The sequence below is a fragment of the Paracoccus sulfuroxidans genome (assembly GCF_007830335.1).
Taxonomy (GTDB): domain Bacteria; phylum Pseudomonadota; class Alphaproteobacteria; order Rhodobacterales; family Rhodobacteraceae; genus Paracoccus; species Paracoccus sulfuroxidans.
This window is the reverse complement of the sequence record NZ_VLKU01000002.1, coordinates 334046-388752: the sequence shown is the minus strand read 5'-3', so window position 1 is coordinate 388752 and position 54707 is coordinate 334046. Positions and strand designations below refer to the sequence as shown.

The 54707-nt window shown below is 64.3% G+C and carries 63 protein-coding genes (2 of these 63 running past the window's edge); 44 read left to right on the top strand and 19 right to left on the bottom strand.

Annotated features, from left to right (window positions below):
- The 16 genes from IQ24_RS04450 to cysE form a co-directional block, all read left to right on the top strand.
- A protein-coding gene (locus IQ24_RS04450) for a GTA head formation protein, RCAP_rcc01685 family (protein WP_145396592.1) crosses the window boundary here: on the top strand, positions 1 to 4 show its end. Its footprint begins 230 nt before the window's first position; 4 of the gene's 234 nt are visible here — the last part of the coding sequence; its start codon lies off the left edge, out of view; its stop codon occupies positions 2 to 4.
- A gap of 28 nt (positions 5 to 32) precedes the next feature.
- Positions 33 to 542 (top strand): HK97 family phage prohead protease, encoded by a 510-nt coding sequence (locus IQ24_RS04445; protein ID WP_242007906.1) that lies wholly within the window; start codon positions 33 to 35, stop codon positions 540 to 542.
- Between the two features lie 24 nt (positions 543 to 566).
- Positions 567 to 1730, top strand: a complete 1164-nt coding sequence (locus IQ24_RS04440) for a phage major capsid protein (RefSeq protein WP_145396590.1) — start codon at positions 567 to 569, stop codon at positions 1728 to 1730.
- A 133-nt stretch (positions 1731 to 1863) separates the two neighbouring features.
- Positions 1864 to 2481, top strand: coding sequence for a head-tail connector protein (locus IQ24_RS04435; RefSeq protein ID WP_145396589.1), 618 nt, complete (start codon positions 1864 to 1866; stop codon positions 2479 to 2481).
- Positions 2478 to 2828: a head-tail adaptor protein gene (locus tag IQ24_RS04430; protein WP_145396588.1), complete on the top strand. Its 351-nt coding sequence runs from the start codon at positions 2478 to 2480 to the stop codon at positions 2826 to 2828. Before IQ24_RS04435 ends, IQ24_RS04430 begins: the two co-directional genes overlap by 4 nt.
- Positions 2825 to 3244, top strand: coding sequence for a DUF3168 domain-containing protein (locus IQ24_RS04425; protein ID WP_145396587.1), 420 nt, complete (start codon positions 2825 to 2827; stop codon positions 3242 to 3244). Before IQ24_RS04430 ends, IQ24_RS04425 begins: the two co-directional genes overlap by 4 nt.
- A gap of 10 nt (positions 3245 to 3254) precedes the next feature.
- Positions 3255 to 3668, top strand: coding sequence for a phage major tail protein, TP901-1 family (locus IQ24_RS04420; RefSeq protein WP_145396586.1), 414 nt, complete (start codon positions 3255 to 3257; stop codon positions 3666 to 3668).
- Positions 3669 to 3677: 9 nt separating this feature from the next.
- The gene (locus IQ24_RS04415) at positions 3678 to 3995 is read left to right on the top strand and encodes a gene transfer agent family protein (protein WP_145396585.1); all 318 of its coding nucleotides are present in this window, start codon (positions 3678 to 3680) and stop codon (positions 3993 to 3995) included.
- On the top strand, positions 3992 to 4330 hold the full coding sequence (locus tag IQ24_RS20575; protein WP_145396584.1) for a phage tail assembly chaperone: 339 nt from the start codon (positions 3992 to 3994) through the stop codon (positions 4328 to 4330). Before IQ24_RS04415 ends, IQ24_RS20575 begins: the two co-directional genes overlap by 4 nt.
- On the top strand, positions 4263 to 4931 hold the full coding sequence (locus tag IQ24_RS04405) for a phage tail tape measure protein (protein WP_145396583.1): 669 nt from the start codon (positions 4263 to 4265) through the stop codon (positions 4929 to 4931). The genes IQ24_RS20575 and IQ24_RS04405 overlap by 68 nt, the downstream gene beginning before the upstream one ends.
- A 2-nt stretch (positions 4932 to 4933) precedes the next feature.
- Entirely contained in the window at positions 4934 to 5566 is a 633-nt protein-coding gene (locus IQ24_RS04400; protein ID WP_145396582.1) for a DUF2460 domain-containing protein, read from the top strand.
- Positions 5563 to 6387, top strand: coding sequence for a DUF2163 domain-containing protein (locus IQ24_RS04395; protein ID WP_145396581.1), 825 nt, complete (start codon positions 5563 to 5565; stop codon positions 6385 to 6387). Before IQ24_RS04400 ends, IQ24_RS04395 begins: the two co-directional genes overlap by 4 nt.
- Entirely contained in the window at positions 6384 to 6809 is a 426-nt protein-coding gene (locus tag IQ24_RS04390; RefSeq protein WP_145396580.1) for a C40 family peptidase, read from the top strand. The genes IQ24_RS04395 and IQ24_RS04390 overlap by 4 nt, the downstream gene beginning before the upstream one ends.
- A gap of 19 nt (positions 6810 to 6828) precedes the next feature.
- Positions 6829 to 10719 carry a baseplate multidomain protein megatron gene (locus IQ24_RS04385; protein ID WP_145396579.1) on the top strand — a complete coding sequence of 1297 codons (3891 nt, stop codon included), beginning with the start codon at positions 6829 to 6831 and terminating at the stop codon, positions 10717 to 10719.
- The gene (locus IQ24_RS04380) at positions 10712 to 11425 is read left to right on the top strand and encodes a DUF2793 domain-containing protein (RefSeq protein WP_145396578.1); all 714 of its coding nucleotides are present in this window, start codon (positions 10712 to 10714) and stop codon (positions 11423 to 11425) included. Before IQ24_RS04385 ends, IQ24_RS04380 begins: the two co-directional genes overlap by 8 nt.
- Before the next feature lie 69 nt (positions 11426 to 11494).
- A complete protein-coding gene (gene cysE / locus IQ24_RS04375; RefSeq protein ID WP_145396577.1) occupies positions 11495 to 12334 on the top strand; it encodes a serine O-acetyltransferase in 840 nt (279 codons plus the stop codon).
- Positions 12335 to 12346: 12 nt separating this feature from the next.
- On the opposite strand, the gene IQ24_RS04370 is transcribed toward cysE, so the two are convergent.
- The gene (locus tag IQ24_RS04370) at positions 12347 to 13405 is read right to left on the bottom strand and encodes a quinone-dependent dihydroorotate dehydrogenase (RefSeq protein ID WP_145396576.1); all 1059 of its coding nucleotides are present in this window, start codon (positions 13403 to 13405) and stop codon (positions 12347 to 12349) included.
- Complete coding sequence (locus tag IQ24_RS04365; RefSeq protein ID WP_145396575.1) at positions 13402 to 13734, bottom strand: DUF952 domain-containing protein; 333 nt, start codon at positions 13732 to 13734, stop codon at positions 13402 to 13404. Before IQ24_RS04365 ends, IQ24_RS04370 begins: the two co-directional genes overlap by 4 nt.
- 129 nt (positions 13735 to 13863) lie before the next feature.
- On the opposite strand from IQ24_RS04365, the gene IQ24_RS04360 reads away from it, so the two are divergent.
- Positions 13864 to 15465 (top strand): bifunctional metallophosphatase/5'-nucleotidase, encoded by a 1602-nt coding sequence (locus tag IQ24_RS04360; protein WP_145396574.1) that lies wholly within the window; start codon positions 13864 to 13866, stop codon positions 15463 to 15465.
- 33 nt (positions 15466 to 15498) lie between these two features.
- Here IQ24_RS04360 and IQ24_RS04355 read toward each other — a convergent pair whose 3' ends face one another.
- Together IQ24_RS04355 and IQ24_RS04350 are read right to left on the bottom strand one after the other, a co-directional pair.
- Positions 15499 to 16656, bottom strand: coding sequence for a Hint domain-containing protein (locus tag IQ24_RS04355; protein ID WP_145396573.1), 1158 nt, complete (start codon positions 16654 to 16656; stop codon positions 15499 to 15501).
- Between the two features lie 156 nt (positions 16657 to 16812).
- Entirely contained in the window at positions 16813 to 17163 is a 351-nt protein-coding gene (locus IQ24_RS04350; RefSeq protein WP_199756477.1) for an ArsR/SmtB family transcription factor, read from the bottom strand.
- Between the two features lie 188 nt (positions 17164 to 17351).
- Here IQ24_RS04350 and IQ24_RS04345 point away from each other — a divergent pair, with 188 nt between their 5' ends.
- From IQ24_RS04345 to IQ24_RS04325, 5 genes are all read left to right on the top strand, one after another.
- A complete protein-coding gene (locus tag IQ24_RS04345; RefSeq protein ID WP_145396572.1) occupies positions 17352 to 17696 on the top strand; it encodes an AtpZ/AtpI family protein in 345 nt (114 codons plus the stop codon).
- 2 nt (positions 17697 to 17698) lie between these two features.
- Positions 17699 to 18451, top strand: coding sequence for a F0F1 ATP synthase subunit A (locus tag IQ24_RS04340; protein WP_145396571.1), 753 nt, complete (start codon positions 17699 to 17701; stop codon positions 18449 to 18451).
- Positions 18452 to 18509: 58 nt separating this feature from the next.
- Positions 18510 to 18743: a F0F1 ATP synthase subunit C gene (locus tag IQ24_RS04335; RefSeq protein ID WP_145396570.1), complete on the top strand. Its 234-nt coding sequence runs from the start codon at positions 18510 to 18512 to the stop codon at positions 18741 to 18743.
- Between the two features lie 76 nt (positions 18744 to 18819).
- Positions 18820 to 19458 (top strand): F0F1 ATP synthase subunit B', encoded by a 639-nt coding sequence (locus IQ24_RS04330; protein WP_145396569.1) that lies wholly within the window; start codon positions 18820 to 18822, stop codon positions 19456 to 19458.
- Positions 19455 to 20012, top strand: coding sequence for a F0F1 ATP synthase subunit B (locus IQ24_RS04325; RefSeq protein WP_145396568.1), 558 nt, complete (start codon positions 19455 to 19457; stop codon positions 20010 to 20012). The genes IQ24_RS04330 and IQ24_RS04325 overlap by 4 nt, the downstream gene beginning before the upstream one ends.
- Positions 20013 to 20178: 166 nt before the next feature.
- On the opposite strand, the gene IQ24_RS04320 is transcribed toward IQ24_RS04325, so the two are convergent.
- The gene (locus tag IQ24_RS04320) at positions 20179 to 20823 is read right to left on the bottom strand and encodes a YiaD family glycine zipper/OmpA-like lipoprotein (RefSeq protein ID WP_145396566.1); all 645 of its coding nucleotides are present in this window, start codon (positions 20821 to 20823) and stop codon (positions 20179 to 20181) included.
- A gap of 153 nt (positions 20824 to 20976) precedes the next feature.
- Positions 20977 to 21573 (bottom strand): methylated-DNA--[protein]-cysteine S-methyltransferase, encoded by a 597-nt coding sequence (locus tag IQ24_RS04315; RefSeq protein WP_145396564.1) that lies wholly within the window; start codon positions 21571 to 21573, stop codon positions 20977 to 20979.
- 96 nt (positions 21574 to 21669) lie between these two features.
- Here IQ24_RS04315 and nth point away from each other — a divergent pair, with 96 nt between their 5' ends.
- From nth to IQ24_RS04300, 3 genes are all read left to right on the top strand, one after another.
- A complete protein-coding gene (gene nth / locus IQ24_RS04310) occupies positions 21670 to 22338 on the top strand; it encodes an endonuclease III (RefSeq protein WP_145396562.1) in 669 nt (222 codons plus the stop codon).
- Positions 22335 to 23333 carry an adenosine kinase gene (locus IQ24_RS04305; protein ID WP_145396560.1) on the top strand — a complete coding sequence of 333 codons (999 nt, stop codon included), beginning with the start codon at positions 22335 to 22337 and terminating at the stop codon, positions 23331 to 23333. Before nth ends, IQ24_RS04305 begins: the two co-directional genes overlap by 4 nt.
- A 135-nt stretch (positions 23334 to 23468) precedes the next feature.
- Positions 23469 to 24077, top strand: a complete 609-nt coding sequence (locus IQ24_RS04300; protein WP_145396558.1) for a hypothetical protein — start codon at positions 23469 to 23471, stop codon at positions 24075 to 24077.
- 59 nt (positions 24078 to 24136) lie between these two features.
- On the opposite strand, the gene IQ24_RS04295 is transcribed toward IQ24_RS04300, so the two are convergent.
- The 6 genes from IQ24_RS04295 to IQ24_RS04270 form a co-directional block, all read right to left on the bottom strand.
- Entirely contained in the window at positions 24137 to 26320 is a 2184-nt protein-coding gene (locus tag IQ24_RS04295) for a 3-hydroxyacyl-CoA dehydrogenase NAD-binding domain-containing protein (RefSeq protein ID WP_145396556.1), read from the bottom strand.
- Positions 26321 to 26331: 11 nt separating this feature from the next.
- Positions 26332 to 27543 carry an acetyl-CoA C-acetyltransferase gene (locus tag IQ24_RS04290; RefSeq protein ID WP_145396555.1) on the bottom strand — a complete coding sequence of 404 codons (1212 nt, stop codon included), beginning with the start codon at positions 27541 to 27543 and terminating at the stop codon, positions 26332 to 26334.
- Entirely contained in the window at positions 27540 to 28181 is a 642-nt protein-coding gene (locus IQ24_RS04285; protein WP_145396553.1) for a glutathione S-transferase family protein, read from the bottom strand. The genes IQ24_RS04290 and IQ24_RS04285 overlap by 4 nt, the downstream gene beginning before the upstream one ends.
- Before the next feature lie 312 nt (positions 28182 to 28493).
- Positions 28494 to 30272 carry an acyl-CoA dehydrogenase C-terminal domain-containing protein gene (locus tag IQ24_RS04280; protein WP_145396551.1) on the bottom strand — a complete coding sequence of 593 codons (1779 nt, stop codon included), beginning with the start codon at positions 30270 to 30272 and terminating at the stop codon, positions 28494 to 28496.
- The gene (locus tag IQ24_RS04275; RefSeq protein WP_145396549.1) at positions 30269 to 30703 is read right to left on the bottom strand and encodes a MerR family transcriptional regulator; all 435 of its coding nucleotides are present in this window, start codon (positions 30701 to 30703) and stop codon (positions 30269 to 30271) included. The genes IQ24_RS04280 and IQ24_RS04275 overlap by 4 nt, the downstream gene beginning before the upstream one ends.
- A gap of 140 nt (positions 30704 to 30843) precedes the next feature.
- Positions 30844 to 31251: a MerR family transcriptional regulator gene (locus tag IQ24_RS04270; RefSeq protein ID WP_145396547.1), complete on the bottom strand. Its 408-nt coding sequence runs from the start codon at positions 31249 to 31251 to the stop codon at positions 30844 to 30846.
- Between the two features lie 117 nt (positions 31252 to 31368).
- Here IQ24_RS04270 and IQ24_RS04265 point away from each other — a divergent pair, with 117 nt between their 5' ends.
- The 3 genes from IQ24_RS04265 to IQ24_RS04255 are packed head-to-tail and all read left to right on the top strand — an operon-like array spanning position 31369 to position 33666.
- Positions 31369 to 31812 (top strand): PaaI family thioesterase, encoded by a 444-nt coding sequence (locus IQ24_RS04265; protein WP_145396545.1) that lies wholly within the window; start codon positions 31369 to 31371, stop codon positions 31810 to 31812.
- A 1-nt stretch (position 31813) separates the two neighbouring features.
- Complete coding sequence (locus IQ24_RS04260; RefSeq protein WP_145396544.1) at positions 31814 to 32317, top strand: PaaI family thioesterase; 504 nt, start codon at positions 31814 to 31816, stop codon at positions 32315 to 32317.
- A 5-nt stretch (positions 32318 to 32322) separates the two neighbouring features.
- A complete protein-coding gene (locus tag IQ24_RS04255; RefSeq protein WP_242007904.1) occupies positions 32323 to 33666 on the top strand; it encodes an MATE family efflux transporter in 1344 nt (447 codons plus the stop codon).
- Positions 33667 to 33750: 84 nt separating this feature from the next.
- Here the strand turns inward: IQ24_RS04255 and IQ24_RS04250 are convergent, their stop codons facing one another.
- Positions 33751 to 34065 (bottom strand): DUF1476 domain-containing protein, encoded by a 315-nt coding sequence (locus tag IQ24_RS04250; protein WP_145396540.1) that lies wholly within the window; start codon positions 34063 to 34065, stop codon positions 33751 to 33753.
- A 155-nt stretch (positions 34066 to 34220) separates the two neighbouring features.
- Between IQ24_RS04250 and purC the strand changes: the two genes are divergently transcribed.
- From purC to rnr, 9 genes are all read left to right on the top strand, one after another.
- Positions 34221 to 34985: a phosphoribosylaminoimidazolesuccinocarboxamide synthase gene (gene purC / locus IQ24_RS04245; RefSeq protein WP_145396538.1), complete on the top strand. Its 765-nt coding sequence runs from the start codon at positions 34221 to 34223 to the stop codon at positions 34983 to 34985.
- 11 nt (positions 34986 to 34996) lie between these two features.
- Entirely contained in the window at positions 34997 to 35236 is a 240-nt protein-coding gene (purS, locus tag IQ24_RS04240; RefSeq protein WP_145396536.1) for a phosphoribosylformylglycinamidine synthase subunit PurS, read from the top strand.
- Between the two features lie 124 nt (positions 35237 to 35360).
- Positions 35361 to 36233, top strand: coding sequence for a LysR family transcriptional regulator (locus IQ24_RS04235; protein ID WP_145396534.1), 873 nt, complete (start codon positions 35361 to 35363; stop codon positions 36231 to 36233).
- A gap of 85 nt (positions 36234 to 36318) precedes the next feature.
- Entirely contained in the window at positions 36319 to 36795 is a 477-nt protein-coding gene (locus IQ24_RS04230; RefSeq protein ID WP_145396682.1) for a formate dehydrogenase subunit gamma, read from the top strand.
- Positions 36792 to 38345 carry a formate dehydrogenase beta subunit gene (locus tag IQ24_RS04225; protein ID WP_145396532.1) on the top strand — a complete coding sequence of 518 codons (1554 nt, stop codon included), beginning with the start codon at positions 36792 to 36794 and terminating at the stop codon, positions 38343 to 38345. The genes IQ24_RS04230 and IQ24_RS04225 overlap by 4 nt, the downstream gene beginning before the upstream one ends.
- Positions 38342 to 41221, top strand: coding sequence for a formate dehydrogenase subunit alpha (gene fdhF, locus IQ24_RS04220; protein WP_145396530.1), 2880 nt, complete (start codon positions 38342 to 38344; stop codon positions 41219 to 41221). Before IQ24_RS04225 ends, fdhF begins: the two co-directional genes overlap by 4 nt.
- A 36-nt stretch (positions 41222 to 41257) precedes the next feature.
- Entirely contained in the window at positions 41258 to 42106 is an 849-nt protein-coding gene (fdhD, locus tag IQ24_RS04215) for a formate dehydrogenase accessory sulfurtransferase FdhD (RefSeq protein WP_145396528.1), read from the top strand.
- A gap of 9 nt (positions 42107 to 42115) precedes the next feature.
- The gene (locus IQ24_RS04210; protein WP_145396526.1) at positions 42116 to 42340 is read left to right on the top strand and encodes a formate dehydrogenase subunit delta; all 225 of its coding nucleotides are present in this window, start codon (positions 42116 to 42118) and stop codon (positions 42338 to 42340) included.
- A gap of 66 nt (positions 42341 to 42406) precedes the next feature.
- On the top strand, positions 42407 to 44665 hold the full coding sequence (rnr, locus tag IQ24_RS04205; RefSeq protein WP_145396525.1) for a ribonuclease R: 2259 nt from the start codon (positions 42407 to 42409) through the stop codon (positions 44663 to 44665).
- Here the strand turns inward: rnr and IQ24_RS04200 are convergent.
- Both IQ24_RS04200 and IQ24_RS04195 read right to left on the bottom strand, forming a co-directional pair.
- Positions 44662 to 45105, bottom strand: coding sequence for a hypothetical protein (locus IQ24_RS04200; protein WP_145396523.1), 444 nt, complete (start codon positions 45103 to 45105; stop codon positions 44662 to 44664). The genes rnr and IQ24_RS04200 overlap by 4 nt on opposite strands.
- Positions 45106 to 45282: 177 nt before the next feature.
- Positions 45283 to 46881, bottom strand: a complete 1599-nt coding sequence (locus IQ24_RS04195; RefSeq protein WP_145396521.1) for a phosphoenolpyruvate carboxykinase — start codon at positions 46879 to 46881, stop codon at positions 45283 to 45285.
- Positions 46882 to 47098: 217 nt separating this feature from the next.
- On the opposite strand from IQ24_RS04195, the gene IQ24_RS04190 reads away from it, so the two are divergent.
- The 6 genes from IQ24_RS04190 (at position 47099) to IQ24_RS04165 (ending at position 50332) form a co-directional block, all read left to right on the top strand.
- Complete coding sequence (locus tag IQ24_RS04190) at positions 47099 to 47524, top strand: HPr kinase/phosphorylase (protein WP_145396520.1); 426 nt, start codon at positions 47099 to 47101, stop codon at positions 47522 to 47524.
- Positions 47525 to 47538: 14 nt separating this feature from the next.
- A complete protein-coding gene (gene rapZ, locus IQ24_RS04185) occupies positions 47539 to 48471 on the top strand; it encodes an RNase adapter RapZ (RefSeq protein WP_145396518.1) in 933 nt (310 codons plus the stop codon).
- Positions 48472 to 48497: 26 nt separating this feature from the next.
- Positions 48498 to 48923 (top strand): PTS sugar transporter subunit IIA, encoded by a 426-nt coding sequence (locus IQ24_RS04180; protein ID WP_145396681.1) that lies wholly within the window; start codon positions 48498 to 48500, stop codon positions 48921 to 48923.
- The gene (locus tag IQ24_RS04175) at positions 48920 to 49213 is read left to right on the top strand and encodes an HPr family phosphocarrier protein (RefSeq protein WP_145396516.1); all 294 of its coding nucleotides are present in this window, start codon (positions 48920 to 48922) and stop codon (positions 49211 to 49213) included. The genes IQ24_RS04180 and IQ24_RS04175 overlap by 4 nt, the downstream gene beginning before the upstream one ends.
- 9 nt (positions 49214 to 49222) lie before the next feature.
- Positions 49223 to 49834 (top strand): TetR/AcrR family transcriptional regulator, encoded by a 612-nt coding sequence (locus IQ24_RS04170; protein ID WP_145396514.1) that lies wholly within the window; start codon positions 49223 to 49225, stop codon positions 49832 to 49834.
- 87 nt (positions 49835 to 49921) lie between these two features.
- Complete coding sequence (locus tag IQ24_RS04165; RefSeq protein ID WP_145396512.1) at positions 49922 to 50332, top strand: DUF2852 domain-containing protein; 411 nt, start codon at positions 49922 to 49924, stop codon at positions 50330 to 50332.
- A gap of 63 nt (positions 50333 to 50395) precedes the next feature.
- Here IQ24_RS04165 and IQ24_RS04160 read toward each other — a convergent pair whose 3' ends face one another.
- The 4 genes from IQ24_RS04160 to dapE are packed head-to-tail and all read right to left on the bottom strand — an operon-like array spanning position 50396 to position 53886.
- Complete coding sequence (locus IQ24_RS04160; RefSeq protein ID WP_145396510.1) at positions 50396 to 51766, bottom strand: glutamate--cysteine ligase; 1371 nt, start codon at positions 51764 to 51766, stop codon at positions 50396 to 50398.
- A gap of 49 nt (positions 51767 to 51815) precedes the next feature.
- The gene (locus tag IQ24_RS04155; protein WP_242007903.1) at positions 51816 to 52334 is read right to left on the bottom strand and encodes a hypothetical protein; all 519 of its coding nucleotides are present in this window, start codon (positions 52332 to 52334) and stop codon (positions 51816 to 51818) included.
- On the bottom strand, positions 52331 to 52747 hold the full coding sequence (locus IQ24_RS04150; RefSeq protein ID WP_145396508.1) for a GNAT family N-acetyltransferase: 417 nt from the start codon (positions 52745 to 52747) through the stop codon (positions 52331 to 52333). The genes IQ24_RS04155 and IQ24_RS04150 overlap by 4 nt, the downstream gene beginning before the upstream one ends.
- On the bottom strand, positions 52744 to 53886 hold the full coding sequence (gene dapE, locus IQ24_RS04145) for a succinyl-diaminopimelate desuccinylase (protein WP_145396679.1): 1143 nt from the start codon (positions 53884 to 53886) through the stop codon (positions 52744 to 52746). The genes IQ24_RS04150 and dapE overlap by 4 nt, the downstream gene beginning before the upstream one ends.
- A gap of 185 nt (positions 53887 to 54071) precedes the next feature.
- Between dapE and IQ24_RS04140 the strand changes: the two genes are divergently transcribed.
- Positions 54072 to 54707 carry the beginning of an acyl-CoA dehydrogenase family protein gene (locus IQ24_RS04140; protein ID WP_145396507.1) on the top strand. It continues 1020 nt past the right edge of the window, so 636 of the gene's 1656 nt are visible here — the first part of the coding sequence; its start codon is at positions 54072 to 54074; its stop codon lies beyond the right edge, outside the window.

The following is a 54707-nucleotide window of genomic DNA, read 5'->3' as shown; positions in this document are numbered from 1 at the left end:
ATGATGTGAGATCAAGAGATTACGGGTTAGAGTTGAAGTATTCTCGCGGTGAGGCGCTGGTCTCGGACGGGAGCTGCATCGAGGGCTATGCGAGCCTGTTCGGTGCCCGCGATCAGGGCGGCGATGTGGTGGCGCCGGGCGCCTATGCGGCGGGTTTGAAGCGGCTGGCGCAGCGGGGCGACAAGGTGCGCATGCTGTGGCAGCACGATCCGGCCCAGCCCATCGGCGTCTGGGACGAGATCCGCGAGGACGCGCACGGGCTGTGGGTCAAGGGCCGTTTGCTGCCCGAGGTGGCCCGCGCGCGTGAGGCGGCGGCGCTGATCGAGGCGGGGGCCATCGACGGCCTCTCGATCGGTTACCGCACGATTTCCGCAGAACGGGACGGCAAGGGCCAGCGGGTGCTGACCGAGGTCGAACTTTGGGAGGTGTCGCTGGTGACCTTCCCGATGCTGCGAGAGGCCAAGGTCGGGCGCAAGTCCGATGGCCTCAGCGAGATGGCGGCGGCCTTCCACGCCGCCAGAATGGCGCTGCGCGCCGATTGAGTTTCACTTGAGACGGAGAAATGCATGACCGAGGTGAAAGCCGCGGCCGGGGCGGACATGCCTGGCGAACTGATTGATGAAATCTCTGGGTTTGCAAGCGAACTCAAGAGCTTTCGCGATGATATTCAGAAACAACTCAAAGCACAGGACGAGCGCATGAACATGCTGGACCGCAAGACCATTCTTCGGGGCCGCGCGCCTCTTTCGACCGAGGCGGATGCGGCGGCGCCGCATCAGAAGGCGTTCGACGCCTATATCCGTCACGGCGATGATGATGGGCTGCGCGGTCTGGTGCTGGAAGGCAAGGGCATGACGGCCGCCAGCGACGGCGGCTTCCTGGCCGCGCCGCAGGTGGCGCTGCAGGTGCAGGAGGCGCTGAATGTCACAGCCTCGCTGCGCCGGGTGGCGAATGTGGTCGCAATCGAGGCCTCGAGCTATGAGGTGCTGGTCGATCATGGCGATATCGGTGCTGGCTGGGCCAGCGAGACCACGGTGGCCGAGACCTCGACCCCCACGGTCGACCGGATCGTCATTCCGGTGCATGAGCTTTCGGCCATGCCGAAGGCCAGCCAGCGCCTGCTGGATGACGCGGCCTTCGACATCGAAAGCTGGCTGTCGGGCCGCATCGCCGAGAAGTTCGCCCGCGCCGAGGCGGCGGCCTTCGTAAGCGGCGACGGGATCGAGAAGCCGAAGGGGCTGCTGCGTCATCCGATGGCGGCGAATGCGGTGGCGAGTGCTGCTCAGATCGGCCAGGTTCCGGCGGGCGGCGACGGCGATTTCGCGGAAGAGAACCCGGCTGATGCGCTGATCGATCTGGTCTATGCGCTGGGTGCTGAATACCGCAGCAACGCGACTTTCGTGATGAACTCGAAAACGGCGGCGGCGGTGCGCAAGATGCGCGACTCGGATGGGCGCTTCGTCTGGGCGGATTCGCTGGCGGCGGGTCAGCCCGCGCAGCTGCTGGGCTATCCGGTGCTGGTCTGCGAAGAGATGCCGGACATCGGTCGCAACGCCAATGCCATCGCCTTCGGCGACTTCCGTGCGGGCTATACCATCGCCGAGCGTCCGGACCTGCGCGTCCTGCGTGACCCCTTCTCGGCCAAGCCGCATGTCCTGTTCTATGCGACCAAGCGTGTCGGCGGCGGTGTGACCGATCCGCGCGCCATCAAGGTCCTGCACTTCGGCTGATAAAGGCCGAAGCGGGGCCGCGCGGACTTGTTCGCCACACCGGCACAGCTCTGTCCGCACGCGCGAGAGGGCGGACGCGCGCGGCCCCGATCATTCACGGATGGCACGAACCCAGGGCTGGGGAGATTCTGATATGATGCTGAACGAAGATGCGGCGCTCCCAAGCGGAGCGCTGCCCGTTGCCCTGTTGCGGGATCACCTGCGGCTGGGCTCGGGGTTTGATGTGGCACCGGATGCCGCCGAGGAGACCGCGCTTGCGGGCTATCTGCGCGCGGCCATTGCGACGATCGAGGCGCGGACGGGGAAGATCCTGCTGACCCGGCGGTTCAACCTGCGGCTTGAGGACTGGCTGGACCCTGAGGCGCAGCCTTTGCCGCTGGCGCCCATCGCGCGGGTAGAGGCGGTCGAGGTGGTGGATGCCGAGGGGCAGGTCCGCGTGGTCGAGGCAGGGCGCTACCGCCTGCTGCCGGACGCGCATCGTCCCTTGCTGGTGCCGCAGGGGGCGTTCCTGCCGAATGTGCCAGCGGGCGGGCATGTCACGATCCGGTTTCAGGCGGGTTTCGGCGAAAGCTGGGACAAGATCCCTGCCGATCTGGCGCAGGCGGTGCTGCTGCTGGCGGCGCGTTGCTATGAAGATCGCAGCTTCGAGGGCAGCGCGGGTGCCATGCCCTTCGGCGTGAGCGCGCTAATCGAGCGCTGGCGCTCGGTCCGGCTGCTGGGCGGGCGTCGCGCGCTGCGGAGGCGCGGATGAAGGTGCCAAGACTGACGATGACGCTGACCCTTGAGACGCAGTTGCGCGAGCCCGACCGGATGGGCGGCTATCGCATGGTCTGGCGCGACGAGGGGCGGCTTGGGGCCGAGATGCGGTCGGGCGCGGGTGGCGAGCGGTTCGCCGAAGTGGGCATGGAAAGTGTCGTGAGCTGGCGGATTTCTGTCAGATCCGCGCCCTCCGGTGATCCTCGCCGCCCGCGCCCCGGGCAAAGGTTTCGCATGGGCGAGGGCCGCCGGGCGCGCCGCTTTCGGATCGAGGCGGTCTCGGAAAGCGATCCGGCGGGGCGCTGGCTGATCTGTGTCGCAAAAGAGGAGATGCAGGCATGAGTTATGCGGCGGCAGTTGCTCTGCAAACGGCGGTTTACGAGACGCTGCGACAGGATGCGTCGCTGACCGATCTGGTGGGCGACGCGATCTATGACGCCATGCCGGTCAGCGCGCCGTCGGGCGCCTATGTGGCGCTGGGCACCGAAGAAACCCGCGATGCGGGCGATATGACCGGTGCGGGGGCAACGCATGATTTCGTCGTCTCGGTGCTGACCGGCACGGCGGATGCGGGTGGCTTCAGCGTGGTGAAGGCGGCGGCGGCGGCGATCTCGGACGCGCTGGAGCAGGCGCGCATCATGCTGGAGCGAGGGCATCTGGTCGGATTGTGGCTGCTGCGCGCCAAGGCGCGGCGCGTGGAAAACGGCGCGGGCCGAAGGGTCGACCTGATCTTTCGCGCGCGCATCGACCTGGGTTGAGGAGAGAGACATGGCAGTACAGAACGGGCGCGACCTTCTGGTCAAAATGGACATGAACGGCAATGGCCAGTTCGAGACGATTGCGGGCCTGCGGGCCTCGCGTCTGGGGTTCAACGCCGAGACGGTGGATGTCACCAGCCTGGAAAGTCAGGGCCGCTGGCGCGAATTGCTGGCGGGGGCGGGTGTACGCTCGGCCAGCATCTCGGGCTCGGGGGTGTTTCGCGACAGCACCACCGACGGGCGCGCGCGGCAGGTGTTCTTCGATGGTGAGGTGCCGCATTTCCAGGTGGTGATCCCCGATTTCGGCACCGTCGAGGGGCCGTTCCAGATCACCAGTCTGGAATATGCCGGAAGCTATAACGGCGAGGCGACCTACGAGATTTCCCTGGCGAGCGCCGGGGCGATCAGCTTCGTCGCGCTGTAAGGGGGCGGCATGTCCAATTCCATGCGAGGAGAGGTCGAGGTCGTCCTTGACGGTCAGCGACATGTCGCGCGCCTGACCCTGGGCGCGCTGGCCGAGTTGGAAGGCGCGCTGGGGGCGCAAAGCATGATCGCGGTGGTCGAGCGGTTCGAGGGCGGCAGCTTCTCGAGCCGCGACGTGCTGGCGGTTCTGGCAGCGGGCCTGCGGGGTGGTGGCTGGGCGGGCGAGGCCCGTGACCTGCTGGCCGTCGATATCGGCGGCGGGCCGGTCGGGGCCGCGAAAGCGGCGGCCGAATTGCTGGCGCGGGCCTTTCGCTTGGCTACGCCGTGACTGAGGCCACATCGCCTGTGCTGGACTGGCCGGGGCTGATGCGCGTGGGCATGGCACCTCAGCGCCTTGGGGGGCTGGGGCTGACGCCCGGTGATTTCTGGGCGCTGACACCGGCTGAGCTGGCGCTGATGCTGGGTGTCGATCTGGAGGGCCAGACGGGGATGACCCGCGCGCGCCTTCAGGCGCTGAGTGCGCGCTATCCCGATGTGCCTGCAGCCGCGAAGGATGCGGGTACGGAAAATATTCAGGACACAAAGGGGGACCGTCGTGGCGAACAAGGACGGATTCGATCGGCTGGAGGAGGCGGAAACCGCCGGTCTGGGCCGAAGCTTTGACGATGCAGGTCGCGTGGCGGCTGCCTTTGATGCCGAGCTGGCCCGGCTGCGCGAGTCGATGGTTTACACCGGGCGCGAGGTCGGGAACCTGACCAGCGGCATCAGCTCGGGCCTGCGCCGCGCTTTCGACGGGCTGGTGTTTGACGGGATAAAGCTGAGCGATGCGCTGAAGGGCGTGGCGCGCAGCATGGCCGACACGGCCTTTGCCATTGCCATGCGGCCCATCGAGCAAGCCTTGGCCGGGGCGGTGGCGCAGGGGGTCAGCGGCATGGTCTCGGGCGCGATGCCTTTTGCGATGGGCGGCGCGTTTTCACAGGGGCGGGTGATGCCCTTTGCCAAAGGTGGCGTCGTCAGCCAGCCCACCTATTTCCCGATGCGCGGGGCCACCGGCCTTATGGGTGAGGCGGGGCCCGAGGCCATCATGCCGCTGCGCCGAGGCGCGGACGGGCGGCTGGGGGTTGCAGGCGCAGGGGGCGGAGGCCGACCGGTCAATGTGACCTTCAATATCTCGACCCCGGATATCGGGGGCTTTCAACGCAGCCAAAGCCAGATTGCCGCCTCGCTTGGGCGGATGCTGGCGCGTGGCGAAAGGAACGGCTAGCGATGGCATTTCACGAGATCCGGTTTCCCGCAAACCTCTCTTTCGGTTCGGTCGGTGGCCCCGAGCGGCGCACCGAAATCGTCATGATGACGAATGGCCATGAAGAGCGCAGGACACCCTGGGCGCATTCCCGACGCCGCTATGATGCGGGGCTTGGGCTGCGCTCGCTGGACGATGTCGCGGGGCTGATCGCCTTTTTCGAGGCGCGGGCTGGGCAACTCCACGCCTTCCGCTGGAAAGATTGGGCGGATTACAAATCCTCGGCTCCGGCGGCGGCTCCGGGGTTTCTGGATCAGGAGATCGGGACCGGCGACGGGCAGCAGAAGGAGTTCCGGCTGCGCAAGGCCTATGCCTCGGGTCCGGCCCGCTATTGGCGCCCGATCCTGAAACCGGTCGAGGGCACGGTCCTAGCCGCGGTCGGCAGCGACCAGATGCGCGAAGGCGTCGATTTCGAGGTCGATCTGTCGACGGGCGTCTTGCGGTTCAACGCGCCGCCCGAACAGGGGGCGATGGTCTCGGCCGGGTTCGAGTTCGATGTGCCGGTGCGGTTCGATACCGACCGGATCGCGGTCTCGGTTGCGTCGTTTCAGGCGGGCGACCTGCCTCAGGTTCCGATCATCGAGGTGCGTCTATGAACACGGCAACGATTGCGCGCGCCTGGGCGGTGACGCGGAGCGATGGCGTCACGCTGGGCTTCACCGATCATGATGAGGCCATCGCCTTCGATGGTATCACATTTCGGCCCGATGCCGGTCTGACCGCGCGGGCCGTGGTGCAGGGGCTGGGGCTGTCGGTCGACAATACCGAAGCCGTTGGCCTTCTGTCCGACAGCGCCATTACCGAGATCGACCTGATGGCGGGGCGCTGGGACGCGGCGGATGTGCGGCTTTGGGACGTCGATTGGAGCGCGCCGCAAAACCGGCGTCTGGTTTTCCGCGGCCATCTGGGTGAGGTGACCCGCAACGGCGGTGCCTTCCGGGCCGAGCTGCGCGGCCTCTCGGAGCCTTTGAACCGTGCGCAGGGACGGGTTTACCACCCGCGTTGCGCGGCGGAACTGGGCGACAAGGCCTGCCGCTTTGACCTTGGTCGCGCGGGCTATTCGGTGGAAGGGACCGTGCTTGAGGTTCAGGAGGGCGCGAGGTTTCGGCTGAGCGGCATTGTCGGGCACGAAAGCCGCTGGTTCGAACGCGGCAGCCTTGTCGTGCTGTCCGGGGCAGCCGAGGGGCTGACCGCGCTGATCAAGAATGACACGGGCCTCAGCGGGGCCGGGCGAGAGGTCGAGCTATGGGCCGGGCTGGGCATCGCGCCGCAGCCGGGCGACCGGGTCAAGCTGATCGCCGGATGCGATAAGCGCGCCGAGACCTGCAGGCTGAAGTTTCTGAACTTCCCGAACTTTCGCGGCTTTCCTCACCTTCCGCCCGAGGACTGGCTGCTGGCCCCGCAGGTGGTCAAATGAGTGAACAGATTGTCAGGGCCGCGCGCGGCTGGATCGGCACGCCCTATATTCATCAGGCCTCGGTCAAGGGGGCCGGAACGGATTGCCTAGGGCTGATCCGGGGCATCTGGCGCGAGCTGATCGGACCAGAGCCTATGGCCTTGCCGGCCTATACGCCGGATTGGGGCGAGGTGGGCGGAAGCGAGCTTCTGCTTGATCGCGCAGGCCTGCTGCTGCGGGCGGCTGAGGATGAGCAGCCCGGCGACGTGCTGGTCTTCCGGATGCGCGGCGATGCGGTGGCCAAGCATATGGGCATTCTGGCCCAGACCGGCCCGGCTGCAAGTTTTGTCCATGCCTATGACCGGCATGGCGTTGTCGAGAGTCCGCTGGGCATGCCCTGGCGGACACGGATCGCGGGGAGATTCAGGTTCCCCACGCTTTAAGCGAAAAGGATAAGGCTGAATGGCGACGATACTTCTGTCGGCGGCAGGGGCTGCTCTGGGCTCGGGCTTTGGCGGCACGGTTCTGGGCTTGTCAGGGGCCGTGATCGGACGTGCGGTCGGTGCGACGCTGGGGCGCGTCATCGATCAGCGCCTGCTGGGCGGCGGATCGAAGGCGGTCGAGACGGGCCGGGTCGACCGCATGCGGATCCAGACGGCGGGTGAAGGCACAGCGATCCCGCGCATCTGGGGCCAGATGCGGGTTCCGGGGCATGTCATCTGGGCCTCGCCTCTGGTCGAGGTGAAGCGCGAGCAGGGCGGCGGCAAGGGCACCGGTCCGCGTGTCACCGAGATCGGCTATCGGCTGAGCTTTGCGTTGGCACTCTGCGAAGGGCCGATCCTTGGCGTCGGCCGGATCTGGGCCGATGGCGAAGAGGTCGCGCTCGAGGATCTGAACCTTCGCGTCTATACGGGTGGTGAAAATCAGCTGCCCGATCCCGCGATTGCCGCGCATGAGGGTGACAGCGCGCCCTCTTATCGCGGCATTGCCTATGTCGTGGCCGAGGATTTGTTGCTGGAGCGTTGGGGCAACCGCGTGCCGCAACTGTCCTTCGAGGTGACGCGCGCGGCCAAAGGGGGGCGTGGCCTCTCGCGGCAGGTCGAGGCCGTGGCGCTGATCCCCGGGACGGGCGAGTACTCGCTGGCGACGACGCCGGTCAGCTATGATCTGGGGCTGGGCGAGACGCAGGTGGTCAACCGCAATACGCCGCTGGCCGGGTCGGATTTCGCGGCCTCGATGCAGACCCTGCAGCGGGAACTGCCGCGTGTCGGCTCGGTGTCGCTCGTCGTGTCCTGGTTTGGTGACGACCTGCGCGTCGGCGAATGCACCGTGCGCCCCAAGGTCGAGGACAAGGCGCGCGACGGACGCGAGATGGCCTGGCGCTCGGGCGGGATCGGGCGCGAGGATGCCGATGAGGTCGCGCGGGTGAACGACCGCCCGATCTATGGCGGAACGCCCGCCGATGCCTCGGTGATCGAGGCGCTGCGGGCGATCTCGGCGCGCGGGCAGAAGGCGGTGTTCTATCCCTTCATCCTGATGGAGCAGCTTGCCGCGAACGGCCGTCCCGATCCCTGGAGCGATGCGCCGCATCAACCGGTCATGCCCTGGCGTGGACGGATCACCACGGCGATTGCTGCGGGCCGGACGGGCAGTTCGGCCGGGTCTGAGGCGGCAGTTCAGGAGGTTGCAAGGTTCTTCGGTACGGCCGAGGCGTCGGACTTCACGCATTCGGGCGAGACGATTACTTATGCAGGGCCGCAAGAGTGGTCCTATCGCCGTTTCATCCTGCACTATGCGCATCTGTGCAAGGCGGCGGGCGGGATTGACGCCTTCCTCATCGGATCAGAGATGGTGGGGCTGACGCAGATCCGTGGCCCGCAACACCGCTTCCCGGCGGTCGAGCAGCTGCGCAGATTGGCCGCAGATGTGCGGGCCATTCTGGGCGAGGGCGTCAAGATCGGCTACGCGTCGGACTGGTCGGAGTATTTCGGGTATCACCCGGGGAACGGAGATCTGTATTTCCATCTCGACCCGCTTTGGGCCGACGACAACATCGATTTCATCGGCATCGACAATTACATGCCGCTGTCCGATTGGCGCGATGGCGAGGATCATCTGGACGCGGCTTGGGGCCAGATCGAAAACCCGGCCTATCTGCAGGCCAATGTCGCCGGAGGCGAGGGGTATGACTGGTACTACGCCAGCGACCGTGATCGCGACGATCAGGTGCGGACCGAGATCACCGATGGCGCATATGATGAGCCCTGGGTCTGGCGCTACAAGGACATTCGCAACTGGTGGATGAACCCGCATCACAACCGGATCGACGGTGTCAGGCAGGCCAGTCCGACCGGATGGCAGCCTGCGTCCAAGCCGGTGTGGTTCACGGAAATGGGCTGCGCAGCGCTGGACCGCGCGACCAACCAGCCCAACAAGTTTCTGGATGCGATGAGTTCGGAATCGGTGCTGCCCTATTACTCGGACGGGCGCCGCGATGATGTTATTCAGGCCGCCTATGTGCGGGCGATGACCGAGTTCTGGACTGAGGCTGCGAACAACCCGGCACGTGCTGCCTTCGGGCGCATGGGGGCCGGACGGATGATCGACATGAGCAGGGCGCATGTCTGGTGCTGGGATGCGCGGCCATTCCCGATCTTTCCGGCGCGGACGGATCTGTGGTCCGACGGCCCGGCATGGGCGCGCGGGCACTGGCTGAATGGCCGCGCCGGAGCGGTGCCGCTGGCCGATCTTGTGGCCGAGGTCTGCAGGATTGCAGGTGTTCGCGCGTTCGACGTCGAGGATCTGACCGGGCTGGTGCGCGGCTTTGCCCTGAACGGGCACGAGACCGGGCGGGCGGCCTTGCAGCCTTTGATGCTGGCTTACGGTTTCGATGCCGTCGAGCGGGACGGGACGCTGCGTTTCGTCATGCGGGACGCCAGGGTCAAGGCCGAGATCACCACCGAGGATCTGGTGGCGACGGATGATCTTGATGGCGTTGAACTCGCGCGGGCGGCGGATGCGGAACTGACGGGGCGCGTGCGTTTGAGCCATGTCGAAACGGGTGGCGACTATGCCACGCGGACCGCCGAGAGCATGCTGCCGGGGACCGAGTTTCTGGCGGTCGCAGACACCGAGATGCCGCTGGCCCTGACCCGCGCCGAAGGGCAGTCGATGGCCGAGCGCTGGTTGGCCGAGGCGATTGTCGCACGCGATACAGCGCGTTTCGTCCTGCCGCCGTCGCTGAGCGATCTTGGTCCGGGCGATGTCGTTCGGTTGCAGGACGGGCAGGGGGCCGCGAAACGCTGGCGGATCGACCGGGTCGAGCATTCGGGTGCGATGCAGGTCGATGCCGTGCGGGTCGAGCCCGGCGTCTATCTGCCTGCGAAGGCCTTGGATGAACAGGTGCTGCTGCGACCGTTTTCGCCGCCCGTGCCACTGTGGTCGGTCTTTCTGGACCTGCCGCTGTTGCGAGGCGACGAGGTTCCGCATGCACCGCATCTGGCGGTCTCGGCGACTCCCTGGCCGGGCTCGGCTGCGGTCTGGGTCTCGACCGAGGCAGAGGGCGGGTATGAGCGCAATCGCATCGTGCCAGTGCCCTCTGTCATGGGGCGGACCGAGACGCCTTTGGGCGCTGCAAGGGCGGGTTGCTGGGATCGGGGACCGGCGCTGCGTGTCCGGATGAAGGGCGGTCAGCTTCGGGCGGCGAATGCGGCTGCCCTGCTGGCCGGTGCCAATCTGATGGCCATTGGCGACGGATCGGCCGAAGGGTGGGAGCTTTTTCAGTTCCAGCAGGCATCTTTGGTCGCACCGGGGGTCTGGGACATCTCGGTCCGTTTGCGGGGGCAGGCGGGAACCGACGCGCTGATGCCGCAGGTGTGGCCTGCGGGCAGCGTGGTTGTTCTGGTGGACCGGGCGGCAGTTCAGATGGATCTGCCGCCCTCGGCCCGGGGGCAGTTGCGGCATTGGCGGATCGGGCCAGGCACGCGCGGGCCAGATGACCCGAGCTATCGCCATATCGCTGCCGCGTTCAGAGGCGCAGGGCTGCGTCCGCTGTCGCCCTGCCATCTTGAGGTCGTCGAGCGCGATGTCTCGTGGGTGCGGCGTACCCGCATTCAGGGGGACGGTTGGGAGGGTCCGGACGTGCCGCTGGGCGAGGCGCAGGAGCGCTATAGCGTTCGGCTGACCCGCGCGGGCGCGATCCTGCATCAAGCCGTCGTCAACTCGCCCAACTGGACCGTGCCGGTCTCGGTCTGGAATGCCGCCGTTACCGGTGGAGATTTTGCAATCGAAGTTGCCCAACTGTCCGATGTCTACGGGGCGGGGCCATCTGTCAGGAGGACCATTCATGTCTGAGAACGCAACTGCCAACTGCGACCTGCCTTTGCTGATGCCAGCGCAGGCGCAAAAGCATGTGACGGTCAACGATGCGCTGCTGCGCGTGGATGGCCAGCTTGATCTTGTGTTGCAAAGCACGCGCCGGACGATCCCGCCGTCGGTGGTGATTGACGGGCATTGCTGGGCCGTGCCCGTCGGAGCCGTCAACGCTTGGGAGGGCCGCGATGGTCAGATCGCCATTGGCGCGAATGGAGGGTGGATCTTCGTCGCGCCTTCCTATGGACGTCGCGCCGTCATCGCCGATCAGGGCGTAACGGCGATCCATGACGGGCGCAGCTGGGTTCCTGGCGCGCTGAACATGGGCGCGCATGGCTCGGGCCTTGTTGCGATGCAGGCGTCCGAGGATCTGACGCTGGCCTCGGGCAGTTCCGTGGCATCGACGATGGTGCTGCCGACGGGGGCCATGGTGATCGGCGTGACTGCGCGCGTCCTTGAGCCGATCACGGGCGGGCTGACAAGCTGGTCCGCAGGCACGGCAGGCGCATTGAACCGCTTCGGGCAGGGGCTGGGAAAGCCGAAGGATACATGGTCACGCGGGATCCTGTCGCAGCCGATGACCTATTGGGAACCGGAGCCGATCCTGATTTCCGCCGTGGGCGGCAACTTCACGGGTGGGAAGATCAGGCTGGTCGCCCATTGGTTGGAACTGCGCATTCCGGTGTGAGTGGCCCTTTTCGCGCTGTCAGGTTTCTCCTACATAAGAGCAGGAGCAACCTGACGCGCGGGGATCATCATGAAGTTGAACGATGACATGGTCGAGGCACGCGGAGACGACCTGCCTGCGCCGCGCGAATCCATCTGGAGCCGCATTCAGCGTGAGGCGCGGGTCGCCGTCCGGAACGAGCCATTGCTGGGCGCGCTGATCCACGCGGGGCTGCTGCACCACGCGACTCTGGAAGCGGCGCTGGCCTATCGCTTTTCGCTGAAGCTGGCGTCGCGCGAAATGAGCGAGCAGATCCTGCGGGAAATCGCCGACGATGCCTTCGCGCGGGCTCCGGACCTTTCGGTGGCGGCGCGGGCCGATCTGATGGCCGTCTATGAACGCGATCCGGCGACCCATCGGCTGATGCAGCCTATCCTGTTCTTCAAGGGATTTCAGGCGCTTCAGGCCTATCGCATCGGGCATTGGCTGTGGAAAACCGGCCGGTTCGACATGGCCTATTTCGTGCAGATGCGCTGCTCGGAGGTTTTTGGCGTCGACATCCATCCGGGCGCCCGCATCGGAAACGGGATCATGATCGACCACGCGCATTCCATCGTGATCGGTGAGACCGCGGTGGTGGGCGATGACGTTTCAATGCTGCATTCGGTGACCCTGGGCGGGACCGGGAAAGAAGATGGCGACCGCCACCCCAAAATCGGCTCGGGTGTGTTGATCGGAGCCGGGGCCAAGGTTCTGGGCAATATCCGGGTCGGGAACAATTCGCGGATCGCGGCCGGATCTGTCGTGCTGAGCGACGTTCCGCCCTGCAAGACGGTTGCGGGCGTGCCTGCGCGGATCATCGGCGATGCCGGTTGCGCCGAGCCGTCGAACACGATGAACCAGCTTTTGGGGCATGAGGGCCTGTTCTGACCTCCGCTGCCCTTAAAGCCAGTCTTGCACTCCGCTGCCGGTCAGTTCGGTCAGGGTCAGGCTTTCGGCTTCAAGCCTGTGGTCGATAAAGTCCGCGATCTGGCCCGCCAGCGAAAATCCCTGATAGATCAGCGCCGAATAGATCTGGACGGCCGAGGCTCCGGCGCGGAGTTTCTGCCAAGCCTGTTCGGGTGAACTGATGCCACCGACTCCGATCAGGGGAATCGTTCCATTTGTCAGCGCGTAAAGGCGGGCCAGCATCCGGGTCGAGCGTTCAAACAGCGGTGCGCCTGAAAGTCCGCCTGCTTCGCCTGCATGGGGTGAGGCAAGGCCGTCGCGCGACAAGGTCGTGTTGGTCGCGATGACCCCGTCGATGCCAGCGGCTGAGACCACTGCGGCAAGATCCGCCAACCCCTGCTCATCAAGGTCAGGCGCGATCTTGATAAAGACGGGCGGGCGGTTGGGCAGGGCGTCGCGCGCCCGCAGAACGCCGTCCAGCAGAGCTGCCAGCGCATCCGCGCCCTGCAGATCCCGCAGCTTTTCGGTGTTGGGCGAGGATACGTTCACGGTCAGGAAGTCCGAAACGGTGCCCGCAACGGCGACAACCTTCGCGAAATCGGCGCTGCGATCACTGCTGTCCTTGTTGGCCCCAATGTTCAGGCCGACCGGAATGCCCTTGGGACGCAGCGCCATGCGCGCGGCAATTGCCTCGGCACCTTCGTTGTTGAAGCCGAAGCGATTGATGATCGCGCGGTCCTCGGACAAGCGAAACAGTCGCGGCTTGGGGTTTCCGGGCTGAGGGCGCGGAGTGGCCGCGCCGACCTCGACAAAGCCGAAGCCTGCGCGCATCAGGGCAGGCAGCGCCTTGGCGTTCTTGTCGTAGCCCGCCGCAAGACCCACCGGGTTCGGCAGGGCAAGACCGGCCAGAGTGGTTTGCAGCCGCTTCGAGGTTACTGGCGCGCCCGCCAGAGGAACGACACCGCTTTTCAGCGCCAGAAGTGACAGATCATGCGCCTTTTCCGGCGAGAAGCGATGGAGCGCCGCGACGCCCAGACGTTCGATCAGGGTCATTCCAACTCTCCGATCTCGTGTCCCTGTGGGCCAAGCGGGATCTCCCGCGACCAGAGGACATCGGCGGCCATCAGCTCCCGGTAGAGATGCGGGAAAAGGTCTCCGCCGCGCGATGGCTCCCACTTCAGGTCCGATAGCGTGTCGGTTTCAAGCGCCAGCAGCCAGAGGCCCGGCTCACCCACGAAATGGCGCGACAGCGTTTCAGCGACCTGCTTCGAGGTGGACAGATGGACATAGCCATCCGCCAGATCCACGGGCGCACCAGCGGTCCGGCCCACTTTCATGAAGGCCTCCATCTCGGGGGTGCGGAAGATTTTGTAAACCAGCATGAACGGTTCTTTGCGATGCGTCGGGGTTCCGGTCAAGCGGCTTTCATTCGGGCGAACTGCGATTGACCTCGCCAGACGCTTCGCCCAAGCTTTGCCCCGTCCGGATAACATTCTTGAATGGGGCAGAGAATGAAACGTTGGTTGCTGATTTCATCCGCTTGTGTCGCGATTTCTGCAGGTGCGGCGCAGGCCGATTACACGCTGCATGTCCTTCACATCAATGACTTTCACAGTCGAGTGGAGCCAATCAACAAGTCGGACAGCACATGTGATGCCGAGGCTGAGGCCAAGAACGAATGCTTTGGCGGCGTCGCACGTCTTGCGACCAAGATCCGTGAACTGCGTGACCAGCTGAAAGCCGATGGCCAGAATGTGATCGTGCTGGATGCGGGCGATCAGTATCAGGGTAGCCTGTTCTATACGACCTACAAGGGCAAGGACACGGTCGAGTTCATGAATGCCATCGGCTTCGATGCTATGGCGGTCGGCAATCATGAGTTCGACGACGGCCCCGAGGGGTTGGCGGTTCTGGCAAATGGGGTGAACTTCCCGGTCATCTCGGGCAACCTCGACCTGTCGCAGTCCGAGCCGCTGAAGGACAAGGTCGGCAAATCGCTGACCCTGGACGTGGGCGACCAGAAGGTCGGCATCGTTTCGGCGCTGGCGATGGACACGCCGGAGACCGCGTCTCCGGGCGACAAGGTCATCTTCATGGACGATATGGACAGCCTGAAAGCCCAGGTTCAGGAGTTGTCCGATGCCGGTGTCGACAAGATCATCGCGCTGACCCACACCGGCTATAAGCGCGATCAGGAATTCGCAGCCGAAGTCGCCGGGATCGACGCGATCATTGGCGGGCACAGCCATACGCTTCTGGGCGATATGGAGGGGGCCGAAGGGCCCTATCCGACGATGGTTGCGGCCTCGGATGGTGTCGAGGTGCCTGTGGCCACGGCCTATTCCTATGGCAAGTATCTGGGCCATCTCACGCTGACCTGGGATGACAAGGGCAAGCTGATCAAGGCGGAAGGCCAGCCGATCTTGCTGGATTCCTCGGTCGTGCCGGATGAAAAGCTGGCCGCTCGGGTCAAGGAGATGGGCGCGCCCATCGAAGAGCTGAAGCAGCGCAAGGTAGCAGAGATCAAGGCCCCGATCAGCGGAGACCGCACCGAATGCCGCGCCCGCGAATGCGAGATGGGCGTCGTCGTGACCGATGCCATGCTGGATCGGGTCAAGGATCAGGGCGTCACCATTGCCATCGAGAACGGGGGCGGGCTGCGGGCCTCGATCGACGCCGGTGAGGTGACGATGGGTGAGGTGATGACGGTTCTGCCCTTCCAGAACACCCTGTCGACCTTCCAGCTGAAAGGTGCGGATGTCGTGGCGGCGCTGGAGAACGGCGCCAGCCAATATGAGGAAGGCGCGGGACGTTTCGCGCAGGTCTCGGGGCTGAAATACACCGTCGATCCCGCCGCGCCTGCTGGCAGCCGCATCAGCGAGGTGCAGGTGCGCGAAGGTGGGAATTGGCAACCCATCGATCTGTCGAAGGTCTATGGCGTCGTCTCGAACAACTACATGCGTCTGGGTGGGGATGGTTACACCGTCTTCGAGACGAACGGCACCGACGCCTATGACTTCGGGCCGGATCTTGCGGATGTGCTGGCCGAATATCTGGCCAAGCAGGGGCCGGATTTTGCGCCCAAGCTGGATGGCCGTATCACGGTGAAGTAATTGAGGCCGGGCTATGCCCGGCCTTTTTTCATTTTAGCAGACCAGCGCCTTGCCGTTTTTTAGATGGCGCTCGGCCAGCTTGCGGCCTTCACGGCCTGCGATGAAGGGGCGTGCACCTGCAGCTTCGGCGCTGGTTGCAAGTTCAGGGAACAGGGCTGCGACCTCTTGCAGGGCGGACGCGTTGGCGCCGCCCATGACCTGCGGGCCCAGAAACAGCGTCTCTGACCAGGAGCCATTGGCCCGGATCAACTCATGCCGGTCCAGAAGGATGTGGAAATAGCTCACGCCTTCGGCTGGGCATACCGTCTCGATCCCGGGCACCCCGGTCAGGTGCTTCGCGGCGACCAGCACTTCCTCTGCCCCGAACATCCGACGCGCGATCACCGAACGGATCAGCACGCGATGCTGCGGCGAGACCAGCAGATCCTGTTGCGGCATGCAGCGACCAAGCGCGTCCTTTCGGATGCGGATCGGCTGCATCTTCGGCATCAGTTGAAGCCGGGCCTGCGACAGGCGCGCACCGCCGATCCAGCGGATCGGTTGCGGACCGTGATCGCGCGTGAGGACCAGATCTCCGACCGCCAGCCCCTCAATCGCACGCGGACCGGAGGCCGTCTCGATCAGCGTACCCTCGGCAAAGCAGTCGGGGGCTTGCATCGACAGATCATAACGTGTCGAGGTGTTGTTGATGCTGACCCCATGCGTGCCGCGCGCGCGATAAAGAACATCGGTGCGAAACTCAGGCCAGACGGTATTTCCAGTGCCATCCACGGTCGGTTGCGCGATGATCATGACGGTGTGCCGGTCACCAACCTCAATCGGATAGGGGTCCTTCGACAGATCCTGGATCGTCGGAAAGAAGACATGGAACCGGTTGCCGTTGGGATCTTCGAGAATGGTGGCCTGAAAATAGGACATCCGCGTCCCCGCAGGGACCACTGTGCCATTCGTGCCGAAGGTCGCGGCATTGACCAGAGACTGTCCCGTCGCAAGGCCGGGGTCATCGTAGAAGCTGGGCGTGAGGCTGCCGAAAGTGGCGTCGTCATCCTCGATCATGACGGTGCCCATTTGCGCGTTCTGGAAGCTGATGTTCGATTGGTTCAGGAATGGACGCCACTGGTTCGAACCTGTCGCAGAAGGGTTCGTATAGACCTTGGTGCTGAAGGTCGCCGTCAGGATCGTATATTGCATCCAAAGCCTCGATAAACCCTGAGTGGTATCGAATCCTATGTTGCAACTCTGATGTTATTAAAAATGCTTCGATCAGAGGATTCACAGATCATCTCGGCTTGTGATGAATTTAACACATGCCGTTAATATGAATTAATAAATTGTTAAAATCCGCGATCAGTCGTCGCCATTTACAAGCGGATTGAACTCCAGATCCAGGAAGCGCTCGAACGCATCCAGATCGACGGGCTCGAACTGACCGAAGCCCTGCATCCAGACCGAGGCCGAGCGCAGACCGTCGGGCATCAGCTTGCACCAGATGATGCGACCGCGCCGCTCTTGCTGGATCAGCCCGGCCGCCGCCAGCACGGCCAGATGCTTCGAGATAGCCGCCAGGCTGATCGGGAAGGGCGCCGCGACATCGGTGACGGCCATGTCGTCTTCCAGCAGCATGCCCAGAATGGCCCGCCGCGTCGGATCGGCCAGGGCGGAGAAAATCGCGTCGAGTTGCGGCATGTTCTGGGTCATCGATCCCTTCCTTAACTCGCGGGTTGAATATTCTCCACCACTATCTGTAGGCGTTTTCGGCCTACACCCAAGGTGCGACATTTTGTCAATGTCATTATAAATCAATGTCTTGATATGCAGTTCCGGTTGCTTGACTCAGGGCCGTCAAGTGCCTATCACCGCCGCAACAAATAACGGGAGTGTGAGCCTTGGCTGACGAGCCAGAGACAGAGGCCGCGCGGGTCCGGGATGCCGAGCGCCTGAAATCTCTGGAGCACAGGCTCGCGCAGAAGATCGATGACGGACCCAAAGAGGTCGTCATGGACAAATACCACCAGGCCAATATCGCCTGGCGCATGGTCACGGAGCTGGTGGCGGGATTGGCCATCGGGTTTGGAATAGGGTTCGGGCTGGACACATTGTTCAGCACCATGCCGCTCTTTCTTGTGATCTTCGTCCTCTTGGGCCTTGTGGCCGGGGTGAAGACCATGATGCGAACGGCGAATGAAATTGGCAAGACACCGGGGCGCCCCGGAGACGACAAGGGTGAATGACGATGGCAGCAGCAGAAGAAGAGGTCGGTGGTCTGGTTTTCCACCCGATGGACCAGTTCATCGTCAAGCCGCTTTTCGGGGATGGCCCGATCAGCTGGTACACCCCGACCAACGCGATGCTGTGGATGGCGCTGTCGGCGCTGGCCGTCATTGCTCTGCTGGTCTTCGGCACCCGTGGCCGCGCCATCGTTCCCAGCCGCAGCCAGTCCATCGCTGAACTGACCTATGGCATGGTTCGCAAGATGGTCGAGGACATCACCGGCAAAGAGGGGCTGAAATACTTCCCCTATGTGATGACGCTGTTCTGCTTCATCCTGTTCGCCAACGCCCTGGCGCTGCTGCCGATGTCCTTCTCGCCCACCTCGCAGATCGCGGTGACCGCGGTTCTGGCCTTCATGGTCTTCTTCTTCGTGACCATTCTGGGCTTCGTGAAAAACGGCAGCCACTTCCTGGGCCTCTTCTGGGTCAGCTCGGCTCCGGCAGCGATGCGCCCGGTTCTGGCGATCATCGAACTGATCTCGTACTTCGTGCGTCCGGTCAGCCACTCCATTCGTCTTGCCGGCAACATCATGGCAGGCCACGCGGTGATGAAGGTCTTCGCAGCCTTCGCCGCAGTCGTTGCTCTGGCCCCCGTCTCGATCCTGGCCATCGTCGGCGTCTATGCGCTGGAAGTGCTGGTCGTGACCATTCAGGCCTATGTCTTCACCATCCTGACCTGCGTCTATCTGAAGGATGCGCTGCACCCGGGCCACTGAGCCCCGCAGACGGTCGGAACAAATTCACAACCCTTTCCAAGCCTCAAGGAGCATGAATATGGAAAATCTGGGTCAACTCGGACAGTATCTCGGCGCAGGCCTGGCTTGCATCGGTATGGCTGGTGCAGCCGTCGGTGTGGGCAACGTTGCTGGCAACTACCTGGCGGGCGCTCTGCGCAACCCGTCGGCAGCCGCTTCGCAGACCGCGACGCTGTTCATCGGCATGGCCTTCGCCGAAGCTCTGGGGATCTTCTCGTTCCTCGTCGCTCTGCTGCTGCTGTTCGCAGTCTGATCCTTTGCCATCCTTGCGGTTGGGTGGGGGCGTGACGCGCCCACCCGATTGTGAAACGACCGGCATGGGGTAGGAAATGATCAGCCTGTTGCAACAGACCGCGCCCGTCGTGGTCGAACAAACCGAAACGGTGACCATCACCGAATCCGCCGATGCGGCTGGCCATGCGGCTGATGCAGCCCATGCGGCGGCTGCCGCGCACGGTGCTGAATCCGCAGCCGGCATGCCGCAGCTGGATATCAGCACCTTCGGCAACCAGATCTTCTGGCTTCTGGTCACGCTGGCGGTGCTTTATTGGGTGCTGTCGCGCATCGCGCTTCCGCGCATTGGCGGCGTGCTCTCCGATCGTCAGGGGGCCATCACCGGCGACCTGATGGCGGCCGAGGAATTCAAGCAGAAAGCCAAGGAAGCCGAAGCAGCCTATGACAAGGCGCTTGCGGATGCCCGGGCCGAAGCGAACAAGATCGTCGCGGCCAACAAGGCCGAGATCCAGAAGGAACTGGACAAGGCCATCGCCAAGGCCGACGCCGAGATTGCCGCGCGCACCGCAGAGTCGGAAAAGCGCATCGGCGAGATCCGCACTTCGGCCGTCGAGGATGCGCGCAGCGTTGCCCGCGACGTGACCGAGGAACTGGTCCGGACCTTCGGTGGTACCTCCGATCAGGCTCTGGTCAACGAGGCTGTCGATCAGCGACTGAAGGGAGCCCTGCAATGAAGCGTCTCAGCGTTCTTTTCGCGCTTCTTGGCGCGACTCCCGCTCTGGCAGCGTCCGGTCCGTTCTTCTCGTTCCGGAACACCGATTTCGTCGTTCTGCTGGCGTTCATCGCCTTTGTTCTGGTCCTGCTGTATTTCCGGGTTCCCGGGATCATCGGCGGACTTCTGGACAAGCGCGCGGAAGGCATTCGCAATGATCTGGCCGAGGCCCGTCGCCTGCGCGAGGAAGCGCAGGAGATCTATGCGAGCTATGAGCGTCGCCAGCGCGAAGTGAAGGGCCAGGCCGACGACATCGTCGCCAATGCCAAGCGCGAAGCTACGGCGGAAGCCGAAAAGGCCAAGCGCGCGCTGGACGAGTCGATCAAGCGCCGCCTGCAGGCTGCCGAGGAACAGATCGCCAGCGCCGAGACCGGAGCGATCCGCGCCGTCCGTGACCGCGCGATTCAGGTTGCCGTTTCGGCCGCGACCGAGATCCTGGGCAAGCAGGTGTCGGGCAACGACCGCAGCGCGACCATCGACAAGGCCATCGACGAAGTGGCCACGCGCCTCAACTGATTGCGGCAGCCGGGTCTACCGGCGCCAAGAGGGACAAAGATCGAAAGACCCCCGGCCATCTGGCTCGGGGGTCTTTTTCATTTGTGCCGCCCTGTGGCGCGTGCGGGCATGAAAAAGGCGGGCACGGATTGCCCGTGCCCGCCCGCATGTCTGCTGATGCTTGGGATCAGTTCGTCGGGATGACGATGATCTCGACCCGGCGGTTCTGCGCGCGGCCCGACACGGTGTCGTTCGAGGCGATGGGCTGGGCCTGACCACGGCCGACCGTCGAGATGCGGTTGGTCGCAACACCAGCGGCGCTGAGGATGCCGGCGACCGAACGGGCGCGACGCTCGGACAGGTCCTGGTTGTAGGCGGCCGAGCCGGTGCTGTCGGTGTGACCGATGACCTGAATGCGGCTGTTCGGATATTGGTTCAGGTTGCGACCGATCGTGTAGAGATCGTTCTGGCCCTGAGCCGAGACAGCAGCGGAATCAGTGGCGAACAGGATCGATTCCGGCAGGGTGACCGTCAGGTTCTGGCCGTTGTTGACGACGGTGACATTCGGGTTGTTGATCTGCTGGCGCAGCGTCTTTTCCTGCTGGTCCAGCATCGAGCCGCCAACGGCGCCGACCAGGCCGCCCACAACCGCGCCCTTCACGGCGTTCTGCTTGCTTTCGCCCGCGCCGATCAACCCGCCAAGGACCGCACCTGCGACGGCGCCTTGCTGCGTCTTGCTCATTTGCGAGGGCTGGCCATAGGGATCGGTGGTGCAGGCCCCAAGGGCGACGATGCCAACCGATGCGGCAAGCAGTGCGATGCGTGTCTTCATGATTTTACCTCTTGTCATGGGCGCGTTCTTTGCCCGTTCCTGATTGTGCCTTGGGCGAGCGGCCCTTGCGCGGACTGATGCCGAAACGCCCGGAAGATGCCACGGGTTCCAACTCAAGGCCACTGAAAGAAGGCACAATTCCGGTGCAATTTCTCACAATGACGGGATGGCCAGCGGAGCGATGCTGGCACCCTCGCGCGTCAGGATGGCGCGCTTGATCGCAGCGCCCCAGTGATAGCCGCCCAGCGTGCCGCCCTTGCGCGTCACCCGGTGGCAGGGCACCGCCCATGAGACCGGGTTCTGCCCGACCGCCGTGCCGACGGCGCGGATGGCGTTGGGCTGGCCGATCATATGCGCGATGTCGCCATAGCTTGCGAGTTCGCCGAAGGGGATGTCCAGCAGCGCCCGCCAGACCTTCACCTGAAAGGCCGAGCCGACCAGCCGGACCCGCATCTCGCCCTGGTTCTTCAGCAAAACGCTGATGGCGGGGGCCAGTGCCTCGGGCGCCTCGACATAGCGGGCGCGGGGCCAGCGTCGGGTCAGGTCGTGGCGCACGGCCTCTTCGGACATCTCGCCCGCGAAGCCCAAGCCCCAGATCGTGCCCTCGGCACCGATGGCGATGATCGCGCCCACAGGGGTCGTGAAGCGCCCGATGCACAGCACCACATCCTCATCATCCGGCGGTGTCGAGACCACGACGACCTGCAATTCGCTTTCCGGCTGGGACGGAGAGAAGAGCGTTCGAACCATGTCACACCTCGTTTCATCGGCAAAATGCGTGGTATCGCGGCATGGTTCCCTGCCGCAGCGCTTGCGTCAACCAGTGATGCAGGGCATCAAACTGCCATGACCAAGACCCGCTCAGCCCGTTTGCCCCAGCCCTTGCCCTATGCCACGCAAATCGCGTTCTTTTCGCGCCTGCGGGAAGGGAACCCGCATCCGGTGACGGAACTCAGCTACACCAATGCCTTCACCCTGCTGGTCGCGGTGGCGCTGTCGGCGCAGGCGACGGATGTGGGGGTGAATAAGGCCACCAAGGCGCTGTTCGCCAGCGTCTCGACCCCGCAGCAGATGCTGGATCTGGGGCTTGATGGGCTGACCGAGCATATCAAGACCATTGGCCTCTTCCGACAGAAGGCCAAGAACGTCATGGCGCTGTCGCAGATTCTGGTCGACGGTTATGGCGGCGAGGTGCCGACCTCTCGCGCCGCGCTGATGACGCTGCCCGGCGTCGGGCGCAAGACCGCGAATGTGGTGCTGAATTCGCTGTTCGGCATTCCGGCGCAGGCGGTCGACACGCACATCTTCCGCTTAGGCAACCGCACCCATATCGCGCCCGGGCGTGACGTTGATCAGGTCGAGCGTGCGATCGAGGACAACGTCCCCGCCGAATTCCAGCAAAACGCCCATCACTGGCTGATCCTGCACGGACGCTATATCTGTCAGGCCAAACGCCCGCGCTGCGCCGTCTGCATCGTGGCTGACCTGTGCCCCTATGAGGAGAAGACCACATGACCACCCCCTATGTCATCGGCATTGGCAATGCGATCATGGACGTGCTGGCCCAGACCGATGACGCGGCTTTGAACCGGCTGGAGGTCCAGAAGGGCATCATGCAACTGATCGACCGCGACCGGGCCGAGTTCCTGACAGCCGCGCAATCGGCCGAGCGAAAGCCGATGCTGCTGCCGGGCGGGTCTGTCGCGAACACGCTGGCGGGCATCGGCATGCTGGGTCTCAAGACTGCCTTCATCGGCCGCGTGGCGGCCGATCCGCTGGGCCTGTCTTACGCCGAACAGACCGAAGCCGCAGGCACCGTCTTCGTGAACCCGCCCGTCGCGGGCGAGGTCGACCCGACCTCGCGCTCGATCATCTTCATCACGCCCGATGGCGAGCGGTCGATGAACACCTATCTGGGCATCTCGGCCGAACTTGGCGAGGAGGACGTGAACCCCGCCGTCTTCAGCGGTGCGGACTGGCTGTTCCTTGAGGGCTATCTGTTCGACAAGCCGAAGGGCAAGGCCGCCTTCCTGAAGGCCGCGAAAGCCTGTCACGACGCGGGCGGGCAGGCGGGCATTGCGCTCTCCGACCCCTTCTGTGTCGACCGCCACCGCGAGGATTTCCGCCGTCTGGTCGCGGGTCCGATGGATTACGTGATCGGCAACGTCCATGAGTGGACCTCGCTTTACCAGACCGAGGATCTGGAGGCCGCGCTGGCGCAGGCTCAGGCTGATTGCGGCACTGTCATCTGCACCCGCTCGGGCGAGGATGCGATCCTGATCCGCAACGGAGAGCGCGTGCTGGCCCCGGTCCACAAGATCGTGCCGGTCGATGCCACCGGCGCGGGCGATCAATTCGCGGCGGGGCTGATCTATGGGCTGGCCATCGGCGCGCCTTTGGCCGCTGCCGGTCGCATGGCCTGCATCGCGGCGGCCGAGGTGATCTCGCATGTGGGCCCGCGCCCCGAGCGCGATCTGCGCGCCGATTTCCGCGCCGAGGCGCTGGTCTGAGCGCATCTTTTCTGGGGGCTGGCTGAGTTCTGGCCCCTTTTTCGTTGGAACGATTGTGCCCTGCCACGGTTGATGCCCGACCCCAAAGGGACGGGACAGACCGGACTCGGAGGGGCAAAGGTAAAAGGTAGAATGATGAAAACAGCATTTGCAGCGATCTGCGCCATGTCTCTGGTGACCGCAGCGGCCCATGCCGCGCCCGCCGATTTCAAGGACCGCATCCCCAGCGATGTGACCGATATGAAGACGCTGGATGTCAAGGAGGACGGCGATGCGGTGCTGGCCCGCTTTGAGGGCAAGGCCGGCCGCGCCATGCTGAGCATCCTGCCCGCGCCCGGGCAGGCGAAGGGCGAAACCGGCTATGACCCGCAGGTTCCCAGCGGGCATACGGTGCCCGCGCAGCGCGTGCTGCTGACCGCCCTGCAAGAGAACCTCGAGAAGGGGACCTCGGCACTGGGCGAAAGCTATAACACTTCGACGCCGAAATTCGAGCCGGTCGAGATCAAGGACGAAAGTGGGACCAAATTCATGGACCTCAGCTGCGCCTCGGTCCTGCGTCAGCAGAGCGAGGGCGGCGAGGGGGCACTGATGCTGCTGGACCGGATCTGCGCGGCGACGAAGGCCGAGGACGCGGTTCTTCTGCGCATGACCGCCCCGGTCGAGCGTGAATATCTTGACCCGCAGAACAATGCGCAGCTGGTCTTTGCGGGTGAAGTCTATCAGCGGCTGCTGGACGAAGACTGACTGTACGCCACGCGTGAATGAAGAAAGCGGGGCAAAATGCCCCGCTTTCTTTTGTCGTGTCAGGCGGCCTTCTGGCCCTTGCCATAGCGGCCATAGAAGCTTTCGCCCTTGGCGGCCATGTCCCGCAGCAAGGCGGGCGCGGCAAAGCGGGGCCCGAATTTCTTCGCCAGCGCATCGGCAATCTCGACCGCGCGGGGCGCGCCCAGCATGTCGAGCCAGCTGAACGGTCCCCCGGTCCAGGGCGCAAAGCCCCAGCCCAGAATCGCGCCGACATCGCCTTCGCGGATGTCTTCCAGCACGCCATCCTCGAAAGCCCGCACGGCCTCCAGCGCCTGCACGAACATCAGCCGGTTCTGGATCTCGGTGAACTCGGGCTGCTCGGCGGCTTCGGGCCATTCGGTCGCCAGCCCCTCCCAGAAGCCCTGCCGCTTGCCCGAGGCGTCATAGTCATAGAACCCGGCATTGGCCTTGCGTCCCAGTCGACCCTGATCGGCCATGCGGAAGATCACCTCATCGACCGCCCCGTCGGGATAGGCATCGCCCATCGCGGCGCGGGTGGCCTTGGCGATCTTGACGCCCAGATCGATCGAGGTTTCGTCGACCAGCTGCAGCGGCCCCAGAGGCATGCCCATCTGTTTGGCGGCATTCTCGATCAGCGTCGGGCTAGTGCCCTCGGCCAGCAGACGCAGCCCCTCGTTGATATAGGGGATGATGCAGCGGTTGGCATAGAAGAAGCGCGCGTCATGGACGACGATGGGCGTCTTGCGGATCTGGCGGACGAAGTCCAGCGCCTTGGCCACGGCACGCGGGCCGGTCTGCTTGCCCTTGATGATCTCGACCAGCGCCATCTTGTCGACGGGGCTGAAGAAATGGATGCCGATGAACTCGTCCGGGCGGCTGCTCGCGTGCGCCAGATCGCTGATCGGCAGGGTCGAGGTGTTGGTGGCGAAGATCGCGTCCGGGCCGATCACGGCCTCGGCCTTCTTCGTCACCTCGGCCTTGACGCCTGGGTCTTCGAACACGGCTTCAACCACCAGATCGCAGCCTGCCAAAGCGGCGTAATCGGTCGTCGCGGTGATGCGCCCCAGAACCTCGGCCTTTTTGGCTTCGGTCGATTTCTTGCGGCTGATCGCCTTGTCCAGCAGGTCGGCGGAATGGGCCTTGCCCTTCTCGGCGGCCTCTTGCTTTGCGTCGATCAGCACGACCTCGATGCCCGCCATGGCGCTGACATAGGCGATGCCCGCGCCCATCATGCCCGCACCCAGAATGCCGACCTTCTTCACCGTCTGGTCAGGCGCTTCGGGGCGGTTCGCGCCTTTCTCCAGCGCTTCCTTGTTGATGAAAAGGCTGCGGATCATGGCCGAGGACGAGGGGTTCATCAGCACATTGGTGAACCAGCGTGCCTCGATCTTCAGCGCGGTGTCGAAGGGCACCATCGCGCCTTCATAGACCGCCGAGAGCAACGCCTTCGCCGCCGGATAGACGCCCATCGTCTTGCCATGCACCATCGCGCTGGCACCAACGAAGGTCATGAAGCCTGCCGGGTTATAGGGCTCGCCACCCGGCATCTTGTAGCCCTTGGCATCCCAGGGCTTCACCAGATCGGCGTCGGTCGCGTTTAGCACCCATTCGCGGGCCGAGGCGACGGGATCCGCGACAACCTCATCGATCAACCCGGCGGATTTCGCCTTCGCAGGCTCGTTGAGCTTGCCCTCCAGCAGGAAGCTCGAGGCCCCCAGCACGCCCAGCTTGCGCACCAGACGGGTCGTGCCGCCACCGCCGGGGAAGATGCCGACCATGATCTCGGGCAGGCCGATGCGGGCCTTGGGATTGTCAGCCGCAAAGATCCGATGCGTGGCCAGAGGCAGTTCCAGCCCGATGCCAAGCGCCGTGCCGGGCAGGGCGGCGGCAATCGGCTTGCCGCCCTTTTTCGTCTTGGGGTCCATGCCCGCAAGCTCGATCTTCCGCAGGGCGCGGTGCAGCGTCATGATGCCGTCAAAGACCGCCTGCGCGCCGCCGGTCTTCATCCCGGCGATGACATTCAGGTCCATCCCCGCGGCAAAATCCTTCTTGCCCGAGGTGATGACGACGCCCTTCACTGCCTCATCAGCCAGCGCATCGTCGATCAGCGCGTCGAGTTGGGCCGCACCGTCCAGCGACAGCACGTTCATCGATTTTCCGGGCACGTCCCAAGTGATGATGGCGACGCCGTCGGCGTCCTTCTTCATGGTGAAATCGGTCATGATCCCCTCCCTCAGACACGTTCGATGATGGTGGCCGCGCCCATGCCTGACGCGATGCACAGCGTCGCAAGGCCGACGTTCTTGTCCTGCCGCTCCAACTCATCCAGCAGGGTGCCGATGATGATGGCGCCGGTCGCGCCCAGAGGGTGGCCCATGGCGATCGAGCCGCCATTCACGTTGACCAGTCCCGGGTCGACCTGGAAGGCCTGCATGAAACGCAGGACGACCGAGGCGAAGGCCTCGTTGACCTCGAACAGGTCGATGTCGCTGATCGACATGCCGCTGTCCTTCAGGATCTTCTCGGTCACCGGCACGGGGCCGGTCAGCATGATGGTCGGATCGGTGCCGATCTTGGCGGTGGCGCGGATGCGGGCGCGGGGCTTCAGCCCATGCGCCTTGCCGAATTCGGCATTGCCGATCAGCACCGCCGCCGCCCCGTCGACGATCCCCGAGGAGTTCCCGGCGTGGTGGATGTGGTTGATCCGCTCCAGATGCGGGTATTTCAGCATCGCGACCTTGTCGAAGCCGGGCATGATCTCGCCCATCTCCTGAAAGCTGGCCTTGAGGCGGCCCAGATCCTCAAGCGAGGTGCCGGGACGCATGTATTCGTCGCGGTCAAGGATGGTCAGACCGTTCTGGTCCAGCACCGGGACGATGGATTTCGCAAAGCGGTTCTCGCTCCAGGCCAAGGCGGCGCGGTTCTGGCTTTCGACGGCAAGGGCGTCGGCCTCTTCACGCGAGAACCCGTATTCGGTCGCGATGATGTCGGCGCTGATGCCCTGCGGGACGAAATAGGTCTTGAAGGTCAGGCTGGGGTCCACGGCAATCGCCGCACCGTCGCTGCCCATGGCCACACGGCCCATCATCTCGACCCCGCCAGCGATATATGCGTTCCCCGCGCCGCCCTTGACCTGGTTGGCTGCGAGGTTCACCGCTTCCATCCCGCTGGCGCAGAAGCGGTTGATCGCGAGGCCCGGGATCGACTGGTCCAGATCGGATTCCAGCACGGCCGAGCGTGCAAGGCAGCCGCCCTGTTCCTTGACCTGGGTGACATTGCCCCAGATCACATCCTCGACGGCATGGCCCTCAAGGCCCGAGCGTTCCTTGACCGCGTTGAGAAGCCGCGCCGACAGCGCGACCGAGGTGACCTCATGCAGGCTTCCGTCAGGGCGACCCTTGCCGCGCGGCGTTCGGACGGCGTCATAGATATAGGCTTCGGTCATTTGTCCTCCTTCGGCGCCCGGTCCGAGGGATGGCCGGGCATCAGATCATAGGGGTGTTTCCAGCCGGGCAGCCCGGCGATCCGGTCAAGCCAGGCATCGATATGCGGCCAGTCGGCGCGCGCGAAGCCAAATGGCTCGGGGTAATAGAGATATCCGCAACAGGCGAAGTCGGCGATGGTCGGCACATCATCGGCCAGCCATTTGCGCCCGCTGAGCCGCGCGTCCAGCACCTTATAGGCCGCCTTCATGCGCCCCTGCAGAAAGCCAATCACCTGCTCGGGGCGTTTTTCAGGCGGGATGAAGTTCATCAGGAAGCGGGTCGTGCCAGCCTGCCCGGACATCTTGTGATTGTCCCAAAGCAGCCAGCGCATCACCTCATCCCGGTCACGCCCAAGAAACTTGCCGGTCTTCTTGGCCACATGAAGCTGGATGATCGCCGACTGGCTCAAAGTCAGCCCATCTTCACGGAACACCGGGACCTCACCCATCTCGTTGATCTCGCGAAACGCGGGAGAGCGCGCCTCTCCATTGAAGAAATCAACAAAGACGGGCGACCAGTCATAGCCTGAAAGCTCCAGCGTCAGGGCGGCCTTGTAGGCGTTGCCGCTTTCGCCAAAGCAGAAAAGTTCAGCGGTCATGCATATACTCCACGGCAAAGATCCGGGACGCCGGAGCGATGCAAGGAACCATGTGCTTCATATCGCTCGTGGCCCGGTTGGCATTTGGGTATTTGGACAACAGAGAAGCGGCTAAGAGGTTCTTAACTTCTGCCATATATCGAGACAGGGCGGTACAGGCTGGGGAGCCGATGACCGCCAGCGGAGAAGTCGCCCCGGTCGTTAGGCAAAAACCTGTCCTGCTTTCATGGCGGGGGCGGCCGGGGCGCATTCTGGCAATTTCTCCGTTGTGACAAATACCCATGTCGCGACAGTGCTGCCGCGAGCGACGGTTCAGAACTGGGCCTCGGGAAGCACCATCACCGGTTCAGCCCCGGTGCGGATCCGGGCCAGATGCGCGACCGTCATCGGAAGCTGGCGCGCCATGTAGTAGCGGCCAGTGGTCAACTTCGTCTGGTAGAATTCGGCGTCACCCGTGCCCTCGGACAAGGCCTTGCGCGCGGCCACGGCCATGCGGGTCCACATCAGGCCCAAGGCAACATGGCCGAAGAGGTGCATGAAATCGTAGGAGCCCGCGAGGGCCGCATTAGGATCCTTCATGCCCCGTTCGGCGAAGAACATCGCGGCCGCCTGCAGGTCCTTGGAGGCCGCTTTCAGCGGCTCGAGGAACTGTTCCTTGAGTTCGGCGTCACCTTCATTGGCCTTGATGCTGCTGCGGATTTCCTCGAAGAAGGCCATCATCGGTTTGCCACCTTCGGCCGCCAGTTTCCGGCCCACCAGGTCCAGAGCCTGCACGCCGTTCGCGCCTTCATAGATCATCGTGATCCGGGCATCGCGGACGAACTGGGACATGCCCTGTTCCTCGATATAGCCGTGGCCACCGAAGATCTGCTGGGCCTGAACGGTCGCCTGAAAGCCTCCGTCCGTCAGGAAGCCCTTGATGACCGGGGTCAGCAGCGAAACCATGTCATGCGCGGCCTTGTCATCGGCGCGGGTGCTGCGGTCGATCAGATGCGCGCCCCAGAAGGCCAGCGCGCGCGCGCCCTCGAGGAAGCTTTTCTGGTCCATCAGGCTGCGGCGGATGTCGGGATGGACGATCAGCGGGTCGGCCGGGGCGTCGGGCTGGGCCTCGGTCGGAACGGCGCGGCCCTGCAGGCGGTCGCGGGCATAGGCCACGGCGTTCTGATAGGCGGCCTCCGCGATGGCATAGCCCTGCAGGCCAACGCCGATGCGGGCCTCGTTCATCATGGTGAACATGGCGCGCATGCCTTTGTGCAGGTCGCCCAGCAGCCAGCCCTTCGCGCCGTCATAGTTCATGACGCAGGTGGCATTGCCGTGAATGCCCATCTTTTCTTCCAGATTGCCGACCGAGACGGCGTTGCGCTCACCCGGGGTGCCGTCTGCCTTCAGCAGGAATTTCGGCACGATGAAAAGCGAGATGCCCTTGGTCCCCTCACCGCCGCCCGGGGCTTTCGCCAAGACGAGGTGGATGACGTTTTCGGACATGTCGTGATCGCCCGCCGAGATGAAGATCTTCTGCCCGGTGATCAGATAGCTGCCATCTTCCTGCGGCACGGCCTTGGTGCGCAGCAGGCCCAGATCGGTCCCGGCATGGGGCTCGGTCAGGTTCATGGTGCCGGTCCATTCGCAGCTGACGAGCTTCGGCAGATAGGCCGCCTTCTGCTCCTCGGTTCCATGCGTGTGGATTGCCGAATAGGCGCCATGCGTCAGGCCAGGGTACATCGCAAAGGCCATATTGGCCGAGGACAGCGTTTCACCCACAGCGAGGCCCATCAGATAGGGCATGCCCTGACCGCCATATTCGGGGTCGCAGTCGAGCGCCGGCCAGCCGCCTTCGCGCATCTGGTCCATCGCTGCGCCGAAGCCCTCGGGCGTCCGGACGGTGCCGTTTTCCAGATGGCAGCCCTGCTTGTCGCCCACGGCGTTCAGCGGGGCCAGCACTTCCGAGGCCAGTTTGCCTGCCGCTTCTAGCACGGCTTCGGTGAATTCGGGCTCCAGCTCGGAATAGCCCGGAACATCGAGTTTCGAGATTCCGAGAAGGTCGTGCAGGACGAACTGCATGTCGCGGATGGGGGCGGTATAGGTGGTCATCTGCTGTCTCCGGTCATTCCTGACGCCTGTGCAGGGCTGGCGGGCGGCACGGCCTCCTCGGCGTCGATTTCGGCTTCGGCACCGAGGATCTGGGCGCGCAATTCGATGATCGCGGCACCCAGCTCGGTGTACTGGCGTTCCATATCGGACAGGCGCTCTCGTGCGGTGGCCAGCGCCTGCTGGGTCTGTCGATAATTACGTTCGGAGGGGTCGTAGAGTTCCAGGATCTGGCGGATCTGCTCAAGCGAAAATCCGAAGCGCTTGCCGCGCAGGATCAGCGTCAGGCGGGCCCGGTCCGAGCGGTTGTAAAGCCGATGCTGGCCGCGCCGCTCGGGGCTGATCAATTCCCGGTCTTCGTAAAACCGCAGGGTGCGCGGTGTCACGTTGAAGCTGTCACACATCTCACGGATCGTCATGAGACCGTCGGTCACCGGTATCCCCTCCTCAAAGGTCCAAGCCCTGAGAAAGATATAGGGGAAGTTTACGTCAACGTAAGATACGACGTGGCGTCATGCAAAAGGGCAGCCGAAGCTGCCCTTCATTCCGCTAAGTCACGGCCCTGATATCGTTTTCAGGATCGCGCCAGACGTGCAGGGCTGTCATCCATTCGCCCCAGAAGCACCTCGGTTTCGTCCCGAAGGGCGCGCAGATCGGTGATCGAGGTCTCAAGCTCGGCCTGCTGCTGGCGCAGGACATCCAGCTGGCGGTCGGCCAGTTCGATCCAGATGCGATACTGTTCGCGCGTGCCTTTTTCGCCATAGATGGTGAGCCATTGGCGGATGTCTTCCAGCGAAAAGCCGAAGCGGCGGCCGCGCAGGATCAGCTTCATCCGGGCGATTTCACGCGGGCCGTAATAGCGCGCACGCCCTTCCTTTCGGGGACTAAGAAGTTCGATATATTCGTAGTAGCGCAAAGTACGTGGCGTTACGTCGAATTTCGCACACATGTCCTTGAAACTAATAAATTCGCCATCACCCATGGTACAAGCTCTTTTCCTTGGCAGGATAAAACGTAGCGTAACATCACGCCCAACTCAACGCATTCGGCGCGCAACGGTTCATCGATACCGTAACGAACAGGCAAAAGGACAGGAATCATGTCGGAAAAAGGCGAGGAGATGCAGGAAGAACAACGCGCCCGCATCGCGCGGCAGTTCATCGAGGCGATCCCACATGCCCGCGCGCTTGGCATGAAACTGGTCGAGCTAGGCCCCGAGGGCGCGACGATCACGCTGGACTGGCGGCCCGATCTGGTAGGCGATCCCAGCAGCGGGGTGATCCATGGGGGCGTGATCTCGGCGCTGATGGACACCTGTTGCGGGGCGGCGGTAATGGCCCATCCCAGCGGGCCGCGTGCGACGGCGACGATTGATCTGCGCATCGACTATATGCGCCCCGCCGTCTCGGGTCAGGCGATCAAGGCGCGGGCCACCTGCTATCACGCGACGCGCAGCGTGGCATTCGTCCGGGCCTGGGCCATGGATGAGGATGAAACCCGCCCCGTGGCCACGGCCACCGGCGCATTCACCACGGGGCGTTGAGATGACCGATTCCGAACTGAAGCTGGCCGAGATCAAGCGCCGCCGCTCGGCCGCGCTGCATTCGCTGGTGGCGGGCGTGCCCTATGTGAAATGGCTGGGGATCACCTTCGACCGGCGCGGAGATGAGCTGACGGCGATTCTGCCATTCGATGAAAAGCTGATCGGGAACCCGATGCTGCCCGCGCTGCATGGCGGCGTGACGGCGGCCTTCCTTGAGGTGGCGGCCATTGTCGAGCTGACCTGGACCGCCATCTGGGAGGACATGGAAAGCGGCCGCATCGCGCCGGACGCGGCGGTGCCCGACAGCCTGCCGATCCTGCCGAAGACCATAGATTTCACCGTCGATTACCTGCGCTCGGGCCTGCCGCGTGACGCCTATGCGCGGGCGCGGGTCGTGCGCTCGGGGCGGCGCTATGCCAGCGTTCATGTCGAGGCATGGCAGGACCAGCGCTCGCGCCTATTCGCGCAGGCGACGGGGCATTTCCTGATGCCGCAGGGCGGTTGATCGACGTGGCTACCAAGGACGTGGCTGCTAAGGATGAGTTGAACACGCGCCGCGTCCTGCGGATCGCGCTGCCCATCGTGCTGTCGAATGCCACGATCCCGATTCTGGGGGCGGTCGACACCGGCGTCGTCGGCCAGCTTGGCCTGCCCGAACCCATCGGCGCGGTGGGTCTGGGGGCGGTGATCCTGACCTCGGTCTATTGGATCTTCGGCTTTCTGCGCATGGGCACCTCGGGGCTGGTGGCGCAGGCGCATGGCGCGGGCGATGCGCCCGAGGCGGGCGCGCATCTGACCCGCGCGCTGGCCATCGGGCTGGCGGCGGGGCTGATGTTCATCCTGCTGCAAAAGCCGATCATGGAGGCCGCCTTCAGCCTTGCCCCCGCCTCGGCCGAGGTCGAGCGGCTGGCCGGGCAGTATCTGTCGATCCGCCTTTGGGGGGCGCCCGCGACCATCGCGCTTTACGCGCTGACCGGCTGGCTGATCGCGGTCGAGCGGACACGCGCGGTGCTGATCATGCAGCTGGTGATGAACCTCGTCAACATCGGGCTGGATCTGTGGTTCGTGCTGGGCCTTGGCTGGGGCGTGCGCGGGGTGGCGGCGGCCACGCTGATCGCCGAATGGAGCGGGCTGGCCATTGGCCTGTGGTTCGCGCGCCATGCGCTTCGACTGGCGCTGCGGCAGGTGGGGCTGTTTGCCCGCGACCGCATGGTGCAGATGATGCGGATGAACGGCGACATCCTGATCCGTTCAGTCCTGCTGCAGGGCAGCATCGCGACCTTCATGTTCATGGCGGCGGGGCAGGGCGATGTGCCGCTGGCGGCCAATCAGGTGCTGCTGCAATTCGTCTCGATCGTGGCCTATGCGCTGGACGGTTTCGCCTTCGCGGCCGAGGCGCTTGTGGGGCAGGCCGTGGGCGCGCGCCGTCCGGACCTTGTGCGGCAGGCATCACGGCTGACGGGTCGGCTGGGGGCCTTGGGCGCGTTTCTACTGGCGCTGGTCTTCTGGGCGATTGGCCCGATGGTCATTGATCTGCTGACCACCTCGGAAGAGGTGCGGGCCGAGGCGCGGACCTATCTGCCCTGGCTGATCGCCGCGCCGCTGGTGGGCGTCGGCAGCTGGATGCTGGACGGGATCTTCATCGGCGCCACCCGTACGCGCGAGATGCGCAATGCGATGCTGCTGAGCGTGGCGCTTTACGCGGTGATGGTGATGGTCCTGCCGCAGCTCTGGGGCAATCACGGGCTTTGGGCCTCGCTTCTGATCCTTTACGCGGCGCGCGGGATCAGCATGGCGCTGCTGTATCCCAGCGTCGAGGCGGCGGCGCGCCGCGCCTCGGCCCCGATTGGCTGAAACGCGATTGGCTGAGCCTTCAAATGCGAAACGCCCCGGGCCTGCGGCTTCGGGGCGTTTCTGAATGGGTCCGAGTCGGGCCGATCAGGTCTCGTTCAGGATCTGGCCGCGGGCGGTCACGCGCAGCTCGGCCATCTTGGTGCGAATGGTCGTTTCATCGGCGATGCCCGACAGATCGGCTGCCAGCTTGCGATAGACGTCCTCGTCACCCGGTTCGTTGAAATCGGAGGTCACGATGGTCAGCGCATAGGTCTTGGCCTCATCGCCGGATTTTCCCAGCAATCCGGCCGCCCATTCGCCGATCAGGCGGTTGCGGCGGGCTTCGGCCTTGAAGTTCATTTCGGCATCATGCGCGAACTTGGCTTCGTAAGAGCGCTCTCGGTCGTCAAATGTGGTCATGCGGCCTCCGTTTGGCGGGTGATCCGGTCTGATTGAAGGATATGCGTCCGATCTGTGGCATCGCAAGCCCGTATTGCGCGGCCCATATTGCCCCTGCCCATGTTTCTGGCCTATAGGCGCAGGAAATGCATGCTTGCCGATGGGAGACGCATATCATGGCACCAAGGCGCAAGAAGATCTACGAAGGCAAGGCCAAGATCCTGTATGAAGGCACCGAGCCCGGGACGCTGATCCAGTATTTCAAGGATGACGCGACCGCGTTCAACGCCCAGAAGAAAGCCACGATCGAGGGCAAGGGCGTGCTGAACAACCGCCTGTCCGAGTATTTCATGCAGGGCCTGACCAATATCGGCGTGCCCAATCACTTCATCCGTCGCATCAATATGCGCGAGCAGCTGGTCCGCCAGGTCGAGATCATTCCGCTGGAAGTGATCGTGCGCAACTTCGCCGCCGGTTCGATCGCCAAGCGTCTGGGCATGGAAGAGGGCACGCCCCTGCCGCGCCCGATCGTCGAATACAGCTTCAAGAACGACGAGCTGGGCGACCCCTTCGTCTCCGAGGAATATATCATCGCCTTCGGCTGGGCCTCGCAGCAGGACCTGGACGATATCGTCAGCCTCGCGCTGCGGGTGAACGACTTCCTGTCGGGCGTGTTCTTCGGCGTCGGCATCAAGCTGATCGACTTCAAGATCGAGATCGGCCGCATCTGGGACGGCGATTTCATGCGGCTGATCGTCGCCGATGAGATCAGCCCCGACAGCTGCCGCCTGTGGGACGTCAAGACCGGCCAGAAGCTGGACAAGGACGTGTTCCGCCGCGATCTGGGCAGCCTGACCGACGCCTATACGGAAGTCGCGCGCCGGCTGGGCCTGATGCCGGCCAATACGACCAGCCTGACCAAACCTACCCTGATCAACTGAAAGGTTCGCCGATGAAAGCCCGCGTCACCATCATGCTCAAAGACGGAGTTCTGGACCCGCAGGGCGAGGCCATCCGTCACGCCCTTGGGGGCCTGGGTTTTCAGGGCGTCGACGCCGTGCGTCAGGGGAAGGTGATCGAGCTGGACCTGGCTTCGAGCGATGCCGCCTCGGCCCGCGACGAGGTCGCCCGCATGTGCGAGGGCCTGCTGGCGAATACGGTGATCGAGAAATACTCGGTCGAGATCCTGTGATGTTTAGGCCGCGGCGCCTGATTTGGGTGCCGCGCCTTCGGGACTGCCGACCGGGGCTCTGCCCCGGACCCCGGGATATTTCGGCATGAAAGAAGCATTCCCTGCGACTGATGGTGGTTGATGCGTGATTGATCGGCTGAACATGTTTCTGGTTCTGGCGCGCGAGCAGCATTTTGGGCGCGCGGCCGCCAGTCTGGGGATCACGCAGCCGACCCTGTCCTCGGCCGTGAAGGCGCTGGAGGAGCAGCTGGGGGTTCAGCTGGTTCGCCGGGGGTCGCGTTTTCAGGGGCTGACGCCCGAGGGTGAGCGGGTTCTGGACTGGGCGCGGCGGATTGTGGCCGATGCCCGTACCATGCAAGCGGAAATGGAAGCGAGCCGTCGCGGGGTTTCGGGGCGGTTGCGGATCGGGGTGATTCCCACCGCCATGCCACGCATTGCCGAGCTGACCGGGCCGTTTCTGCGACGGCATGAGAATGCCGGGGTGTCGATCCTGTCGCGCTCATCGGACGAGATCCGCGAGCAGATCGAGGCGTTGGAGCTGGATGCGGGCGTGACCTATCTGGACAGCGAGCCCATCGGTCGTGTTCACGCTGTGCCCTTCTATCGCGAGACCTATTGTCTGGTGGATCGCAGCGAGGACACCGCCCCTGCGGAATGGTCCGAGGCGGCGCTCCGTCCTCTGTGCCTGCTGACGCCTGACATGCAGAACCGCCGCATTGTCACGCGCCATCTGCTGGCGGCGGGGGCGGAGGCGATGCCGCGAGTCGAATCGACCTCGATGCTGGCGATTCTGGCGCATGTGGCCAGTGGAGAGTGGGCCGCGATCCTGCCACGCTCTCTGGCGCTTGGGTTGCCTTTGCCCGAGGGCGTCAAGGCGCGCGATCTGAAGGGCGAGGGGCATATGGTCGGCCTGGTCACCGCCGCCCGCGAGCCGCATCCGCCGCTGGTCGAGGCGCTTTTGCGGGTCGCGCGTTCGATAGAAGGCGTCTATCAATAAACGATATGTTGCGATTGCTTTGGCTATCACGCGGCGGTAACTTCACTGTAGAGAAAGTTTAATAGCCCGGACAGTTCCAGCCATGATGTCAGCCGTGAACGACGCTGAGTTTAACGAAAGATTACAGGCGATCATCGCCTCGCATGCCGATCAGGAAGGGCCATTGCTTCCGATTCTGCATTCGGTTCAAGCGGAATGGGGCTATGTGCCCGAAGAAGCGCAGCCGATTCTGGCCTCTGCCCTGGGTATGACCCGGGCGGAAGTTTACGGAGTTGTGAGCTTCTATCACGATTTTCGTGATCACCCCGCAGCCCCCCATGTCCTGCGTCTGTGCCGGGCCGAGGCCTGTCAGTCGATGGGCGCGGATGAGCTGGCCGATCAGGTGCGCGAGGCCTTGGGCATCGACTGGCACGAGACCACCGCAGACGGAAAGATCACGCTGGAGCCGGTGTTCTGTCTGGGCCTTTGCGCCAGCTGCCCGTCGGCGCAGCTGGATCAGCGCCTTGTGGGGCGGGCGAGCCTTGAGAAGGTCCGCCGCTGGGCCGAGGGAGTGCGCGCATGAAGATTTTCGTACCCATTGATGCGGCCGCACGCGCGGTCGGCTCGGACGAGGTTGCGGTGGAGCTGGGCGCCGCGCTGAAGCGCCGGGGCGTTGACGCGACCATCGTGCGCAACGGCACGCGCGGGATGATCTGGCTGGAGCCTCTGGTGGAGGTCGAGAAGGACGGCGTCCGTTACGGCTTCGGGCCGGTTGACGAGGCTGACGTTGATGCGCTGGCCGGGTTGATCGCCGAGGGCAAGGTCGACGGCCATGCGCTGTCGCTGGGCCCGGTCGAGGAACTGCCCTGGATGAAGGGCCAGCAACGCCTGACCTTCGCCCGCGTGGGCGTGATCGACCCGGTCTCGGTCGCGGATTACGAGGCGCATGGCGGGCTTGCGGGCCTGCGTCGCGCCATCGAGATCGGTCCCGAGGCCATCGTGAACGAGGTGATGGAATCGGGTCTGCGCGGACGTGGCGGCGCCGGCTTCCCGACCGCGATCAAGTGGAAGACCGTCGCGGGCGCCCCCGGACCGCAGAAATACATCGTCTGCAACGCGGATGAGGGCGACAGTGGCAGCTTTGCCGACCGCATGCTGATGGAGGGCGACCCGCTTTGCCTGATCGAGGGCATGGCGATTGCCGGTGTCGCGACCGGTGCGACGCAGGGCTATTGCTATATCCGCAGCGAATATCCCGACGCCATCCGCGCGATGAATGACGCGATTGCCGATGCGCGCCGCTATGGCATGCTGGGGCAGTCGGTGCTGGGCTCGGATTACGCCTATGACATGGAGGTTCGCGTCGGCGCGGGTGCCTATGTCTGCGGCGAGGAAACGAGCCTTTTGAACAGCCTGGAAGGCAAGCGCGGCATCGTGCGCGCCAAACCCCCGATCCCGGCGCTGGAAGGCTTCATGGGCCGTCCGACGGTGGTCAACAACGTGCTGTCGCTGGGCGCCGTTCCGTGGATCATCGAGAATGGCGGCGCGGCCTATGGCGCGCTTGGCATCGGACGCTCGAAAGGGACGATCCCGATCCAGATCGCGGGCAACGTCAAATATGGCGGGCTTTTCGAGGCGGCCTTCGGCATGTCGCTGGGCCATATCGTCAATGAGATCGGTGGCGGCACGGCCACGGGCCGCCCGGTCAAGGCGGTGCAGGTCGGCGGCCCGCTGGGCGCCTACATCCCGGTCGAGAATTTCGACGTGGCCTTCGGCTATGAGGAACTGGCGACGAAAGAGGGCCTGCTGGGCCATGCCGGCATCAGCGTCTTCGACGACACCGCCGACATGCTGAAACTGTCGCGCTTCGCGATGGAATTCTGCGCCGTCGAATCCTGCGGGAAATGCACGCCTTGCCGCATCGGCTCGATCCGGGGCGTCGAGACCATAGACCGCATCGCCCAGGGCGAGGAAGAGATGATCCCGGTCCTGACCGATCTTTGCAACACGATGAAATGGGGCTCGCTTTGCGCGCTTGGAGGGTTCGCACCCTTCCCGGTGATGTCCGCGCTGACCCATTTTCCTGATGATTTCCGCGGGCGCTCGGCGCCGCGCAAGGAGGCCGCAGAATGAAAGATTTCATCATTCCCGACCGCGACCTGGGTACCCCGGCGGTCAAATCCGACGTCATCGTCAACCTGACCATCGACGGCATTCCCGTCAGCGTGCCCGGCGGCACCTCGGTCATGCGGGCGGCCGCGATTGCGGGCGTCACCGTGCCGAAACTGTGTGCGACCGACAGCCTGAACGCTTTCGGCTCGTGCCGGATCTGCGTCGTGCAGATCGACGGCATGCGCGGCACGCCCGCCAGCTGCACCACCCCGGTCTTCGAGGGCATGAATGTCCACACCCAGACCGACGAGGTCGCCCAGATCCGTCGCGGCGTGATGGAGCTTTACATCTCGGACCACCCGCTGGACTGCCTGACCTGCGCGGCCAACGGCGATTGCGAATTGCAGGACATGGCCGGTGCCGTGGGTCTGCGCGAGGTTCGCTATGAGCCCGGCACCAACCACTTCCAGCGCCGGACCGCCGAAGGCCCGAACCCGGAATATCGTCCCAAGGACCAGTCGAACCCCTATTTCAGCTTCGACCCGGCGAAATGCATCGTCTGCAACCGCTGCGTCCGCGCCTGCGAGGAAATTCAGGGCACTTTCGCGCTGACCATCGAAGGCCGTGGCTTTGACAGCCGCGTCAGCGCGGGCATGTCGGGCGACAACTTCCTCAGCTCGGATTGCGTCAGCTGCGGCGCCTGCGTGCAGGCCTGCCCGACCGCGACCCTGATCGAGAACAAGGTGTTCGAGATCGGCACGCCCGAGCGCATCGTCAAGACGACCTGCGCCTATTGCGGCGTCGGCTGCTCGTTTGACGCGCATATGCGCGGCGAGGAAGTCGTGAAGATGGTGCCCTCGAAGGACGGCAAGGCCAACCACGGCCATAGCTGCGTCAAGGGACGCTTCGCCTGGGGCTATGCGACGCACCAGGACCGCAAGCTGGAGCCGATGGTCCGTGAAAAGATCACCGATCCCTGGCGCATCGTCAGCTGGGACGAGGCGCTGAATTTCGCCGCTGACCGTCTGAAGAAGGCGCAGGCCGATTTTGGCCGTGACTCGATCGGCGTCATCACCTCGTCGCGCTGCACCAACGAAGAAACCTATCTGGTGCAGAAGCTGACCCGTGCGGTTTTCGGAAACAACAATACCGATACCTGCGCCCGCGTCTGCCACTCGCCCACGGGCTATGGTCTGAAGACCGCCTTCGGCACCTCGGCCGGGACGCATGACTTCGACTCGATCGATGAAACCGATCTGATGCTGATCATCGGCTGTAACCCGACCGACGGTCACCCCGTCGTCGGCAGCCGGATGCGCGCCCGTCTGCGCGAAGGGGCAGGGCTGATCGTCCTTGACCCGCGCCGCACCGACATCCTTGAGACGCCGCATCTGGGTGACAGCTGGCATCTGCCGCTGCGTCCGGGCACCAACGTCGCGGTCGTCACCTCGCTGGCGCATGTGATCGTCTCTGAAAAGCTCTACGACGAGGAATACATCCGCACCCGCTGCGACTGGGATGAGTTCCTGGCCTATAGCGAGTTCCTGCTGGATCCGCGTCACAGCCCCGAGGAAGTCGAAAAGCTGAGCCAAGTTCCGGCGGATCTGATCCGTCAGGCGGCACGGGCCTATGCGGCCGCACCGCGCGCCTCGATCTTCTATGGTCTGGGCGTCACCGAGCATTCGCAGGGGTCGACCACCGTCATGGCGATCGCCAACCTTGCCATGATGACCGGCAACATCGGTCGTCCGGGCACCGGCGTGAACCCGCTGCGTGGTCAGAACAACGTGCAGGGTTCCTGTGACATGGGCTCGTTCCCGCATGAATACCCGGGCTACCGCCATGTGTCGGACCCGGAAACGCGGGCGCTTTACGAACGCGTCTGGGGCGTGCCGCTGTCGGATGAACCCGGTCTGCGCATCCCCAACATGTTCGACGAGGCGCTGAACGGTCGCTTCAAGGGCCTTTACTGCCAGGGTGAGGACATCGTTCAGTCCGACCCCGACACCAAGCATGTCACCGGGGCGCTCTCGTCCATGGACATCGTCATCGTGCATGACCTGTTCCTGAACGAGACCGCGAACTATGCGCATGTGTTCCTGCCCGGCTCGTCCTTCCTGGAAAAGAACGGCACCTTCACCAATGCCGAGCGGCGCATCAACATGGTCCGCAAGGCCATGTCGCCGAAGAACGGCTATGAAGACTGGGAAATCACCCAGATGCTGGCCAACACCCTGGGCGCCAACTGGACCTATACCCACCCGTCCGAAATCATGGACGAAATCGCGATGACCACGCCCAGCTTCTCGGGGGTCAGCTTCGATCTGCTCGATCGCGAAGGTTCGGTGCAATGGCCGTGTAACGAGGCCGCGCCGCTGGGCACGCCCTTGATGCACATCGACGGTTTCGTGCGCGGCAAGGGCAAGTTCATCCACACCGAATATGTGGCGACGGATGAGCGCACCGGCTCTCGCTTCCCGCTCTTGCTGACGACGGGCCGGATCTTGTCGCAGTATAACGTGGGCGCGCAGACGCGGCGGACCGACAACCAGGTCTGGCACTCCGAGGATGTTCTGGAGATCCACCCCTCAGACGCCGAAAACCGGGGCATCCGCTCGGGTGACTGGGTGCGCGTGGCCTCTCGTTCCGGCGATACCAGCCTGCGGGCCGAGATCACCGAGCGTGTGGCACCGGGCGTGGTCTACACGACCTTCCACCACCCGACGACGCAGGCCAACGTGGTCACCACCGACAATTCGGACTGGGCAACCAACTGCCCCGAATTCAAGGTGACGGCCGTGCAGGTCAGCCCCTCGAACGGGCCGTCGGATTGGCAGGAAGAGTACCAGACCCATTCCGATCTTTCGCGCCGGATCCTGCCCACCGCTGCCGAGTGACCCGAAAGGGCTGCTTTGGAACAGGACCGGGTCAGAATGACGGCCATATCGGACAGGACAGCCGCAGGTGATGCGGCTGTCGCCCCGACCGGGCCACTTCGGTGGCAGGACGGGCATTGGGGCAGGGGACGTCTGCTGCCCAGCCCCGAGGAACAGCCTGTGGCCATCGTCATCGACGGCATGTCACAGGCGGTGCTGATGGCGACGCCTCACGACCTTCGGGACTTCGCCGTAGGCTTTGCGCTGACCGAAGGGCTGATCGCCTCGCTGGACGAGATCACCGGCTTCGAGGAGATGCCGGTCGAGGTGCAGGGCCTGCCCGCCGTCGAGGCGCGGCTGTGGCTGAAGCCCGGCCATGCCGCGCGTTTGGCCGAGCGGCGGCGCAGCATGGTTGGCCCCGTGGGCTGCGGTCTTTGCGGTGTCGACAGCATCGAGGCCGCGCTGCCGCAGATCCTGCCCGTCACCTCGAACTGGATCATGACCGCCGGGGATGTGGGACGCGCGATGGCGGCCATGGCCTCGGGTCAGGTCCGGCGGGCCGAGACCCCGGCCATTCACGGCGCGGGGTTCTGGGACGGCGAAACCGCGCTGGTGCGCGAGGATGTGGGGCGGCACAATGCGCTCGACAAGCTCTCGGGTGCCTTGGCGCGGCAGGGGATTGATGCGACGCGGGGGGCCATCGTGATGTCCTCGCGCCTGTCGGTCGATCTGGTCCAGAAGGCCGCCCGCATCGGCGCGCCCATCCTGATCGGCGCAAGTGCGCCCACGGCGCTGGCGCTGGCCTGGGCCGAGGCGGCCGGAATGACACTGATCGCGCGGGCCCGCGCGGACGGATTTGACCTTTACACCCATCCCGGGCGGATCCCGGGATCACCGCAGGATTAAGGACCGACCATGCAAGACAAGCTTATCCGCATGGCCACCCAGATGGCCGATTTCTTCCGCAGCCAGCCGGATGAGCCCCCGGCTCAGGCGGTGGCGGCGCATATCAACGACTCGTGGTCGCCGCAGATGCGCAAGGATTTTCTGGCCCAGATCAGCGCCGGTGCTGAGGCCGATCCGATCGTCCGCGATGCGGCGAGTTTCATTCGTCCTCCGAAGGTTGCTTCGGAAAGCTGAGGCGATCCCGGCGCCGGGGGCGCTTTTCCTCTGCCCCCGGACTGCACTGCATGCTAGCGTGTGCGCATGGCACAGCTTCCTTCCCGACAACAGATTCTCGACTGGGTTGCCCAGCATCCCGATGCCACCGCCAAGCGGGACATCGCCAAGGCCTTTGGCATCAAGGGGGCTGAGCGGATCGAACTGAAGCATATGCTGAAAGAGCTTGAGGCCGAGGGTGCGCTTGAGCGCCGCCGGCGGCATTACCACGATGCCGAGGCGCTGCCTCCGGTCAGCGTCATCCAGATCCTGTCGCCCGATGCGGATGGCGATCTGTTTGCCAAACCCATCGAATGGCCGGGCGAAGGCCCGATGCCGCGCATCCTGTTCCGCCCGCGCGCTGCCGACCCCGCTGTCGGCCCCGGAGAGCGGGTGCTGGCCCGGCTGATCCCGGTGCAGGCCGAGGATCATCAATATGAGGCGCGGCTGATCCGCCGCGTGGTCAATTCGCCCCTGCGCATTCTGGGCATCTTTCGCCGCGACACCTCGGACCCTCATACGGGCGGGCGCATCCTGCCCATCGACAAGGGCGCGGACAAGGAATGGATCGTGCGCGCCGATGCCACCCATGGCGCGCAGAATGGTGAACTGGTCGAAGCCGAACAGGCCGGGCCGAAGAACCGGCTGGGCCTGCCCTCGGCCCGCATTGTCGAGCGGCTGGGCGACCCCTCCGCCCCGCGCGCCGTCAGCCTGATCGCCATTCACCAGCATGGCATCCCCGATGAATTCCCGGATGAGGTGCTGAGCCAGGCCGAGGCCGCGCGCCCTGCTTCGATGAAGGGGCGCGAGGATCTGCGGGGCCTGCCGCTTTGCACCATCGACCCGTCGGACGCACGCGACCATGACGACGCCGTCGCCTCGATCATCGAAGAGGATGGCGGCGCGACCATCTGGGTCGCCATCGCCGATGTCGCGCATTACGTTACCCCCGGCTCGGCCATCGACCGCGAGGCGTGGAAGCGCGGCAACTCGACCTATTTCCCCGACCGCGTGGTGCCGATGCTGCCCGATGTGCTGTCGGGCGATCTGTGCTCGCTGCATGAGGACGTCGAACGCCCGGTGATCGCCGTGCAGATGCGGCTGGATGCGCAGGGCAACAAGGTCTCGCATCATTTCGTGCGCGGCATGATGCGCTCGGTCGCGAGCCTCAGCTATGAGCAGGCGCAGGCGGCGGCGGACGGCAAGCTGGACGAGGCGACCGCGCCGCTTGAGGACAGCGTCATCAAGCCGCTTTGGCATGCCTATGGCCTGTTGAAACAGGCGCGCGAACGGCGCCAGCCGCTGGAGCTGGACCTGCCCGAGCGCCGGATTGAGTTGACGCCGGACGGGCGGGTGAAATCGGTCAATTTCCGCGACCGCTTCGATGCCCATAAGCTGATCGAAGAGTTCATGGTGCTGGCGAACGTCGCCGCCGCCGAAGAGCTTGAGCGTCTGCGTGGCCCGCTGCTGTATCGCGTCCACGAGGAACCCTCGATGGAAAAGCTGGATGCGCTGCGCGAGGTTGCGCAGGCCTCGGGCTTCACGCTGGCGAAGGGGCAGGTCCTGCAGACCAGCCATCTGAACCGCCTGCTGGATCAGGCCGAGGGCACCGATTTCGACGAGCTGATCAACATGACCACGCTGCGTTCGATGACGCAGGCCTATTACCACCCCGAGAATTTCGGGCATTTCGGTCTGGCGTTGCGGTCCTACGCGCATTTCACCTCGCCCATCCGGCGCTATTCGGACCTGATCGTCCATCGTGCGCTGATCCTTGGCCATAAATGGGGCAAGGACGGTCTGTCGCCCGAGGACATCGACCGGCTGTCGGAAACCGCCGAGCATATCAGCGAGACCGAGCGCCGCTCGATGGCGGCCGAACGCGACACGACCGACCGCTATCTGGCGGCCTATCTGTCGGATCGCGTGGGGGCTGAGTTCTCGGGACGGATCAGCGGCGTCCAGAAGTTCGGCGCTTTCGTCAAGCTGGATGAGACCGGCGCCGACGGGCTGCTGCCCATCCGCGAGATCGGCAACGAATATTTCTATTTCGACCGGGACGCGCAGACGCTGATGGGCTCGGAAACGGGGCTCGAGATCAGCGTGGGCCAGCGCGTCAAGGTGCGCCTGTCCGAGGCCGTACCGATCACCGGCGGGCTGATGCTGGAACTCTTGGAGTTGGAAGGCAAGGGCATCGTCCAAGGCGCGCGCGGGCGTCGCCGCAAGGGCGTGCGCCGGATGCCGATGCAGGCGCGCCTGAAAGAGATCAAGCGCGCCACCAAGCGCAAACGCAAGCGCGACGGTTAGTTCGAGAAGGCCTGAATCAGGTTCATCACCGCAAGGATCCGCTGGGTGTTGCGGTCGACGCGGTAGATCCGATTGTCGTCGCGGTAGTAATCCCAGCCGCGGCGCTGCTCTAGTTCATAGCGGCCCGGATCGCGGATGACGATGACATCGCCGCGACGGATGATGTCGCCCCGGCGATAGCCGTAATAGCCCTGCTGGCGGGCCTGACCGGGCGGTACACAAGCAGGCGATTTCTTCGCCAGCCCCGGCGGGCAATGGGCATAGCGGACATTGCCGCCGCGATGGTCGTTGCCCCTGTGGTCGTTCCCACGGTGCTCACCCCGGTGGTCGCCGTGGCGGTTCCCGCGGCCGTCCGCCGCAGCAGGCAGGGTCGTGCCCAGCGTCGCCGCAAGCGCGGCCGTCAGCAGAAGATTGAAGGAGAGGCGGGATTTATGGGTCATTGCGGTGTCTCGTGTAACGTGTCGCAGGATTAATCCCGAACGCTGCCCAATGGATCCCCAACCAATGGCGAATTTGCGGGCTCCGGACTGAACTGTGCGGTTTTTCGCCCATGGGCGCATGAAAAAGGGGCAGAGATTGCTCTCTGCCCCTTTTGGAAAGGTTCGGCGCTTTGCCGATCAGCCGATCGAGGCGGCGCGCACGTCGTCGTCGATCTTGTCGGCATATTGGGCGAAGTTGTCGCTGAACATGCCAACCAGCTTGCGGGCCTGCGCGTCATAGGCCTCGCCATCGGCCCAAGTCTGGCGCGGGTCCAGAAGCTGCGGGTCGACGCCCGGCACCGAGATGGGAACCTCGAAGCCGAAGTTCGGGTCCTTGCGGAACTCGACATCGTTCAGCGAGCCATCAAGGGCCGCCGCCAGCAGGGCGCGGGTCGCCGCGATGGGCATGCGCTTGCCGGTGCCGAAGGCGCCGCCGGTCCAGCCAGTGTTGACCAGCCAGCAATGTGCGCCCGATTCCGCGATGCGCGTTTGCAGCAGCTTGCCGTATTCCTCGGGGCGGCGCGGCATGAAGGGCGCGCCGAAACAGGTCGAGAAGGTGGGGGTGGGCTCAACCACGCCGACTTCCGTGCCCGGGGTCTTCGAAGTGAAGCCCGACAGGAAGTGGTACATCGCCTGCGCAGGCGTCAGGCGCGCGATGGGCGGCAGCACGCCGTAAGCGTCGCAGGTCAGCATGATGACGTTCTTCGGCTGACCACCAAGGCTGTCAGGCGAGGCGTTCGAGATCATGTCCAGCGGATAGGCGCAGCGCATGTTGTCGGTGATCGAGTTATCCTCGAAATCCAGCTCCAGCGTGTCGGGGTCATAGACCATGTTCTCGATCACGGTGCCGAAGGTATGCGTGGTCGCATAGATCTCGGGCTCGTGCACGGGCGACAGGTTGATGGTCTTGGCGTAGCAGCCGCCTTCGAAGTTGAAGATGCCGTTGTCGGACCAGCCATGCTCGTCATCGCCGATCAGCGTGCGCGAGGGATCGGCCGAGAGCGTGGTCTTGCCGGTGCCCGACAGACCGAAGAAGATCGCGACATCGTCCTTGTCGCCATGCGCGTGGTTGGCCGAGCAGTGCATCGGCATCACGCCTTTTTCCGGCAGCAGATAGTTCAGAAGGGTGAAGACGCCCTTCTTGTTCTCGCCCGAATACTGGGTGTTGCCGATCAGGATCAGCTTCTTGTCGAAGTTGATCGCGATGACGGTCTCGCTGCGGCAGCCGTGGCGTTCCGGATCGGCCTTGAAGCTGGGGCAGTTGATGATGGTGAACTGCGGCAGGAAGGTCGCCAGTTCGGCGGCTTCCGGGCGGCGCAGCAAGTGGCGGATGAACAGGTTGTGCCAGGCCAGTTCGCTGACGACCCGAACGTCAAGGCGCAGTGCAGGATCGGCGCCGGCGTAGAGGTCCTGAACGAAATATTCGCCGCCCTTCATGTGCTCCAGCATGTCGGCGTAGAGGACGTCGAACTTTGCGGGCTCCATCGGGCGGTTGTTTTCCCACCAGATCGAGTTCTCGACCGAGGGGGTACGGACGACGTGCTTGTCCTTGGGCGAACGGCCGGTATAGGCGCCGGTCGAGACCAGGAACGTGCCACCAAGGCCCAGCTTGCCTTCATTGCGTTCGATCGCAGCGTGGATCAGCGCCGGTTCCAGCAGGTTGTAATGGACCTGACCGAGCCCCGTGATCCCCTGGTCTTCGAGACGGCAGTTCGGATTGACGCGCGGTTGGGCCATAGTCTTTTTCTCCTGCATAAAAAGGACTACTACTCTCAGTCCATGGCGGGGATATAGCATGGGATTTCTGCGAAGAAAGACCGGCAGCGGTCAGGTTAGCGCAACCATAAGTGTTTAGCGCAATCATTCTGCGCCAAGCCCGGACGCAAGGCGAAAACTATCGCGGACGGGGTGGGCCTCAGGATTTTCGCCCAAAGGTTGCGGAGGTGATTCGAAGATGATCGTGCACGCGTCCTGCGTTGAGCTTCGGGGCAGGGGGCTGTTGATTCTGGGCCGCTCGGGCGCGGGGAAGTCGACGCTGGCGCTTGACATGATGGCGCTTGGCGCGGGGCTGGTCGCCGATGACCGGACGGTGCTGGTGCGCGAGGGGGACCGGATCATGGCCGATGCGCCCGCCACGATCCGGGGCCAGATCGAGGCGCGGGGCGTGGGCATTCTGGGCGCGGTGGCCTCGGGACCCGTCCCGCTGGCACTGGTCGTCGATCTGGACCGGTCCGAGCCCGAACGTCTGCCGCCGCACCATCTTCACCCGCTGCTGGGCCTTGAGCTGCCCCTTGTTCTTGGGGCCGAGAGAGCGCATTTATGCAGTGCATTGCTGCAATATCTGGCCGGTGGGCGCATTGACGACGCGCACAGGCCGTGACGGGACATTCAGACATGGACAACGCGATCAGCAGCTATGGCGCGCAAAGGGTTGTGCTGGTCACCGGGCCTTCGGGCGCCGGCCGGTCGACGGCGATCAACGTGCTGGAGGATCTGGGGTTCGAATCCATCGACAACCTGCCCATCAGCCTGATCCCGCGCCTTCTGGACGGTCCGGTGCGCCCGGTGCCGCTGGCGCTTGGCATCGACGTGCGCAACCGCGACTTCTCGGTCGCGAACCTGATCGAGCTGATCGACCGGCTGACGCGCACGCCCGATTACGCGCTGGAGGTGCTGTATCTGGACTGTTCGACCGAACAGCTGATGCTGCGCTACAATGAAACGCGCAGGCGCCACCCGCTGTCGGCCGAAGGCTCGCCCCAGGATGCGATCATGCTGGAGCATGACATGCTGCGGCCGATCCGCACCCGCGCCGATGTGCTGGTCGACACGACCGAGCTGTCGCCGCACGACCTCAAGGCGGAACTGGCGCTGTGGTTCGATGCGCGGCAGGGGCGGGTGCTGACGGTCTCGGTCCAGTCCTTCTCGTACAAGCGAGGGGTGCCGCGTGGCGTGGACATGATGTTCGACTGTCGCTTCCTTGCGAATCCCCATTGGAAGCCCGAATTGCGCCCGCTTGATGGCAGAAATGCTGCAGTGCAGGAATATGTGATGGCGGACCCCCGGTTCGAGGAATTCTTCACGAAAGTGCGCGATTTGATACTTTTCACGCTTCCTGCACATGTACAGGAGGGGAAAGCGCATGTTGCGATCGGATTCGGCTGTACCGGAGGGCAACATCGTTCCGTCACAACTGCTGAAAAAATGGCCGATGCGCTTGCTAATGAGGGGTGGCAGGTGTCAATTAGGCATAGGGAACTTGAACGCCGAGAGAAGGCGCCGGCACCGGTGGACGAAAAGAACCGTACCGCAGACGCGCAGGCTTGATCGGCTATCGATGTGTGGTGGGTCGATTGATCGGAATTGTCATTGTGGCTCATGGTGGATTGGCGCGGGAATATCTCGCCGCCGTCGAACATGTAGTGGGACCGCAACGCGGCATTCGTGCCGTAACCATTGAAGAAGACCATGACCGAAGCCAGAAGCAGGCGGAAATCTGTGCCGCCGCTGACTCGGTCGATACCGGCGACGGGGTCGTCGTGGTGACGGATCTGTTCGGCGGGTCGCCCTCGAACCTGTCGCTGATGGCCTGTGCCGCGCGCAACAGGTCGATCCTTTATGGCGCCAACCTGCCCATGCTGGTCAAACTGGCGAAATCCCGCAAACTTCCGGTGCGCGATGCCGTGGCGCTGGCCAAGGACGCCGGGCGCAAGTACATCAATAGTTACGATGTCGATCCCGCCGAAGTCCTGTCCATTCCCAATCGCGCTGTCTCATGAACGAAGCCCTGATCCACGGCCCCATCACCCGCGACCTTGCCATCATCAATGAAAAAGGCCTGCACGCCCGTGCCAGCGCCAAATTCGTTGAAACGGTCGAGCGTTTCGATGCCAAGGCCACGGTCGAAAAGGACGGGATCAGCGTCTCGGGCGATTCCATCATGGGCTTGCTGATGCTGGCCGCGCCGCGCGGCACCAGCATTCGCGTGACCACCACCGGGGCGCAGGCGAAAGAGCTGGCCGATGCCCTGACCGAGCTTGTCGGAGATTATTTCGGCGAAGGCATGTAAGGCCACGACGTGGCCCGCAGTTCTTATCACCATGGCAATCTGCGCCAGGCTCTGGTCGACGCGACGACGCGGCTGATCGAAGAGCAGGGCCCTCAGGCCTTCACCCTGGCCGAGGCCGCGCGGCTGGCGGGCGTCAGCGCCGCCGCCCCCTATCGCCATTTCACCGGCAAGGATGATCTGCTGGAAGAGGTCGCCCGGCAGGGTTACGTCGAATTCTCGGAACGGCTGGAGGCGGCCTTCGGCGAAGGCCAGCCCTCGGCCCTTTCGGCCTTCCTGCGCATGGGGCAGGCCTATCTGACCTTCGCCGCCGAACGGCGCGGGCTTTATATCGCGATGTTTGAATCCGGCATCTCGATTGCAGGAAACCCGGCGCTGGCGCAGGCCAGCGACCGAGCGCAAAGCGTCCTGCTGCGCGGGGCTGAGGCGCTGTTCAAGCGCCTGCCCGCCGACCGCCGCCCGCCTGCGGGCATGGTCGCCAATCACATCTGGGCCATGAGCCATGGCGTGGTCGAGCTGTTTGGGCGTGGCAAACCCGGCGGACGTTCGCCGATTTCGCCCTCGGATATGCTGGAAAGCGGCGTGCTGATCTATCTGCGCGGGCTGGGCGTCATCCCCGAGTGATTTTTTTGCAGGCGGGGGATTGAACGGAGGGGGTGCTTTCTCCACATATGTAAATGTGATTAACATTCACATTGGAAAGGGACCGAGATGAATACATCACTGGCTCCGCGTCAGTCGCTCATGGACCGTGTCAGCTCTGCGTTGGCAGGCGTGCGCGATTGGCTGGACGAGCGCGGGAAACCGGCCTGGATCATTGCGATGATCCTTGGCTTCGTCTTTGCCTGGCCCGTGGGACTGGCGATCCTTGGTTACATGATCTGGAGCAAACGCATGTTTTCCTGCCGTCATCGCAACAGTGAATTCCGCAGCCGTCAGAACTTCTCGGGCAGCACCGGGAACAGCGCCTTCGACGCCTATCGTGACGAGACGCTGAAGCGGCTGGAGGACGAGCATACCGAATTCCTAGCCTTCCTGCGCAAGCTGCGCGAGGCCAAGGACAAGGCCGAGTTCGATGATTTCATGAACAGCCGCCGCGCGCCTACGACGGACATCGTCTGACCGTCCGCAGGCTCAGGCCGCAAGATGCGAAAAGGGCCGGGTGATCCCCGGCCCTTTGGCATTTCAATAGCTGTATTCGGCGTAGATCTTGCTGAGATCGCCATGCCATTCGCCGTGATACTTCGCCAGAAGCTCATCGGCGGGGACACGGCCGGTGGCGACGCTTTCCTTCAGCGCGTTCAGGAAATGCGTCTCATCCGGGACCAGACCGCCTGCGCCGGGCTTGGCACGGGCTTTCAGCCCGGCCTCGGCAATCTCCAGAACCTCGCGGGCGATGTCATGCAGCTTCAGCCCGTCGAATTCGCCCTGCAGCGCGTCCTTGCCCGCGGCGCGGCGCAGCCCTTCGCGCTGCTCGGCCGTCCAGCCCTTGATCAGATCGGTGGCCGCATCCAGCGCGCCCTGATCATAGATCAGCCCGACCCAAAGCGCGGGCAGGGCGCAAAGCCGCCGCCAGGGGCCGCCATCGGCGCCGCGCATCTCGATGAATTTCTTGACCCGCGCTTCGGGGAAGACGGTGGTCATGTGGTCGGCCCAATCCGACAGGGTCGGCACTTCGCCCGGCAGCGCGGGCAGCTTGCCCTTCAGGAAGTCGCGGAAGCTCTGGCCAAGCGCGTTGATGTATTTGCCGTCGCGATAGACGAAATACATCGGCACATCGAGGACATAGTTGACCCAGGCCTCATAGCCGAACCCGTCCTGGAAGACGAAGGGCAGCATGCCGGTGCGGGCCTCATCGAGGTTCTGCCAGATATGCGCCCGCCAGCTTTTCATGCCATTGGGCTTGCCGTCGAGGAAGGGCGAGTTCGCAAACAGCGCCGTCGCCACCGGCTGCAGCGCCAGCGCCACGCGCATCTTCTGGACCATGTCGGCCTCGGACGCGAAGTCGAGGTTCACCTGCACGGTGCAGGTGCGGTACATCATCTGCTTGCCCAGCGTGCCGACGCTGTCCATGTAATCGGTCATCAGCCGATAGCGGCCCTTGGGCATCATCGGCATTTCGTCCTGATGCCAGATCGGCGCGGCACCCAGACCGATGAAGCCTGCGCCCATGTCATCGGCCACGGATTTCACCTCGGCCAGATGGGCGTTCACCTCATCGCAGGTCTGGTGGATGGTTTCGACCGGCGCGCCCGAGAGTTCCAGCTGGCCGCCGGGCTCAAGGCTGACGTTCGCGCCGTCCTTCTGCAGGCCGATGATATTCTCGCCCTCAAGAACCGGGTCCCAGCCGAAGCGCTGGCCGATGCCTTCCAGCATGGCCTTGATCGAGGTCGGTCCCTCATAGGGCAGGGGCTTCAGGTCATCCTTGCGATAGCCGAACTTCTCGTGCTCGGTGCCGATGCGCCAATCCTCGCGGGGTTTTTCCCCCGACGAGATATATTCGGCAAGCTGGTCGCTGTGTTCGATCGGGCCGCCGCCCTGCTGGGGAATGGACATCGGAGGCCTTTCTTTCGCCGTGAAGGTCACAGGTGGCAATACCAGAGGATCAAGTCAAGCGGGTCTGCCCGCCTCTCGTCCAAACAGTCTGCAAATTGGGGGAATCCTGCGCGAGCGCACGCGAGACCCGGCCCATATCGAGGCCCGGAAGGGTCGCGAAGGCATCGGCCAGCCGATGCGCCCCGGCGGCATCAACCGGGATCAGCAGCGCCTCGCCCGCCATGCTTTTCAGCCGCCAGTGCAGATGGCCGTTGAGCCGCATCAGGCGGATCTCGTTCAGGTCGCGCAGGGCGATCTCACCGCCCAGAAACCGGTGCGGGGACAGATAGCGGATCGCGCCCTCGTCCAGCTCGACCACGCCGATGCCGGTCTGGTCCTGCAGGAAGCGCCTGCGGCGGCGCGCGTCATTGGCCCAGACGGCGGCGACAGCGACGATCAGCACGCCCAGAGGCCAGAACAGCCAGCCGCCCAGCGAGAACACCCAAAGCCCGAAGGCCAGCACGGCCAGCGCCGACGCAAGCTCGGTCCAGGGACGGAAGCGCTGGACAAGCTCGGGCCGGATGATCACAGCACGCGCGCCATGTCGCGATGCGGAATCCCGGCGTCGTCATATTCGGGGCCATAAGCCTGAAACCCCAGCTTTTCATAGAAGGCGATGGCATGGGTCTGCGCGCCCAGTTGCGCCCGGGTGATACCGGGCTGCTGGCGCAATTCTTCCAACGCCGCACGGATCAGGGCGGCCCCGAGGCCGGTGCCACGGGCCGCGCGCAGCACCGCCACCCGACCAATCTTGCCGATGTCGTTCTTCAGCAGGATGCGGGCCGTGCCGACCGGCTGGCCATCTGCGTCACGGGCCAGAAGATGCAGCGCGCCGCCATCCAGCCCGTCCAGTTCCTCGGCCTCGGAAACCGATTGCTCGATGATGAAAACCTCGCGCCGGATCTTATGGCAGGCCGCAAGGTCATTGGTCCGTTCGATCATTCGAAATAGCGCTCCAGAATACGGGCATAGATGCGGCTGAGTGCGCGCACCTGATCGGCCGGGACACGCTCATCCACCTGATGCATGAAATGACCGACCAGACCGAATTCAAGGACCGGGCAATGGTCTTTCACGAAGCGCGCATCCGAGGTCCCGCCCGAGGTCGACAGAACCGGGTCGAGGCCCGTCTGTTCCGTGACCACGCCGCGCACCAGATCGACGAAGGGGCCGGGGCGCGTCAGGAAGCTTTCGCCCGAGACATCGGTGCGGATCTGGAACTCGACGCCGGTCTCAACGCTGATCGTCTGCGCCTTGTCGCGGATCATCGCGTCCAGCGCGACCGAGGTATGCGCGTCATTGAACCGGATGTTGACGGTCGCGCTGGCCTTTTCGGGGATCACGTTCGAGGCCGGGTTGCCGCAATCGATCGTCGTGATCTGCAGGCCCGAGGGGTCGAAATGCTCGGTCCCGGTGTCGAGGGGTTGGGTTGTCAGGTCATTCAGCAGCCGCACCAGCGCATGCAGCGGGTTCCTGGCGCGGTGCGGGTAGGCGGCATGGCCCTGCACGCCCTTGGTGGTGATCTGCAGCGTCATCGAGCCGCGACGGCCGATCTTGATCATCTCTCCCAACCTGTCGGGGTTCGAGGGCTCGCCCACCAGACAAACCGACATCTGCTCGCCCTGCGTGGCCATCCAGTCCAGAAGCGCGCGGGTGCCATCGCGCGACGGGCCTTCCTCATCCCCGGTGATGGTCAGGATGATCGCGCCCTCGGGCGGCGTGCGGGTGACGAAATCGACCGCCGCCGCGACAAAGGCCGCGACGCCCGATTTCATGTCGGTCGCGCCCCGGCCCCAGATCATCCCGTCGATCTCGGCCCCGGAAAACGGCGGATGCGTCCAGCTGGCGGCATCGCCCGGCGGGACGACATCGGTATGGCCGTTGAAGCCGAAGCTGCGGGCCGCGCCCTTCGCGCCCCAGCGGGCAAAGAGGTTCGGCGTGCCGTTGCGGTCGACGCGGTGGCATTCGAAGCCCGCGTTCTGCAAAAGCTCCTGCAGCAGCTGAAGCGCGCCACCTTCTTCAGGGGTGACCGAGGGGCAGCGAATCAGGCGGGCGGTCAAGTCGGCAGGGTCGATGGTCATGATGGTCACGGGGCCTCGCAGGAATTTGGGTGATGGTTACACATCGCAGCTGCCCTTCGCCAGCCGTGGGCAGAGGTCCGGAAGGCTTCGACATATTCGTACGAAAAGTCGTAGAAATGCGCATGATAGTTGCGCTGCCATATCCGAGTGGCTATTCATGCTGCAACGCCGCAAAGGAACTCCGCATGAAGGACATGAACGTAATGCCCGCTGATACGCCCGCCGCCCTGCTTGCCTCGGCCCGCGCTGCCTTGCCGGAAATCGAGGCCCTGCAAGAGCAAGCGACTGAAGTTCTGCGCAAAACCGTCGCCCCGCAGGGCAAGGTCGATGCCGAGCTGCTGGAGGTGCATCAGCATGCTGCACATGCGCTGTCTTGGCTGGCCACTTACGTCGAATCGCTACGCCAGCTGACCGCCTGGGCCGGGCGTCTGTCGGATGCGGGCCAGCTGGGCCGGATCGAGGCGCTGATCCTGCAGATCGGCCTTGGCGAATATCTGACGCAGATCGCCGGCGGCATCCCGATGAGCCAGACCGAGTTTGCCCGCCTGTCGGATTTCGGCATCGGCTGGCAGCCGGGGGATGAGGCCGTTTCGCTGATGGGGGGCAACACCATCGCGGCGCGGGCCGAGCTGGTCGCATTGATGCGCGACAACCACGGGCGCGCGACCTTCGGGGCAACCGGGCTCGACGAGGATCTGGAGATGATCCGCGACCAGTTCCGCCGCTATGCCGACGAGCGGGTGATCCCGAACGCGCATGAATGGCACCTGAAGGACGAGCTGATCCCGATGGAGATCATTCAGGAGCTGGCCGAGCTGGGC

Coding starts and splice junctions, on each gene's coding strand:
- IQ24_RS04440 (WP_145396590.1), top strand. CDS start 567: ATGACCGAGGTGAAAGCCGCGGCCGGGGCGGACATGCCTGGCGAACTG.
- IQ24_RS04435 (WP_145396589.1), top strand. CDS start 1,864: ATGATGCTGAACGAAGATGCGGCGCTCCCAAGCGGAGCGCTGCCCGTT.
- IQ24_RS04430 (WP_145396588.1), top strand. CDS start 2,478: ATGAAGGTGCCAAGACTGACGATGACGCTGACCCTTGAGACGCAGTTG.
- IQ24_RS04425 (WP_145396587.1), top strand. CDS start 2,825: ATGAGTTATGCGGCGGCAGTTGCTCTGCAAACGGCGGTTTACGAGACG.
- IQ24_RS04420 (WP_145396586.1), top strand. CDS start 3,255: ATGGCAGTACAGAACGGGCGCGACCTTCTGGTCAAAATGGACATGAAC.
- IQ24_RS04415 (WP_145396585.1), top strand. CDS start 3,678: ATGTCCAATTCCATGCGAGGAGAGGTCGAGGTCGTCCTTGACGGTCAG.
- IQ24_RS04400 (WP_145396582.1), top strand. CDS start 4,934: ATGGCATTTCACGAGATCCGGTTTCCCGCAAACCTCTCTTTCGGTTCG.
- IQ24_RS04395 (WP_145396581.1), top strand. CDS start 5,563: ATGAACACGGCAACGATTGCGCGCGCCTGGGCGGTGACGCGGAGCGAT.
- IQ24_RS04390 (WP_145396580.1), top strand. CDS start 6,384: ATGAGTGAACAGATTGTCAGGGCCGCGCGCGGCTGGATCGGCACGCCC.
- IQ24_RS04385 (WP_145396579.1), top strand. CDS start 6,829: ATGGCGACGATACTTCTGTCGGCGGCAGGGGCTGCTCTGGGCTCGGGC.
- IQ24_RS04380 (WP_145396578.1), top strand. CDS start 10,712: ATGTCTGAGAACGCAACTGCCAACTGCGACCTGCCTTTGCTGATGCCA.
- cysE (WP_145396577.1), top strand. CDS start 11,495: ATGAAGTTGAACGATGACATGGTCGAGGCACGCGGAGACGACCTGCCT.
- IQ24_RS04370 (WP_145396576.1), bottom strand. CDS start 13,405: ATGACCCTGATCGAACGTCTGGGCGTCGCGGCGCTCCATCGCTTCTCG.
- IQ24_RS04365 (WP_145396575.1), bottom strand. CDS start 13,734: ATGCTGGTTTACAAAATCTTCCGCACCCCCGAGATGGAGGCCTTCATG.
- IQ24_RS04360 (WP_145396574.1), top strand. CDS start 13,864: ATGAAACGTTGGTTGCTGATTTCATCCGCTTGTGTCGCGATTTCTGCA.
- IQ24_RS04355 (WP_145396573.1), bottom strand. CDS start 16,656: ATGCAATATACGATCCTGACGGCGACCTTCAGCACCAAGGTCTATACG.
- IQ24_RS04350 (WP_199756477.1), bottom strand. CDS start 17,163: ATGACCCAGAACATGCCGCAACTCGACGCGATTTTCTCCGCCCTGGCC.
- IQ24_RS04340 (WP_145396571.1), top strand. CDS start 17,699: ATGGCAGCAGCAGAAGAAGAGGTCGGTGGTCTGGTTTTCCACCCGATG.
- IQ24_RS04335 (WP_145396570.1), top strand. CDS start 18,510: ATGGAAAATCTGGGTCAACTCGGACAGTATCTCGGCGCAGGCCTGGCT.
- IQ24_RS04330 (WP_145396569.1), top strand. CDS start 18,820: ATGATCAGCCTGTTGCAACAGACCGCGCCCGTCGTGGTCGAACAAACC.
- IQ24_RS04325 (WP_145396568.1), top strand. CDS start 19,455: ATGAAGCGTCTCAGCGTTCTTTTCGCGCTTCTTGGCGCGACTCCCGCT.
- IQ24_RS04320 (WP_145396566.1), bottom strand. CDS start 20,823: ATGAAGACACGCATCGCACTGCTTGCCGCATCGGTTGGCATCGTCGCC.
- IQ24_RS04315 (WP_145396564.1), bottom strand. CDS start 21,573: ATGGTTCGAACGCTCTTCTCTCCGTCCCAGCCGGAAAGCGAATTGCAG.
- nth (WP_145396562.1), top strand. CDS start 21,670: ATGACCAAGACCCGCTCAGCCCGTTTGCCCCAGCCCTTGCCCTATGCC.
- IQ24_RS04305 (WP_145396560.1), top strand. CDS start 22,335: ATGACCACCCCCTATGTCATCGGCATTGGCAATGCGATCATGGACGTG.
- IQ24_RS04300 (WP_145396558.1), top strand. CDS start 23,469: ATGAAAACAGCATTTGCAGCGATCTGCGCCATGTCTCTGGTGACCGCA.
- IQ24_RS04295 (WP_145396556.1), bottom strand. CDS start 26,320: ATGACCGATTTCACCATGAAGAAGGACGCCGACGGCGTCGCCATCATC.
- IQ24_RS04290 (WP_145396555.1), bottom strand. CDS start 27,543: ATGACCGAAGCCTATATCTATGACGCCGTCCGAACGCCGCGCGGCAAG.
- IQ24_RS04285 (WP_145396553.1), bottom strand. CDS start 28,181: ATGACCGCTGAACTTTTCTGCTTTGGCGAAAGCGGCAACGCCTACAAG.
- IQ24_RS04280 (WP_145396551.1), bottom strand. CDS start 30,272: ATGACCACCTATACCGCCCCCATCCGCGACATGCAGTTCGTCCTGCAC.
- IQ24_RS04270 (WP_145396547.1), bottom strand. CDS start 31,251: ATGGGTGATGGCGAATTTATTAGTTTCAAGGACATGTGTGCGAAATTC.
- IQ24_RS04265 (WP_145396545.1), top strand. CDS start 31,369: ATGTCGGAAAAAGGCGAGGAGATGCAGGAAGAACAACGCGCCCGCATC.
- IQ24_RS04260 (WP_145396544.1), top strand. CDS start 31,814: ATGACCGATTCCGAACTGAAGCTGGCCGAGATCAAGCGCCGCCGCTCG.
- IQ24_RS04250 (WP_145396540.1), bottom strand. CDS start 34,065: ATGACCACATTTGACGACCGAGAGCGCTCTTACGAAGCCAAGTTCGCG.
- purC (WP_145396538.1), top strand. CDS start 34,221: ATGGCACCAAGGCGCAAGAAGATCTACGAAGGCAAGGCCAAGATCCTG.
- purS (WP_145396536.1), top strand. CDS start 34,997: ATGAAAGCCCGCGTCACCATCATGCTCAAAGACGGAGTTCTGGACCCG.
- IQ24_RS04230 (WP_145396682.1), top strand. CDS start 36,319: ATGTCAGCCGTGAACGACGCTGAGTTTAACGAAAGATTACAGGCGATC.
- IQ24_RS04225 (WP_145396532.1), top strand. CDS start 36,792: ATGAAGATTTTCGTACCCATTGATGCGGCCGCACGCGCGGTCGGCTCG.
- fdhF (WP_145396530.1), top strand. CDS start 38,342: ATGAAAGATTTCATCATTCCCGACCGCGACCTGGGTACCCCGGCGGTC.
- fdhD (WP_145396528.1), top strand. CDS start 41,258: ATGACGGCCATATCGGACAGGACAGCCGCAGGTGATGCGGCTGTCGCC.
- IQ24_RS04210 (WP_145396526.1), top strand. CDS start 42,116: ATGCAAGACAAGCTTATCCGCATGGCCACCCAGATGGCCGATTTCTTC.
- rnr (WP_145396525.1), top strand. CDS start 42,407: ATGGCACAGCTTCCTTCCCGACAACAGATTCTCGACTGGGTTGCCCAG.
- IQ24_RS04200 (WP_145396523.1), bottom strand. CDS start 45,105: ATGACCCATAAATCCCGCCTCTCCTTCAATCTTCTGCTGACGGCCGCG.
- IQ24_RS04195 (WP_145396521.1), bottom strand. CDS start 46,881: ATGGCCCAACCGCGCGTCAATCCGAACTGCCGTCTCGAAGACCAGGGG.
- IQ24_RS04190 (WP_145396520.1), top strand. CDS start 47,099: ATGATCGTGCACGCGTCCTGCGTTGAGCTTCGGGGCAGGGGGCTGTTG.
- rapZ (WP_145396518.1), top strand. CDS start 47,539: ATGGACAACGCGATCAGCAGCTATGGCGCGCAAAGGGTTGTGCTGGTC.
- IQ24_RS04175 (WP_145396516.1), top strand. CDS start 48,920: ATGAACGAAGCCCTGATCCACGGCCCCATCACCCGCGACCTTGCCATC.
- IQ24_RS04165 (WP_145396512.1), top strand. CDS start 49,922: ATGAATACATCACTGGCTCCGCGTCAGTCGCTCATGGACCGTGTCAGC.
- IQ24_RS04160 (WP_145396510.1), bottom strand. CDS start 51,766: ATGTCCATTCCCCAGCAGGGCGGCGGCCCGATCGAACACAGCGACCAG.
- IQ24_RS04150 (WP_145396508.1), bottom strand. CDS start 52,747: ATGATCGAACGGACCAATGACCTTGCGGCCTGCCATAAGATCCGGCGC.
- dapE (WP_145396679.1), bottom strand. CDS start 53,886: ATGACCATCGACCCTGCCGACTTGACCGCCCGCCTGATTCGCTGCCCC.